This window comes from Pseudonocardia ailaonensis, from assembly GCF_039531635.1.
In the GTDB taxonomy this organism is placed as follows: Bacteria; Actinomycetota; Actinomycetes; order Mycobacteriales; family Pseudonocardiaceae; genus Pseudonocardia; species Pseudonocardia ailaonensis.
The window spans coordinates 65,027-120,881 of record NZ_BAAAQK010000029.1 but is presented as its reverse complement, the minus strand read 5'-3'; the positions used below and the strand labels follow the sequence as shown (position 1 = coordinate 120,881).

The 55,855-nt window shown below is 73.4% G+C and carries 54 protein-coding genes (2 of these 54 cut by a window edge); 26 read left to right on the top strand and 28 right to left on the bottom strand.

Going from position 1 to position 55,855, the window contains the following annotated elements:
* The 8 genes in view from ABD324_RS35770 to ABD324_RS35735 are tightly spaced (at most 41 nt apart) and all read left to right on the top strand, a layout consistent with a single transcriptional unit that may run on beyond the window.
* Positions 1-195 carry the final stretch of an ABC transporter ATP-binding protein gene (locus ABD324_RS35770; protein ID WP_344427891.1) on the top strand. Its footprint begins 609 nt before the window's first position, so the window shows 195 of its 804 coding nt (coding positions 610-804); the start codon falls outside the window, past its left edge; it ends in the stop codon at positions 193-195.
* A gap of 10 nt (positions 196-205) precedes the next feature.
* Positions 206-1,024, top strand: coding sequence for an ABC transporter permease (locus ABD324_RS35765; RefSeq protein ID WP_344427888.1), 819 nt, complete (start codon positions 206-208; stop codon positions 1,022-1,024).
* Between the two features lie 31 nt (positions 1,025-1,055).
* Positions 1,056-2,099, top strand: coding sequence for an ABC transporter substrate-binding protein (locus ABD324_RS35760; protein WP_344427885.1), 1,044 nt, complete (start codon positions 1,056-1,058; stop codon positions 2,097-2,099).
* Positions 2,096-3,484 (top strand): MmgE/PrpD family protein, encoded by a 1,389-nt coding sequence (locus ABD324_RS35755; protein ID WP_344427882.1) that lies wholly within the window; start codon positions 2,096-2,098, stop codon positions 3,482-3,484. The genes ABD324_RS35760 and ABD324_RS35755 overlap by 4 nt, the downstream gene beginning before the upstream one ends.
* Positions 3,481-4,272, top strand: a complete 792-nt coding sequence (locus ABD324_RS35750) for an SDR family NAD(P)-dependent oxidoreductase (protein ID WP_344427879.1) — start codon at positions 3,481-3,483, stop codon at positions 4,270-4,272. The genes ABD324_RS35755 and ABD324_RS35750 overlap by 4 nt, the downstream gene beginning before the upstream one ends.
* Positions 4,269-5,396 (top strand): CaiB/BaiF CoA transferase family protein, encoded by a 1,128-nt coding sequence (locus ABD324_RS35745; protein ID WP_344427876.1) that lies wholly within the window; start codon positions 4,269-4,271, stop codon positions 5,394-5,396. Before ABD324_RS35750 ends, ABD324_RS35745 begins: the two co-directional genes overlap by 4 nt.
* A complete protein-coding gene (locus tag ABD324_RS35740) occupies positions 5,393-6,478 on the top strand; it encodes a CoA transferase (RefSeq protein ID WP_344427873.1) in 1,086 nt (361 codons plus the stop codon). The genes ABD324_RS35745 and ABD324_RS35740 overlap by 4 nt, the downstream gene beginning before the upstream one ends.
* Before the next feature lie 41 nt (positions 6,479-6,519).
* On the top strand, positions 6,520-7,839 hold the full coding sequence (locus ABD324_RS35735; protein WP_344427870.1) for an MmgE/PrpD family protein: 1,320 nt from the start codon (positions 6,520-6,522) through the stop codon (positions 7,837-7,839).
* Here the strand turns inward: ABD324_RS35735 and ABD324_RS35730 are convergent.
* Positions 7,787-8,269, bottom strand: a complete 483-nt coding sequence (locus tag ABD324_RS35730) for a hypothetical protein (protein ID WP_344427867.1) — start codon at positions 8,267-8,269, stop codon at positions 7,787-7,789. The genes ABD324_RS35735 and ABD324_RS35730 overlap by 53 nt on opposite strands.
* A gap of 225 nt (positions 8,270-8,494) precedes the next feature.
* On the opposite strand from ABD324_RS35730, the gene ABD324_RS35725 reads away from it, so the two are divergent.
* On the top strand, positions 8,495-10,069 hold the full coding sequence (locus ABD324_RS35725; RefSeq protein ID WP_344427865.1) for an ABC-F family ATP-binding cassette domain-containing protein: 1,575 nt from the start codon (positions 8,495-8,497) through the stop codon (positions 10,067-10,069).
* Positions 10,070-10,194: 125 nt separating this feature from the next.
* On the opposite strand, the gene ABD324_RS35720 is transcribed toward ABD324_RS35725, so the two are convergent.
* Genes ABD324_RS35720 through fbaA form a run of 3 tightly spaced genes read right to left on the bottom strand, consistent with a single transcriptional unit; the run spans position 10,195 to position 12,753 of the window.
* Positions 10,195-11,280, bottom strand: a complete 1,086-nt coding sequence (locus ABD324_RS35720) for an FUSC family protein (protein WP_344427863.1) — start codon at positions 11,278-11,280, stop codon at positions 10,195-10,197.
* Positions 11,277-11,684, bottom strand: coding sequence for a DUF3151 domain-containing protein (locus ABD324_RS35715; RefSeq protein WP_344427860.1), 408 nt, complete (start codon positions 11,682-11,684; stop codon positions 11,277-11,279). The genes ABD324_RS35720 and ABD324_RS35715 overlap by 4 nt, the downstream gene beginning before the upstream one ends.
* Positions 11,685-11,718: 34 nt before the next feature.
* On the bottom strand, positions 11,719-12,753 hold the full coding sequence (fbaA, locus tag ABD324_RS35710) for a class II fructose-bisphosphate aldolase (protein WP_344427857.1): 1,035 nt from the start codon (positions 12,751-12,753) through the stop codon (positions 11,719-11,721).
* A gap of 106 nt (positions 12,754-12,859) precedes the next feature.
* On the opposite strand from fbaA, the gene ABD324_RS35705 reads away from it, so the two are divergent.
* From ABD324_RS35705 to ABD324_RS35685, 5 genes are all read left to right on the top strand, one after another.
* Positions 12,860-13,474 (top strand): SigE family RNA polymerase sigma factor, encoded by a 615-nt coding sequence (locus ABD324_RS35705; RefSeq protein WP_344427854.1) that lies wholly within the window; start codon positions 12,860-12,862, stop codon positions 13,472-13,474.
* A gap of 7 nt (positions 13,475-13,481) precedes the next feature.
* Entirely contained in the window at positions 13,482-13,739 is a 258-nt protein-coding gene (locus tag ABD324_RS35700; RefSeq protein ID WP_344427851.1) for a hypothetical protein, read from the top strand.
* 26 nt (positions 13,740-13,765) lie between these two features.
* A complete protein-coding gene (locus tag ABD324_RS35695; protein ID WP_344427848.1) occupies positions 13,766-14,509 on the top strand; it encodes a DedA family protein in 744 nt (247 codons plus the stop codon).
* A 12-nt stretch (positions 14,510-14,521) separates the two neighbouring features.
* The gene (locus ABD324_RS35690; RefSeq protein WP_344427846.1) at positions 14,522-15,190 is read left to right on the top strand and encodes a DedA family protein; all 669 of its coding nucleotides are present in this window, start codon (positions 14,522-14,524) and stop codon (positions 15,188-15,190) included.
* Positions 15,191-15,274: 84 nt separating this feature from the next.
* Complete coding sequence (locus ABD324_RS35685) at positions 15,275-17,494, top strand: S8/S53 family peptidase (protein WP_344427844.1); 2,220 nt, start codon at positions 15,275-15,277, stop codon at positions 17,492-17,494.
* On the opposite strand, the gene ABD324_RS35680 is transcribed toward ABD324_RS35685, so the two are convergent.
* Positions 17,491-18,531, bottom strand: coding sequence for a glycoside hydrolase family 76 protein (locus tag ABD324_RS35680; protein WP_344427842.1), 1,041 nt, complete (start codon positions 18,529-18,531; stop codon positions 17,491-17,493). The two genes, ABD324_RS35685 and ABD324_RS35680, sit on opposite strands and share 4 nt — an antisense overlap.
* A 54-nt stretch (positions 18,532-18,585) precedes the next feature.
* On the opposite strand from ABD324_RS35680, the gene ABD324_RS35675 reads away from it, so the two are divergent.
* The 3 genes from ABD324_RS35675 to ABD324_RS35665 all read left to right on the top strand — a co-directional run bounded on the left by ABD324_RS35675 (position 18,586) and on the right by ABD324_RS35665 (position 20,861).
* Complete coding sequence (locus ABD324_RS35675; protein ID WP_344427839.1) at positions 18,586-19,047, top strand: DUF4262 domain-containing protein; 462 nt, start codon at positions 18,586-18,588, stop codon at positions 19,045-19,047.
* Positions 19,048-19,108: 61 nt separating this feature from the next.
* The gene (locus tag ABD324_RS35670) at positions 19,109-20,101 is read left to right on the top strand and encodes a GlxA family transcriptional regulator (protein ID WP_344427836.1); all 993 of its coding nucleotides are present in this window, start codon (positions 19,109-19,111) and stop codon (positions 20,099-20,101) included.
* Positions 20,102-20,222: 121 nt separating this feature from the next.
* Entirely contained in the window at positions 20,223-20,861 is a 639-nt protein-coding gene (locus tag ABD324_RS35665; protein WP_344427833.1) for a DJ-1/PfpI family protein, read from the top strand.
* A 139-nt stretch (positions 20,862-21,000) separates the two neighbouring features.
* Here ABD324_RS35665 and ABD324_RS35660 read toward each other — a convergent pair whose 3' ends face one another.
* Positions 21,001-21,321: a DUF1330 domain-containing protein gene (locus tag ABD324_RS35660; RefSeq protein ID WP_344427830.1), complete on the bottom strand. Its 321-nt coding sequence runs from the start codon at positions 21,319-21,321 to the stop codon at positions 21,001-21,003.
* A 159-nt stretch (positions 21,322-21,480) separates the two neighbouring features.
* Between ABD324_RS35660 and ABD324_RS35655 the strand changes: the two genes are divergently transcribed.
* On the top strand, positions 21,481-22,689 hold the full coding sequence (locus tag ABD324_RS35655) for a thiolase family protein (RefSeq protein ID WP_344427827.1): 1,209 nt from the start codon (positions 21,481-21,483) through the stop codon (positions 22,687-22,689).
* Position 22,690: 1 nt separating this feature from the next.
* Positions 22,691-23,383 (top strand): SDR family oxidoreductase, encoded by a 693-nt coding sequence (locus tag ABD324_RS35650; RefSeq protein WP_344427824.1) that lies wholly within the window; start codon positions 22,691-22,693, stop codon positions 23,381-23,383.
* 126 nt (positions 23,384-23,509) lie between these two features.
* Here the strand turns inward: ABD324_RS35650 and ABD324_RS35645 are convergent, their stop codons facing one another.
* The 4 genes from ABD324_RS35645 to ABD324_RS35630 all read right to left on the bottom strand — a co-directional run bounded on the left by ABD324_RS35645 (position 23,510) and on the right by ABD324_RS35630 (position 28,384).
* On the bottom strand, positions 23,510-24,172 hold the full coding sequence (locus tag ABD324_RS35645; protein ID WP_344427821.1) for a TrmH family RNA methyltransferase: 663 nt from the start codon (positions 24,170-24,172) through the stop codon (positions 23,510-23,512).
* A 210-nt stretch (positions 24,173-24,382) separates the two neighbouring features.
* The gene (locus ABD324_RS35640; RefSeq protein ID WP_344427818.1) at positions 24,383-25,192 is read right to left on the bottom strand and encodes an SDR family oxidoreductase; all 810 of its coding nucleotides are present in this window, start codon (positions 25,190-25,192) and stop codon (positions 24,383-24,385) included.
* A 148-nt stretch (positions 25,193-25,340) separates the two neighbouring features.
* Positions 25,341-27,749, bottom strand: coding sequence for an AAA family ATPase (locus tag ABD324_RS35635; RefSeq protein WP_344427815.1), 2,409 nt, complete (start codon positions 27,747-27,749; stop codon positions 25,341-25,343).
* Positions 27,746-28,384 (bottom strand): hypothetical protein, encoded by a 639-nt coding sequence (locus tag ABD324_RS35630; protein WP_344427813.1) that lies wholly within the window; start codon positions 28,382-28,384, stop codon positions 27,746-27,748. The genes ABD324_RS35635 and ABD324_RS35630 overlap by 4 nt, the downstream gene beginning before the upstream one ends.
* 460 nt (positions 28,385-28,844) lie before the next feature.
* Here ABD324_RS35630 and ABD324_RS35625 point away from each other — a divergent pair, with 460 nt between their 5' ends.
* The 3 genes from ABD324_RS35625 to ABD324_RS35615 all read left to right on the top strand — a co-directional run bounded on the left by ABD324_RS35625 (position 28,845) and on the right by ABD324_RS35615 (position 32,654).
* Complete coding sequence (locus ABD324_RS35625) at positions 28,845-30,173, top strand: ferredoxin reductase family protein (protein WP_344427810.1); 1,329 nt, start codon at positions 28,845-28,847, stop codon at positions 30,171-30,173.
* 104 nt (positions 30,174-30,277) lie between these two features.
* Positions 30,278-31,642, top strand: coding sequence for a DUF4142 domain-containing protein (locus ABD324_RS35620; protein WP_344427807.1), 1,365 nt, complete (start codon positions 30,278-30,280; stop codon positions 31,640-31,642).
* A 49-nt stretch (positions 31,643-31,691) separates the two neighbouring features.
* Positions 31,692-32,654 carry a hypothetical protein gene (locus ABD324_RS35615; protein WP_344427804.1) on the top strand — a complete coding sequence of 321 codons (963 nt, stop codon included), beginning with the start codon at positions 31,692-31,694 and terminating at the stop codon, positions 32,652-32,654.
* Here ABD324_RS35615 and pyrE read toward each other — a convergent pair whose 3' ends face one another.
* From pyrE to clpB, 7 genes are all read right to left on the bottom strand, one after another.
* Positions 32,655-33,227: an orotate phosphoribosyltransferase gene (gene pyrE / locus ABD324_RS35610; RefSeq protein WP_344427801.1), complete on the bottom strand. Its 573-nt coding sequence runs from the start codon at positions 33,225-33,227 to the stop codon at positions 32,655-32,657.
* The gene (locus ABD324_RS35605; RefSeq protein ID WP_344427798.1) at positions 33,224-34,000 is read right to left on the bottom strand and encodes an SDR family NAD(P)-dependent oxidoreductase; all 777 of its coding nucleotides are present in this window, start codon (positions 33,998-34,000) and stop codon (positions 33,224-33,226) included. The genes pyrE and ABD324_RS35605 overlap by 4 nt, the downstream gene beginning before the upstream one ends.
* A 33-nt stretch (positions 34,001-34,033) precedes the next feature.
* Positions 34,034-34,711 carry a type III secretion system chaperone family protein gene (locus ABD324_RS35600; protein ID WP_344427795.1) on the bottom strand — a complete coding sequence of 226 codons (678 nt, stop codon included), beginning with the start codon at positions 34,709-34,711 and terminating at the stop codon, positions 34,034-34,036.
* A 115-nt stretch (positions 34,712-34,826) separates the two neighbouring features.
* Complete coding sequence (locus ABD324_RS35595) at positions 34,827-35,798, bottom strand: hypothetical protein (protein ID WP_344427792.1); 972 nt, start codon at positions 35,796-35,798, stop codon at positions 34,827-34,829.
* A gap of 5 nt (positions 35,799-35,803) precedes the next feature.
* Positions 35,804-36,115, bottom strand: coding sequence for a hypothetical protein (locus ABD324_RS35590; protein WP_344427789.1), 312 nt, complete (start codon positions 36,113-36,115; stop codon positions 35,804-35,806).
* Entirely contained in the window at positions 36,112-36,423 is a 312-nt protein-coding gene (locus tag ABD324_RS35585; RefSeq protein ID WP_344427787.1) for a YbaB/EbfC family nucleoid-associated protein, read from the bottom strand. Before ABD324_RS35585 ends, ABD324_RS35590 begins: the two co-directional genes overlap by 4 nt.
* A gap of 128 nt (positions 36,424-36,551) precedes the next feature.
* On the bottom strand, positions 36,552-39,164 hold the full coding sequence (gene clpB, locus ABD324_RS35580) for an ATP-dependent chaperone ClpB (RefSeq protein ID WP_344427784.1): 2,613 nt from the start codon (positions 39,162-39,164) through the stop codon (positions 36,552-36,554).
* Between the two features lie 192 nt (positions 39,165-39,356).
* Here clpB and ABD324_RS35575 point away from each other — a divergent pair, with 192 nt between their 5' ends.
* Genes ABD324_RS35575 through ABD324_RS35565 form a run of 3 tightly spaced genes read left to right on the top strand, consistent with a single transcriptional unit; the run spans position 39,357 to position 42,852 of the window.
* Positions 39,357-40,616 (top strand): AAA family ATPase, encoded by a 1,260-nt coding sequence (locus ABD324_RS35575; RefSeq protein ID WP_344427781.1) that lies wholly within the window; start codon positions 39,357-39,359, stop codon positions 40,614-40,616.
* Complete coding sequence (locus ABD324_RS35570; protein ID WP_344427778.1) at positions 40,613-41,629, top strand: tetratricopeptide repeat protein; 1,017 nt, start codon at positions 40,613-40,615, stop codon at positions 41,627-41,629. Before ABD324_RS35575 ends, ABD324_RS35570 begins: the two co-directional genes overlap by 4 nt.
* 47 nt (positions 41,630-41,676) lie before the next feature.
* On the top strand, positions 41,677-42,852 hold the full coding sequence (locus ABD324_RS35565; RefSeq protein WP_344427775.1) for an FAD-binding oxidoreductase: 1,176 nt from the start codon (positions 41,677-41,679) through the stop codon (positions 42,850-42,852).
* Positions 42,853-42,868: 16 nt separating this feature from the next.
* On the opposite strand, the gene ABD324_RS35560 is transcribed toward ABD324_RS35565, so the two are convergent.
* Together ABD324_RS35560 and ABD324_RS35555 are read right to left on the bottom strand one after the other, a co-directional pair.
* A complete protein-coding gene (locus ABD324_RS35560; RefSeq protein WP_344427772.1) occupies positions 42,869-44,101 on the bottom strand; it encodes a hypothetical protein in 1,233 nt (410 codons plus the stop codon).
* Between the two features lie 68 nt (positions 44,102-44,169).
* Complete coding sequence (locus ABD324_RS35555; RefSeq protein ID WP_344427769.1) at positions 44,170-45,852, bottom strand: cation:proton antiporter; 1,683 nt, start codon at positions 45,850-45,852, stop codon at positions 44,170-44,172.
* A gap of 55 nt (positions 45,853-45,907) precedes the next feature.
* Between ABD324_RS35555 and ABD324_RS35550 the strand changes: the two genes are divergently transcribed.
* On the top strand, positions 45,908-46,348 hold the full coding sequence (locus ABD324_RS35550) for a hypothetical protein (protein WP_344427766.1): 441 nt from the start codon (positions 45,908-45,910) through the stop codon (positions 46,346-46,348).
* Positions 46,349-46,414: 66 nt separating this feature from the next.
* On the opposite strand, the gene ABD324_RS35545 is transcribed toward ABD324_RS35550, so the two are convergent.
* The 9 genes from ABD324_RS35545 to ABD324_RS35505 all read right to left on the bottom strand — a co-directional run.
* Entirely contained in the window at positions 46,415-46,867 is a 453-nt protein-coding gene (locus ABD324_RS35545; RefSeq protein ID WP_344427763.1) for a heat shock protein transcriptional repressor HspR, read from the bottom strand.
* A 13-nt stretch (positions 46,868-46,880) separates the two neighbouring features.
* Positions 46,881-48,086 (bottom strand): molecular chaperone DnaJ, encoded by a 1,206-nt coding sequence (dnaJ, locus tag ABD324_RS35540; protein WP_344427760.1) that lies wholly within the window; start codon positions 48,084-48,086, stop codon positions 46,881-46,883.
* Between the two features lie 12 nt (positions 48,087-48,098).
* The gene (gene grpE, locus ABD324_RS35535; RefSeq protein ID WP_344427757.1) at positions 48,099-48,767 is read right to left on the bottom strand and encodes a nucleotide exchange factor GrpE; all 669 of its coding nucleotides are present in this window, start codon (positions 48,765-48,767) and stop codon (positions 48,099-48,101) included.
* Positions 48,764-50,626: a molecular chaperone DnaK gene (dnaK, locus tag ABD324_RS35530; protein WP_344427754.1), complete on the bottom strand. Its 1,863-nt coding sequence runs from the start codon at positions 50,624-50,626 to the stop codon at positions 48,764-48,766. The genes grpE and dnaK overlap by 4 nt, the downstream gene beginning before the upstream one ends.
* A gap of 220 nt (positions 50,627-50,846) precedes the next feature.
* Entirely contained in the window at positions 50,847-51,281 is a 435-nt protein-coding gene (locus tag ABD324_RS35525; protein ID WP_344427751.1) for a hypothetical protein, read from the bottom strand.
* Between the two features lie 30 nt (positions 51,282-51,311).
* Complete coding sequence (locus ABD324_RS35520; protein WP_344427748.1) at positions 51,312-52,316, bottom strand: C40 family peptidase; 1,005 nt, start codon at positions 52,314-52,316, stop codon at positions 51,312-51,314.
* Between the two features lies 1 nt (position 52,317).
* Positions 52,318-52,905 (bottom strand): hypothetical protein, encoded by a 588-nt coding sequence (locus ABD324_RS35515; protein WP_344427745.1) that lies wholly within the window; start codon positions 52,903-52,905, stop codon positions 52,318-52,320.
* Positions 52,895-54,958, bottom strand: coding sequence for a hypothetical protein (locus ABD324_RS35510; RefSeq protein ID WP_344427742.1), 2,064 nt, complete (start codon positions 54,956-54,958; stop codon positions 52,895-52,897). Before ABD324_RS35510 ends, ABD324_RS35515 begins: the two co-directional genes overlap by 11 nt.
* On the bottom strand, positions 54,955-55,855 hold the end of the coding sequence (locus tag ABD324_RS35505) for an ATP-binding protein (protein ID WP_344427739.1). The gene runs 2,228 nt beyond the window's last position; the window shows 901 of its 3,129 coding nt (coding positions 2,229-3,129); its start codon lies beyond the right edge, outside the window; its stop codon occupies positions 54,955-54,957. The genes ABD324_RS35510 and ABD324_RS35505 overlap by 4 nt, the downstream gene beginning before the upstream one ends.

The window sequence follows — 55,855 nt, the reverse complement described above, 5'->3', positions numbered from 1 at the left end:
ACCCACGACATCCAGGAGGCCCTGTTCATGGCCGACGAGGTGCTCACGTTCTCGCCCCGCCCGACCCGGCTGCTGCGCCGGTTCACCGTGGACTTCCCGCGCCCCCGCGAGATCGAGGACCTGCGCCGGACGCCGGCGTTCAACGAGATGTACGACGAGATCTGGCGCCTGCTCAAGAGCGACGTCGAGTACTGAGGGGGACCGGATGACCCAGCTGGACGTACCGGCCACGACGACCCCGCCCGACCTGCCCGACCGGCGCCGCCGCCCGCGCGCAGAGACGGTGCGGGTGTTCGTCCTGCGGGTGCTGCTGCTGGTCGTGATCCTCGGGGTGTGGCAGTGGGTCGGCGGCCTGTCGAGCCACAACCAGTTCTTCTACAGCCAGCCCACCGAGATCGTGGCGTCGCTCGGCACCCTGCTGACCTCGGGCACGTTCTGGGTGGACCTGCGCTACACCATGATCGAGACCCTGCTGGGGTTCCTGATCGGCGGGGTCGCCGGGGTGGTCATCGGCTTCGCGCTGGCGTTCTCCCGCACCGCGTACCGGGTGATCGACCCCATCATGAACGCGCTGAACTGCCTGCCGCGCATCGCGCTGTCGTCGCTGTTCATCCTGTGGTTCGGGCTGGGCATGGAGTCGAAGATCGCGCTGGCGATCAGCCTGGTGTTCTTCCCGCTCTTCCTCAACGCCTACCGCGGCGCCACCACCGTCGACGCCGACCACGTCCTGCTCATGCACACCTTCCGGGCCTCCCGCCTGGAGCTGGTCCGCAAGATCACCCTGCCGGCCACCGCACCCTGGGTGATCACCGGCGCGAAGCTCGGGATGGCGCAGGCACTCGGCGGCGCCATCATCGGCGAGATCATCGCGTCCCAGCACGGCCTCGGGGCCGCGCTGAACACGGACGCGCAGGCCTTCGCCACCGGTGAGGAGTTCGCGATCCTGCTGGTGCTCATCGTGATCGCCCTGATCTTCAACGGCGTCTTCACCGTGCTCGAGAACCGCACGTCCGCCTGGCGCTGAGCGCCTTCTCACGACACGAGGGAGTGTCACCATGCGCCGAACACGCCTGTTCGTCGGGGCGGCCGCCGCGCTGCTCGCCCTGGTCGCCGCCTGCGGGGGCGGCGGTTCGCCCGCCCCGGCGGCGTCGGGAGCCGGGGGCAGCCCGGTCCCGGTGACCATGACCTCGTTCAACGGCAGCTTCGCGAGCCTGTCCGTGTACGTGGCGAACCGGAAGGGCTTCTTCGCCCAGCACGGGATCGCCCCGAACTTCGTGACGGTCACCAGCGGCAGCGCCGCGATGCAGGCCATGCTCTCCGGCTCCGCCGACATGGCCAACGTCGCGATCTTCGAGGCGCTCACGGCCGCGGCGAAGGGCGAGGACGTCAAGTACATCGTCGGGGCGGCCACCGGCTCCTTCGGCGAGCTCGTCGTGGGCAAGAACGTGCCGCTCGCCCACGAGCAGGCCGGCTATCCCGCCGTCATCCAGGACCTGAAGGGCAAGAAGATCGGCGTCTCGTCCAAGGGGTCGGCGACCTACTACGGCCTCGCCTACGTGCTGCAGCAGGCCGGGCTGAACCCCGACACCGACGTGACGATCGTGCCGGCCGGCGCGCTGTCCGCCCAGGTCGCGGCGCTCGACAGCGGCCAGCTCGACGCCTTCATGTCCCAGGAGCCGGTGACCACCCAGGTGACGACGTCCGGTGACGGGCGCGTGGTGTTCTACCAGTACCAGGGCAACCGGCCGCCGCTGCTGGACAACCTGATCACCAACGGCATCTCGACCACCGACAAGTACCTCGCCGCCAACCCGGCCGCGGTGAAGGGTGTGCACGACGCCGTGGCCCAGGCCGACGAGTTCATCGCCGGGCTGGACCAGGCGGGCGCCACGGACCTGGCCGACGTGGTCAGCCCGGACTTCCCGGGGATCGACAAACCCGTTCTGGCGCAGGCGATCGAGCACTACCAGAAGCTGTACTCGGCGACCATGACCAAGGCCGGCGTCGACGCCGCGAACCAGCTGCTGATCGAGAACGGCGTACTCAAGACCCCGGTGGCCTACGGGGACGTCGTGTCGGCGGAAGCGCAGTCGCAGTGACGTCCGAGCCGATTCCCGAGCTCACCATCCTCGCCGAGTACTGCGTCGCTCCCGACGACGCGATCCTGGGCGCGCCGGACGAGGAGCGCTGGGCCTGCGCCCGGCTGCTCGACGGGCTGGCGGTGCTCTCGCACGGCAGCCGCACACCCGTCGCAGCCGTCGCGCGGTCCACGCTCCCGACCGGGGGGGACGTGCTGGCCTGGCCCGATCCGGGACCGCTGCGGGCGGACGACGCGGCCTTCCAGCTCGGCGTGTCCGCGTTCGCGGAGAACTACGCGGACACCGGGCTGGGCTCGGTCGCCCACGTCAACTCGATCGTCGTCCCCGCGCTTCTCCTTGCCGCACAACGGCGTCCGCTGTCCGGGCGGGCGGCACTGGCGGCGCTGGTCGTCGGCTACAACGTGATGGAGTGGGTGGGCGGCACGCTCAACGGCGGCCGCCCGCGGATGGCCCACCAGCTGCGCGGGTTCCGGCCCACGCCGTCGGCCGGCCCGCTCGCGGCGGTCGCGGTGCTGGCCCGGGTGACGGGCTGTTCGGTCGCCGAGACCGCGAACGCGCTCGCCCTGGCGTGCTCACAGGGCGGCGGGCTCCGGCCCTCGACGGCCTCACCGACATCGGCCATCCGGATCCAGTCCGGGGAGGCGTTGCGCCGCGCGGTGCACACCCTGGATCTCGCTCGCGCCGGGATCGTCGCGCACCCGGACATGCTGCGCTGCCCCGGGGGCTTCTTCCCGGCCTATGCGTTCTCGGAGCCGGGGCCGTACCCGATCCCGGTCGCCGGCGAGCCCGGCGACCTGATGACCCGGGTCTCGATGAAGCTGGAGTGCACGCCGCACACGCTCGTCACCATGCTCGACGCGGCCCGCGCGATGCCGGACCACCCGGGCGAGGTCGAGTCGGTGACGGTCCGGGTTCCCGCGCAGCACAACGTGATCTCCGGTGGGGACAAGGCCTACCCGACGACGTTCGCCGAGGCGGTCGGGCACGTGCCCTACTGCATCGCGCTGGCCATGTGCACCGGCTCGCACCTGTTCCCCCAGGTCATCTCGGACGGGCTGGCGGACGCGGCGGTCCGGGAGCTGACGGGCCGGGTGCGGCTGGTCGTGGAGGACCGGCTCACCGCGCTGTTCGACGACGACCCGGCGTCCTGGCCGGCCGTCGTCGAGGTGCGGTGGGCGGACGGGACGGCGGACGTGGTGGAGATGAAGGCGCCGGAGACGACGCAGTGGACGGCCGACGAGGCGCTGGAGCACGCGGCGCTCAAGGCCGTGGCGCTGCTGGGGGTGGGGACGGTCGGGGGTCTGGTCGCGGAGTTCGCCGGGGTACCGGGGTGGCCGGACCTGTGGACGGCGGTCCGGGGCCACGCGCTGGGCGGTGCGGCGTGATCGACCTGGGATACGTGGGCACGGGCGCGATCGTCACCGGAGGGACCCGCGGGATCGGGCGGGCCGTCGTCGAGCTGCTGCTGGCGCAGGGGGCGCGGGTGCTCGCGGTCGGCAGCCGGGAGGCGACGGCGACGCAGCTCGCGGCCGAGATCGACCATCCGGGGCTGGTCACGGCGGCCCAGGACATGCGGGAGCCGGACTGCGGGGAACGCCTGGTCGCGGAGGCCGTCGGCGCGTTCGGCGGGCTCGATCTCGTCGTCAACAACGCGGCGGCCTTCGGCTACAAGCCCCCGGCGGAGCTGGGCCGCGAGGACTGGGTGGAGCTGTTCACTCTCAAGGCGCTGGGGTACTGGTCCCTGGCACGGGCCGCGACCCCGGCGCTGGTGGAGCGGCGCGGCGCGATCGTCAACGTCTCCGGGGTCGCGGGGATCGTCGCCAGCCCCGACTCGGCGAACGTCGGCGGGGTCAACGCGGCGGTGATCAGCATGACCGAGTCGCTGGCGCGGTCCCTTGCGCCGCAGGGGGTCCGGGTCAACGTCGTGTCGCCGGGTGCCACGGACACGGACCGCTTCGCCACCCGGACCGCCCTGTTGGCCGAGCGTGAGTCGCTCGACGCCGGGGCAGCGCGGGCGAGGCTCGCGGAGTCCGTGCCGGTCGGGTTCCCGGCCGATCCCGCCGAGCTCGCGCTGGTGATCGCGATGCTCGGCGCGCCGGCGCTGCGGTCGGTCACCGGCGCGCACGTCGTCGTCGACGGCGGCGGCACTCTCGGAGCACGGAGGCGGACATGAGGGCAGGACCACTCGACGGGATCCGGGTCCTCGACCTGACACTGTGGATGGTCGGGCCGTGGGCGGGCTCGCAGCTCGGCGCGCTCGGGGCGGACGTCCTGCACGTCGAGAAGCCCGGCACGCCGCCGGAGGCGCTCGGCCGGGTCCCCCCGACGATCGGCGGCACCTCGATCGGCTACATCGCCTGGAACATGAACAAGCGCGGGCTGGGGCTCGACCTCAAGGATCCCGACCACGTGCGGACGGCGCTCGACGTCGTCGAGAAGTGCGACGTGTTCCTCTCCAACATGCGCCCGGGCGTCGTCGACCGGCTCGGGCTCGGGTACGAGGCGGTGGCCGCGCGGAACCCGGCGATCGTCTACTGCGACGTCAACGGCTGGGGGCACGTCGGGCCGATGTCCGGCTCACCCGGCTCGGACGGCGTGCTGCAGGGCTACTCAGGCTTCTGGAGCCTCAACGGCACCGACGGGGAGTTCTACCGGCACTACACCCAGCTCGACTCGAGCACCGGCAACCTCGCCGTCGTCGGGATCCTGGCCGCGCTCGCGCACCGCCGCCGGACCGGGGTGGGGCAACGGGTCCGGATCTCGATGCTGCGGGCGGCGATGGCGCTGCAGGCCGTACCACTGGGGCTCACGCTCGCCGGGGAGCGGCTCGGGGCGAAGGGCGCGGCGAGCCAGCTGACCGCTCCCGACGACGTGTTCACCTGTGCGGACCGGCTGCACCTCGGGGTGTCCGTGACGTCGGAGGAGCAGTGGCGGGCGCTGTGCGGGGAGGTCGACGGGCTGGACCGTCCGGAGTGGGGCACCAACGAGGGCCGGCTGGCCGATCCCGCTCTGGCGCCGGCGCTCCGTGCTGCGTTCGCCGCACGCAGCAGGCCGTACTGGTTGTGGCGGCTGCGGAAGGTGGGCGTGCCGGTCGCCTATCCGCTGACCTTCGACGAGCTGCGCAGCCACCGTCAGGTGGAGCGGTTGGGGCAGTTGTCCACAGTGGACACCCACACCTGGGGACAGGTCACGACCGGTGGGTCGCCGTGGCGGTTCTCGGGTCACGACACGCACTGGTCGTCGCCGCCGCTCGCCGGTGAACACACCGAGGAGATCCTGAAGGAGCTGGGGACGTGAGCGAGTTCGCGAGCGAACCATCGGCCCGGCGCGAGCTCGCGGGCGAACCGTCGGCCGGGCGCGGTCCGCTGGCCGGGGTCACGGTGCTGCAGGCCGCCGACGGGGTGGCCGCGCCCTACTGCGGGATGCTGCTGGCGGACCTGGGCGCCGAGGTGACCGTGCTCGATCCCGAGGGCGACCGGACGCGGGGCTGGCGGGCCGACGGACTCGTCTACTCCCTGCTCAACCGGGGCAAGGGGGTCGCGGAGGGCGCGACGGGCCACGACGTCGTCCTCGTCGACACGGACTCCCTCGCGCGCCGTCCGGAGCTCCGCTCCCACGTCGAGGCGCCGACGGGGATCAGCTGCCGGTTCTCGCTCTTCGGGCCCGACGGCGGGTGGGGCGACGCTCCGCTGTCGGAGCTGGCGGCGCAGCTGCTGTCCGAGGCGACCTCGTCGGTCGGCGACCCGGGGCATCCGGGGCGGGCCGGCGTCGACATCGGCTCGACGTACGCCGGGATCTTCGCCGCGCAGGCGATCTGCGCGACGCTGGCGTGCGGCACCGAGCCCGAGGTCATCGACGTCTCGACCGTCGGCGCGCTGCTGACCATGCGGTCGACCCTGTGGGTGGCACTGTCCAATCCGGACGAGTGGTGGGGCTTCCACCTCGACAGCTACACCCGGCCGCCCTTCCGCGGCTACCGCTGCGCGGACGGGGCGATCTACTTCGACCTCCGCTTCGCCGCGTCCGTGGACTGGGACGCGCTCGTCACCGAGCTGGGGATCGCCGACGTCCGTGACGATCCGCGCTATCCCGCGCTGCTGGTGCAGGGCGCCGGCCCCACCGGCCGGTACGCCGACGAGGCGCGGGAGGTCTGGGAGCGCGGCTTCGCCGGGCGCACGGTCGCCGAGGTCACGGCGCTGCTGAGACGGTACGAGGGCAACGTCTTCCCGGTGCTGGAGTACCCGGCGCTGCTGGCGTCGGAGCAGGTGGCGGCGGTGGGCGCGGTGGTGCCGGCGACCGCCGGGGTGCCGGCGCACATCGCGCCGCCCTGGGAGTTCTCCGCGACGCCGCTGGAGCACGACCCGAGCCCGGCCCCGTGAGGGTCGATCCGGAGGAGTGGACCGAGCACCGAGGGGACCCCGTGTCGATTTCCGCACAGCTGGCCGAGTACCTCGCCGGGGCGGCCGACGCCGCCCTGCCGCCGGACGTCGAGGAGAAGACCGCGCTGCACGTCCTGGACACCCTCGCGGCCGGGATCTCCGGCTCGCGGCTGACCGCCGGGATTCGCGGGCAGGCGTACGCCGCGCGGCACCCGACGGCGGGCGGGGTGCCGATCTGGGGCACGGCGCTGAAGGTCGACGCCGGGGTCGCGGCGCTGGCCAACGGCATGGCCGCCCACGCCGACGAGACGGACGACTCGCACGCGCCCTCGATCAGCCATCCGGGCTGCGGGGTCGTGCCCGCGGCTCTGGCGCTCGGGCCGGAGCTCACCCGCGAGCACCTGTTCCGGGCCGTCGCGGCGGGGTACGACGTGGGCACCCGGCTCAACCTCGCCACCGGCACCGCCGCGTTCCGGGACCAGGGCGCCCGCAGCAGCCACGCCTTCGCGAGCCTGTTCGGCGCGGTCGCCGCCGGGGCGGTGGCGCTGCGGCTGCCGGCGGAGCGGGCGATGGCCGCGCTGTCGTACGGGACCCAGCTCGCCTCCGGCGTCACGACCTGGCTGCGGGACCGCGCGCACGTCGAGAAGGCCTTCGTGTTCGCGGGGATGCCGGCGCACAACGGGGTCCTGGCCTGCCGGATCGCCGACGCCGGCTGGGAGAGCGTCCCCGATCCCTTCGACTCCGCGCCCAGCTTCTTCGGTGCCCACGCCGAGAACCCGCACCCCGGACTGCTGGTCGACGGCCTGGGCACCCGGTTCGAGGTGATGGCCACCACCATCAAGAAGTACGCCGTGGGCTCACCCGCGCAGGCCGCCGTGCAGGCCGCGGAGGATCTCGTGCAGCAGGGGATCGTGGCCGCCGACGTCACGGCGATCGAGATCCTGTTGCCCGCCAACGCCGCCCACGTGGTCGACGGCCGGGACATGCCGGACGTGTGCGTGCAGTACCTGGTGGCGGGCACCCTGGTCGACCGCGGCTTCGGCTTCGCCATGGCGCACGACCACGCGCGTATGGAGGATCCCGAGATCCGGGCGCTGTGGCGCCACACCCGCCTCGTCCCGGACGAGGCGACCAGCGGTACGCGGGCCGGGACCGTTCGCGTGCGGATGCGGGACGACCGGGTGGTGACCGCCGTGGTCACCGACGTACGGGGGACCGCGGAGAACCCCATGACCCGCACCGAGATCGTCGCCAAGTCGGAGGATCTCCTGGAGCCGGTCCTGGGCAGGAACCGCACCCGGGAGCTGATCACGCAGGTCCTGGACGGCGATCCGTCGGCCCGGCTGGCCGCTCTCGGGTGAACCACCGGCTCGCGGCGGGCCGGAAGAGGGCGACCAGGGCGGCGGCCACGGCGAGGACGTGGACCGCCCGGAGCGTCACGATCACGAGCTGGGAACCCGTTGCGGCAGCGAGGAAGTCGGGGATCGAGCCGCCCGCCGCGAGCCAGCGGACCGGCTCGACCAGGAGCGACGCCGTGCCGATCACGCCGAGCAGCCCGGCCACCGCCCAGCGGACGGCGTTGCGACCGCTGTGCAGCGCCATCACCAGCAACGCGAGCGCGGCATAGATCAGGTAACGCGCGGCCAGGGCCGCCGGTGCGGGCGGGTCCGGGGTGAGGAGGTGCACGAGTGACTCGGCGATGCCGCAGCCAATCGCGGTGAACCACAGCGCGATCGACATCGTCACGGCGGGCGGGGCGTCGGCGTGGGCGTCGCGGACCAGAGTCTCCATGGGGGACAACGGTCCGCCGCCGAGCGCACCCGATCGATCCGGCAGGCCCCCGTTCCCGGTGGTGGTGCAGGCCCCAGGGTCGGGGAGCACTCACAGGGTTATTCGGTTGCGGGGCGCGCCGTACATCGGGATGCTGGTCGGGACATGAGGCACTGACACCCCCTGCGCCCGCGACCGCGGCTTCGTGCCCGGCGGGCGGGAGATCCGTTCTCTCGGTGGTGTCGTATGTCTGCACTCGTCTGCCATGACCTCGTCCGCACGCTGGGTACCCGGCGGGTGCTCGACGGCGTGTCGCTCGTGGCCTCGCCCGGCCACCGGATCGGGCTGATCGGCGAGAACGGCTCCGGGAAGACGACGCTGCTGCGGCTGCTCGCGGGGGCGGACGAGCCGGACGGCGGCTCCGTCGAGCGGCCGCCCGACCTCGGGTTCCTGCACCAGGAGATGCCGTACGACCCCGCCGCGACGATCGCGGACGTCGTCGACGACGCGCTGCGGGAGGCCCGCGAGGACCTGCGCGAGCTCGACCGGCTCGGCGCGGCGATGGCCGACGACCCGTCGCTCCTGGAGGCGTACGGGGAGCGGCTCGAGCGGGCCGAGCTGCACGCGGCGTGGGACGCGGACCGCCGGGCGTCACTCGTCCTCGGCGGGCTGGGGCTCGACCTACCCCGGGAACGGCCGCTCGGCACGCTCTCGGGTGGTCAGCGCGGTCGGCTCGCGCTGGCGGCGCTGCTGCTGCGCCGGCCCGCCGCGCTGCTGCTCGACGAGCCCACCAACCATCTCGACGACGCCGCGGCGGCGTTCCTGGAGGAGGAGCTGCGCGGGATGGGCGGGGCGATCCTGGTGGCCAGCCACGACCGGGCGTTCCTCGACGCGGTGTGCACGGACGTCGTCGACCTCGATCCCGCGGTGGACGGGCCGATCCGCTACGGCGGCAACTACACCGCCTACCAGGCCGAGAAGCGCGCCGAGCGGGAGCGGTGGGAGCGCCGGTTCGCCGAGGAGCAGGAGGAGCTGGCCGGGCTGCGGGTGCACGCCGGCACCACCGCCCGTCGCGTCGGGTTCGACCGGCCGATGCCCGACCGCGACAAGATGGGGTACGGACGGCGGGGCGGGCGCGTGGAGAAGCAGGTGTCCAGCCGGGTGCGCAACGCGCTGCGCCGGATCGACGAGCTGGAGCGCGACCAGGTGCGCAAGCCGCCGGAACCGTTGCGGTTCAGGGCCTCCGCCCTGGCGACGGCCGCACCCGAGGGGCTGGTGGTGTCGCTGCGCTCGGTGCACGTCCCGGGGCGGCTCTCGCTGGAGCGGCTCGACCTCACCGCCACGGACCGGCTGCTGGTCACCGGGCCGAACGGGGCCGGGAAGTCCACCCTGCTCGCGGTGCTGGCCGGAACGCTCCCGGCGGAGGGGGACGTGCGGCGACGCGGGCGGCTCCGGGTCGGGATGCTCGCGCAGGACACCGTGTTCGACCGTCCTGATCGGACGGTCGCGGAGACCTGGGAGGCGCGCCTGGGCGCGGACGCCGTACCGCTCGCGTCCCTGGGTCTGGTGGCACCGCGGGACCTGGGGACGCGGGTCGGGGAGCTGTCGGTGGGCCAGCGTCGCCGGCTCGCCCTGGCCCTGCTGATCGCGGACCCGCCCGAGGTCCTGCTGCTCGACGAGCCGACGAACCACCTGTCGCCCAGACTCTGCGACGAGCTGGAGGAGGCGCTGGGCACGGGCCCCGGAGCAGTCGTGGTGGCCAGCCACGACCGCTGGCTCCGCGACCGCTGGCAGGGCCGCACGCTGCACCTCCCCGGATGAGCGAACGGCACTCTCGCTCACTAGGTATGAGCGACGGCGCCGTTCGCTCATCGGGAGGTGGCAGTGAGCGAGCGGGCCGTTCGCTCACTAGGTATGAGCGACGGCGCCGTTCGCTCACTCGCTGATCAGAGTTCGGCGTGGAGGGCGTCTCTCGCTTCGGCTCTCGTCAGGCCCGTCGCCTGGAGGAGGTCGATGGCGAGGGAGCGGAGCTGGGCGACCATGACCTGCTCGGACATCGCGAGGGCGGTGGGTTCGCCGAGGACCGGGGCGTCGCGGACCAGGTCCAGGATCTGCGGGCGGGCGTCGGCCCGGTCCCCGCTGCCGACCTGGGCGGTCAGGGTCCGCACGGCGCGGCCGAGGTGGTCCACCGCGTCGGCGAGCCGCTCGCCGGTGGGCTCCTCGTCCTGCAGGGCCGTGAGGGCGCGGCGGGCGAGGACGCGGGTGTTGCGGAAGGCGTAGTCCGTGCGGGCGGCCAGCTCCGCGAAGCGGGCCAGCTCGGCGCGGTGCGGGCGGCGCAGCGGCGCCAGGCTGATCACCTCGCGGCCGGACTGCACGGCCGCGCGCAGCTCGTCGACCAGCGGCTGGCTGGCCCGGGCCCGTTCCAGCGCCGCGACCGCGGCCTGCTCGTCCCGGTCCCGCAGCGCGCCGGCCACGCCGAACAGCACGGCGGACAGCTCGTCGAGCGCCTTGCGGGACTGGCGCACCACCGGGCCGAGCGGGTGCGAGGGCAGCACCACCACGATCAGGATGCCGACGGCGCCGCCGATCAGGGCGTCGACCCAGCGGTCGATGCCGCCGGACTGGCCGGGCGGGAGCAGGGTGGCGACCAGCACGGCGTTCGAGGCAGCCTGCGCGACGATCAGGGTGCCGCTGTCGGTGAACACGGCGACCGCCATCGCCAGGGCCACGACCAGCCCGATCTGCCAGACGCCCGTCCCGATGGCGGACACCAGCGCGTCCCCCACCGCGACACCGACGCTGACCCCGACGACCAGCTCCGCCGCCCGCCGGACCCGCTGCCCGAGGGACGCCCCGAGGCTGAGCACGGCCGCGACCGGCGCGAAGAACGGCTGCGGGTGCCCGACCAGGTCGTGGGCGACCCACCAGGCCAGGCCGGCGGCGAGCGCGCACTGCACGATGGGCAGCGCGGCGGCCCGCAGCCGCCGCGCCCCCAGGTCCAGCCGGGTGCGGACCCGGCCGGCGAAGCTCACACGCCCAGTTCGGCGGCGGCCCGCGGGTCCGACTCGGTGAGGAAGTCGCGGATCCGCTCCACCTCGTCCGTCTCGCCGATCGCGTCCGCCGCCCGCAGCAGCGCCGCGAGGGCCCGCAGCACGCCGCGGTTCGGCTCGTGCGACCACGGGATCGGGCCGAAGCCCTTCCACCCGTTGCGGCGCAACAGGTCCAGCCCGCGGTGGTAGCCGGTGCGGGCATAGGCGTAGGCCGCGACCGCCTGCTTCTCGGCCAGCGCGTTCTCGGCGAGGATCGCCCAGGCCAGCGACGACGCCGGGTTGGCGGCGGCGACGTCGGCCGGGTCCTCGCCCGCCTCGAGCGCGGCCGCGGCGGGATCGATGGGAAGGCGGGTCGGCTCGGGGCCGAGCAGGTTGCCGTGGGTCATGGCGCCCAGCGTGCCACCCGGCCCCGCCGGGCGATCAGCCTGCCAGGGCCTTCCCGGCCGACCGCAGCGACTCGCACGCCTCGACGACGCGCTCGGACATCCCGACCTCGGCCAGCTTGCCGTAGGAGCGCGGGTCGTAGGTCTTCTTGTTGCCGACCTCGCCGTCGATCTTCAGCACGCCGTCGTAGTTCGAGAACATGTGCGCCGCGATCGGGCGCGTGTAGGCGTACTGGGTGTCGGTGTCCACGTTCATCTTGACGACGCCGTAGCCGAGCGCCTCGTGGATCTCCTCCAGCAGCGAGCCGGAACCGCCGTGGAACACGAGGTCGAACGGCTTCGAGCCCTCGGGCAGGCCGAGCTTGCGCGAGGCGACCTCCTGGCCCTCCTTGAGGATCTCGGGGCGGAGCTTGACGTTGCCCGGCTTGTACACGCCGTGCACGTTGCCGAAGGTCGCCGCGAGCAGGTAGCGACCCTTCTCGCCGCCGCCCAGGGCCTCGACGGTGCGCTCGTAGTCGCCGGGCGCGGTGTAGAGCTTGTCGTTGATGTCGTGGGAGACGCCGTCCTCCTCGCCGCCGACAACGCCGATCTCGATCTCCAGGACGATCTTCGCCTTGGCCGCCTCGTCGAGCAGCTCGGCCGCGATCTTCAGGTTCTCCTCGAGCTCGACCGCGGAGCCGTCCCACATGTGGGACTGGAACAGCGGGTTCCGGCCCTTGTCCACCCGCGCCTGGCTGATCGCGATCAGCGGCCGGACGTAGGTGTCCAGCTTGTCCTTGGGGCAGTGGTCGGTGTGCAGCGCCACGTTCACCGGGTAGGAGTCCGCGACGACGTGGGCGAACTCGGCGAGCGCGGTGGCGCCGGTGACCATGTTCTTGACCCGGGTCCCGGAGAGGAACTCCGCACCACCCGTGGAGACCTGCACGATGCCGTCGCTGCCCGCCTCGGAGAAGCCGCGCAGGGCCGCGTGCAACGTCTCGGAGCTGGTCACGTTGATGGCCGGGTACGCGTAGGCACCGCTCTTGGCCTTGTCCAGCATCTCGTTGTAGATCTCGGGGGTGGCGATCGGCATCTCTCGAGCCTCCTCGGGTCGTCTCGTCCGTTTTCGTCGGCGCCAGTATCGCCCACCCGGGGCGACGCACGGAGAGGCCGATGTCACGCTCGATAAGGTGGCGGCCGTGACGGTCGGGGACGGGGAGAACTTCGAGAGCGCGGTCGAGCGCACTCTGACGAAACTGCGGCGGATCGACTCCCGGCCCGATCCGACCGTCGAGGCACCGGCACCCGCGGCGCCCGACTCCCCGCTCACCCTCGCGGACCTCTACCGGGACCACCGGATGCGGCTCGTGCGCCTGGCCGTGCTGCTGGTCGACGAGCCGGCCACCGCGGAGGACGTCGTGCAGGAGGCGTTCACCGGGCTGCACCGGCACTGGGGTGGGCTCCGGGACGAGGCGGCCGCCGTCGCCTACCTGCGCACCGCCGTCGTCAACGGGTCCCGGTCGGTGCTGCGCCGGCGCCGCACCGCGCGCGAGTACGTGGCGCCGCACCAGGTCACGGCCCGCTCCGCCGAGTCGCTCGCGATGCTCTCGGCCGAGCACCAGGCCGTCGTCGACGCGCTGGGCACGCTCCCGCCGCGACAGCGCGAGGTCCTGGTGCTGCGCTACTACGGCGGGCTGTCCGAGGCGGAGATCGCCGAGGCGGCCGGGATCACCCGCGGGACCGTGAAGTCGACGGCCAGCCGGGCGCTCGACACGGTGGCCCGTGTGATGGCCGAGCGGTCGGGTGGAAGATAGACCCGTCATGACGAGTCCCGGAGTGCCGCGTCCCGGTCACGGCGAGCCCGCCCAGCGGCTCGCCGAGGCCCTCCACGCCCAGGCCAGCACGCACTCGTCCGCCGGGGTGCCCCGGCCGCGGCCGCCGGCGCCCGGGCAGGATCCGGCGCTGCGCCGGCAGATCGCCTGGGCGCTCGCGATCGCCCTGCTGGCCGGTCTGGTGCTCGGTTGCGCGATCGCGCTGGTGTCGCTGCTGTTCCCGGGGGTCCTCCCCACCGTCGGCTGACATCGGAGCCCGGTACCGTGGGATTCGTGACGAGCTACGCCACGACCACCCTCGCCCTCGGTCCCTCGTGGCTGAAACCCGATGTGATCATCGACTGGCTGGGGCCGTGGGCACTGCTGGGCCTCGCTCTGATCATCTTCGCGGAGTGCGGCCTGCTCCTGGGTTTCTTCCTGCCGGGCGACTCCCTCCTGTTCACCGCCGGGCTGTTCGTGGCCGCGGCCGCGAGCGGCCAGCCGGGGATCCAGACACCGCTGTGGCTGGTCTGCCTGATCCTCGTGGTGGCGGCCTTCGCCGGCAACGTCGCGGGGTACTACATCGGCCGGGCCGCTGGGCCCGCGATCTTCGACAAGCCGAAGAGCAAGCTGTTCAAACCCGAGCACGTCACCAAGACGCAGGGGTTCTTCGACAAGTACGGCAACCGCGCGATCGTCCTCGGACGGTTCGTGCCCATCGTCCGCACGTTCATCACGGTGATGGCCGGCGTGGGCAGGATGGAGCCGAAGCGGTACTTCACGTACTCCCTGATCGGGGGCGTGGCCTGGGCCGCGGGTGTGACCGTGCTCGGCTACTTCCTGGGCCAGTTCGACTTCGTGAAGAACAACATCGAGCTGATCCTGGTCCTGGTCGTGCTGCTGTCGGTCGTGCCCATCGCGATCGAGTTCTGGCGGGCGCGCCGGGAGAAGCGGCACGCCGCACCGGCCGGTGCGGCGGACCTGGATCCGGACGCCACCGTCCAGCTGCCCGTGGTGCGCCCGCCGCACCGTCCCTGACCTGGAGGAGCCGTGCGCGAGACGGTCCTGGCCTTCGACCCGTTGGGGTCCGCGGGTCCGCTCACCGTCTGGATCGTCGTCCTCTCGTTCGTGTTCCTGGAGTGCGCGTTCGTCGTCGGGCTGTTCCTGCCGGGCGACTCGCTGCTGATCGCGGCCGGGGTCGTCCTCGCCGCCCACCACCAGGAGCTCTCGGCCTGGCTGCTCTCCGCCGCCGCGGTCCTCGTCGCCGTGGCCGGCAACCAGGTCGGCTACCTCGTCGGGCGCTACACCGGCACCCGGATCAAGACCCGCCAGGGCGGCCGGATCCTCACCCGCGCGAACCTCGACCGGGCCGGCCGGTTCCTGGACCGCTGGGGCTTCTGGTCGATCGTCGTGGCCCGCTGGGTGCCGTGGATCCGCACCCTCGCCCCGACGATCGCCGGCGCCGCCCGCATGGACAACCGGAAGTTCGTACTGGCCAACCTGGTCGGCGGGATCGTCTGGGTGCCCACGCTGCTGATGATCGGGTACTACGGCGCCGGGCTGCTCGACGAGATCCCGTGGGTGCGCCACGTGGCCGTGATCGGGGCGATCGCCTTCTTCGTGATCGGCACGGCCTACGGGCTGTTCCGGTACGTCCAGGAGATCCGCAAGCCGGTGGACGAGGACGAGCCGGCCCCGGCCGCCGATCCGGGCCACTGACCTGTATCTGCGGAACGCGACCCGTGCGCACATCGCGCATTTCGAGGATTTTCGTCCCGCAACGGTGGCCCTAGTGTCCGAGGCATGCCAGCGCGCGTCGAGATCGTGCCCGATGCCCCCTTCACCCTGCTCGCCGAGGAGCAGGCCGGCCTGAGCGGCCTGCCGATCGCCGCGGCCGGCACCACGCTCTTCGTGGCGGACACCGCGTTGGTGAACGCCGACGATCCCGCCCTGGCCGGGATCCTCGCGAGCCGGCCCGACCTCGTCCTCGAGACCTTCGACCTGCCCGAGCCGCCGCCGGGCGTCGACCGGTCGCGGCTGCGCAGCACCGAGGGGATGCCGCGGCTCGGCCGGCTGCGCTTCCCCGGGGCCGCGCAGTCCGTGGCCCCCCTCGCCGACCTGCTCGACGAGGACCTCGCGGTGAGCTCGGCACGGGCGGCGGGCACCCTCGCCGTGCTCGCCGACCTCGCCGCACAGGGCCTCCGGGTGTCGCCGGACGTCGTCGGCACCCTGCCGGCCCTCCCGCCGTCGAGCAGCTCCGAGCAGAACGGCTCCGACGCCTACCGGCGCCCGGAGTTCACCGGGCCCACCCAGATCGCCCGCGCCTGGCAGCTGGTGGACGCCTACCGCTCCCTCAACGGGCCGATGGCCGCGGTCCAGATCGGGGTGATCGACAGCGGCTTCTGGCTCGACGCCACCGGCATCCCGCTGGGCAGCCCGCCGTGGCTGCGCGCGCCCGTGCAGCAGTGGGACCTGGCCGCCGACCGCCCGCCCGCCTCCGGCGCCGCCGGACCCACGCCGTGGCACGGCACCGGGACGGCGGCACTGGCGGTGGCGCCGCACGACGACATGGCGGGCATCGCCGGGGTGGGCGGCACGGTCGCCACCCCGTTCCTCTTCCGGTGCGACCGCTCGGTCTCGCAGATCATCCGCGGGGTGCAGCTCTGCACGGCCTGGGGCGTCGACGTGATCAACATCAGCATCTCGATGCAGGTCGGACACTTCGGCCCGTTCGACAGCTTCCCCGACGACGACTTCAACGACATGTTCAGCTGGGCCCGCCGCAACGGCGTGGTCATCGTGGCCAGCGCCGGGAACGACGGTGCCGAGCTGCCCGACCTCGACCTCCGCCCGCAGACCCGTACCCCCGGGGTGATCACCGTGGGAGGCCTGAACGGGCCGGCCGCCACCACGGCGATGCCGGAGTCGAACTACGGCGTCTCGGTCGACATCTGGGCGCCGGGCCGAGACGTCCGGATCGGACCGGACCCGACGTCGGCCAAGAGCCAGAAGGTGGCCGGGACCTCGTACTCGTCGCCGATCGTGGCGGGCGTCGCGGCGATGCTCAAGGCGATCGACTTCCGCCTGGACGTCGACGCGGTCCAGCAGATCCTGCAGGAGACCGGCTGGGTGGGCACCGACGGCCGGGTCACCCGGGGCGTCGACGCGGCCGCCGCGGTGTGGAAGGTGATGGGCGGGCGGCTCCCGGACGACGGCCGCGAGCCCAACAACAGCCCCGGCGCCGCGGTGCCGTTGCTCACCGACGGCGCGGGCGGGCTCGTGCCCAACACGATCGGCTCCATCGCGCTCTCCGCCCGCGGGGACCAGGACTGGTACCGGTTCGACGTCGCCGAGTTCAGCACGCTCGACGTGACGCTGGACGTCGCGACCGGGATCGGGCCGGCGTTCTGGCGGCTGGAGCCGGAGGACCCGAACGCGGCGGTCTCGACGCTGCGGCTCGGCGGCGACGACGCCCACCAGACCGGGCACGCCAACCGCGTCCCGCCGGGGCGCTACCGGATCGTGGTGTCCGGCGGGCCCACCGTCTACGACCTGCGGGTGGCCCTCACCCCGCGCCCGATCTCCGCCGACGACTTCGAGGACAACGACACTCCGGGGACCGGCACGCTGATCCAGCTGCAGCCCACCGGGCCGATCGACCCGCACGTCATCGCCCAGGGGCCCGGCACGTACGACCTGACCCTCGACACGTCGTCCGACGTGGACTACTTCCGGGTGGAGGACGTGCCGCGGCCGTCGGGGCACCGGAAGTCGCTGGTGATGGTCGGGAACGCCGACTCGCCGGTCGAGGTCACGGTGATGACCTACGACGGCAGCCGTCCCCTGCGCACCGGCACCGGGGGACACGACGCCGTGGTGCTGAACCTGGAGCCACCGAAGTGCCTGGTGCGGGTGCGGAGCACCACGGGTGTCCGCACCCGGTACTCGATCACCTTCGACTTCATGGTCGACGTGACGGTGCTCCCGCCGATCGACGTGAAGACGCTGCCCGGAGGGCCCTAGCGTCCTCGCTCGACCCGGGCCGCCGCTTCGAGGAGCATCCAGCCGCTGAGCTGCACGGACAGGTCGCTCTCCGGGGTGCCGGCCGTCGCGACGCGGGCCGGGCGGCGCCAGTCGTGGGCGAACGTGGGGCCCTCCGCGCGGTGCGCCCAGACCGACTCCGCGCTGGCCAGCACGAGCTCGCGGGCGTGGGGAAGGTCGGGTCGGCGGACCGCGGCGTCGGCGAGGTAGCGGGCGAGGATGCCGTTGAACAGGCCGCCGTCGCCCCCGTCGTCGTAGCCGCCGATCACACCGCCGGGGCCGGCCAGGTGTTCGGCGGTGGCCTCGAGGACCCGGCCGGCGCGCTCGGCCCAGCGCGGGTCGCCGTCGCGCTCGGCGAGCTCCACGCAGGCGCCGAGGTAGACGCCCTGGCAGTAGGTGTACGTGGTCGCGGCGACCTCCCGGACGGCGCCGGTGGCGTCGAGCCGGATGCCGTCCCTGACCAGCCCGGACGCCGGGTCGACGAGGACATCGGTCATCCAGTCCGTGAGCGCGGTGGCGCTGCGGACGTCTCCCGTGCGGGCCAGCAGGATCGCGGCGGGACCGTTGGCGGGGGCGTTCTTGAAGTCGTCGCCGCGGCGCCACCAGATGCCGCCGCCCCCGTCCGCCGAGTGCCCCTCACCCAGCCGGGTGGTGATCGCCGCGACGGCCCGGGGGCCGGGGCGGGTACGGAGGCCGGCGCGCTGCACCGCCAGGCCGAACCAGGCGATGTCGTCGAAGTAGTCGTTGGTCCAGCGGCCGAGGTTGCGGATCCGCACGCCGCGGACCATCCCGGCGATCGCCGCCGCGCGCCGGACGTCGGGGGCCCTGAGCTGGGCGTCGACCAGGCAGTCGAGCAGGTGGGCCTGCCACCAGTAGTGCCAGGGGCCGAGCACCCGCGCGCCGGTGCTGCGGATCCGGCCGATCCGGGTGCCCGGCAGCGCGCCGCCGATCCGGTGCAGGAACCGCCGGGTGACGGCCCGCTCGGCCGCGGCGGCGCGTTCTGTCCACAGGGTGCCCATCACGACGATCCTCGCAGAGATTTTCTGTCGGGGGTCGGGCCTACCGTGCGGCGCATGAACCCCGAGATGCCTCCCGAGACCTCCGCCGCCCTGCTGCACCGCATCGAGCAGTACGAGACCTGGCAGCGCGAGACCATCCGCCGGTTCGGCTGGGCGCTGCAGGCCGTGGAGGGGGACGCGGAGGGGCCACCGTTCGTCTACACGGTCGGGTTGTCCGGCTTCGAGCATCCGGAGCTGATCGTCTTCGCGGTCTCGCAGACCGCGGCCGGGCGGCTGCTCAACCGGCTCGGCGAGTACGTGCGCTCGGGAGGGCGGCTCGGGCCCGGGGACACCGTGGGCCTCCCGGAGGGCCGGGTCAGCCTGCTGTCCTTTCCCGACGCGGCGGGCTGGCTGCTCGGCGCGCAACGGCTCTACCGGGTCGACGGCGGGCCGCCGGTCGCGGCGTTGCTGGTCGTGCCGGACGAGGGCTACCTGCCGGAGGAGGGGGAGGACGGGCAGTGCGCGTGGTGCGAGTGACGGCGGAATCCGTGGGATGCCCGTCGTTGACGCCATCACGACCGGGGGTCACCGTGGAGGCATGACACATCGCGTGGTCCTCCCGGTGTTCGACGGCGTGCAGCCGCTCGACGTCGTGGGACCGCACGAGGTGCTGCGCATCGCCACCCACTTCTGCCGCGCCGCGGGCCGGCCAGGCGGGTACACCGTCGAGCTGGTCGGCGAGCGGCCCGGGCCGGTGCGCTCCGAGACCGGGCTCGCCCTGGTCGCGGAGGGGCCGTTGCCGGCGGGGCCGATCGGCACGCTGCTCGTGCCCGGCGGCGGGGGTGCGCGCGAGCAGCCGGTGGGTGGCGGGATCGTGCCGTGGGTCCGGGAGATCGCACCACATGCCGAACGGATCGTGTCCGTGTGCACGGGCGCGTTCGTGCTGGCCGCGGCGGGCCTGCTCGACGGCTGCCCGGCCACCACGCACTGGCGCTGGACCGGGCGGCTCGCCGCCGAGCACCCGGCGGTCGACGTGCAGCCGGACGCGATCTGGGTGCGGCACGGGCGGATCTGGAGCTCGGCCGGGGTCACCGCCGGCATGGACCTCGCGCTGGCGCTGGTCGAGGAGGACCTCGGCGCGGACATCGCGCAGGCCGTGGCCCGTGAGCTGGTGCTGCCGGTCCGCCGTGCGGGCGGGCAGAGCCAGTACGCGAGCCCCGTGTGGGCGCCGCCCGCACCGCGGCCGTCGGTGCGCGAGGCACAGGACCTCATCCACGCCGATCCGGCCGCCGACCTGCGGGTGCCGCTGCTCGCCGGGCGGGTGGGGATGAGCGAACGGCACTTCGGCCGCGAGTTCACCCGGCTCGTCGGCACCCCGCCCGGGGTGTACGTCGAGCGGGTCCGGGTCGAGGCCGCCCGTGGGATGCTCGAGGCGGGCGATCTCACGGTCACGGCCGTCGCCGCCCGCTGCGGGTTCGGCTCGGCCGAGACGATGCGCCGGGCCTTCCTCCGCCGCCTCGGGGTCGCCCCCGACCACTACCGCCGACGGTTCACCACGACGTCCCGCGCTGGAGGGCTCACCGGCCGCTGAGCAGGCCGAGCGCCGTCCGGGTGCTCCGTCGACCTCTCTGCCGGACCGTCCGGCCCGCCCGCCCCATTCCACCGACCTGCGCACCGCAGGCCGGCGATCCCGTCCGTCCGAAGGAGCTCCGATGCAGGTCGCGATCCCGCTCTACCCCCGCCTCACCGCCCTCGACGCGATCGGCCCCTACGAGGTGCTGCAGCGCGTGCCCGACTTCGAGATCGTCTTCGTCGGGGCCGAGCGCGGGGAGGTCCGCACCGAGAACGGGATGCTCGGCCTGACCGTCGACGCCGTGTTCGCCGAGGTCCCGCGGCCGGACGTGATCGTGGTGCCGGGCGGGATCGGCAGTCGGGAGCAGGTCCGCGGCGGCGCGCTCGTCGACTGGGTCCGCGCGGTGCACCCGACCACCCGCGCCACCACGTCCGTCTGCACCGGGTCGCTGATCCTCGCCGCCGCCGGCCTGCTCACCGATCTCGATGCCACCACCCACTGGGGTGCGACGGAGCTGCTCTCCCGGTACGGCGCGCGGCCGGTCCGGCAGCGGGTGGTGGCGCACCCGGCGCAGCGGATCGTCACCGCGGCAGGGGTTTCGGCCGGGATCGACATGGCGCTCGCCCTCGTCGCGCAGCTGGTCGACGAGACCGCCGCCCGGGCCGCCCAGGTCGGCATCGAGTACGACCCCGAGCCGCCCTTCGACGCGGGCCACCCGGAGAAGGTCGGGCCGGACGTCCTGGGGCGGATCCGGGAGTACGCGGGGATGCGGTCGTGATGCCCGCTGCCTCCGGGGACCGGGCGCGACGACCCCGCGATGCTGCTCTCGCCGGGCCGCCCACATGAATCATGCTGCCGGCGGTGCTCCACCGCCCGGCCGAGCACCTCGGGCACTGCCCTGCCCCGCAGGAGGGCAGCTAGACGAGCACGTCGATCCCGCGGTGGTCCGGCTCGACGCCCTGCACGAGGAAGGTGTCGCTGTCGGAGTTGCGCAGGCGCAGCGGCAGGATCTCCTGATAGGCGGGCGAGCCGTACCAGGCGCGGGCCTCGTCCAGGGTCGGGAAACCGATCACGATCAGCACCCCCGGGAACTCGCCCTCGAGGATCTGCGGCAGGTCCCCGTGGACCACGAAATGCCCGCCGAAGGGCGCCAGGGTGGCGTCGATGCGCTCCAGGTACTCCCGGATCTCGGGGGTGCGCTCGACCCGGCGCATGTGGGCGACGGCGTAGGCGGTCATCGTGTCCTCCGGTGTTCTCGCTGGTGGGACCAGCATCGGCCGGATCGAGGCGCCGGTCGATGACCTCGGAGGTAGTGATCCCGGTCATCGCCCCTTGCTGAGTCTCTCCTGACAACGCAGAGTGAGTTGCAGGGAAGAACTCAGATCGAGGAGGATCCGATGCGGGACGCGGTGATCGTCGAAGCGGTACGCACGCCGGTCGGGAAGGGCAAGCCCGGCGGCGCCTATGCCGAGGTCCATCCGGTCGAGCTGCACGCGCACGCCCTGCGCAGCGTCGTCGAGCGGGTGCCGGGCCTGCGGCCCTACGAGATCGACGACGTCATCGGCGGCGTCGTGGGCCAGGTCGGCGAGCAGAGCGGCAACACCACCCGGTTCGCCGCCCTCACCGCGGGCTTCCCCGAGTCGGTGCCGGCGACGACCGTCGACCGGCAGTGCGGGAGCAGCCAGCAGGCGCTGTCGTTCGCGGCGCAGGGCGTGATCGCCGGGGCGTACGACATCGCGGTGGCCTCGGGCGTCGAGTCGATGAGCCACATCCCGATCGGCAGCTCCGCGGACGTCGACGGCGCCCGTCAGGACGTCGCCGGGCCGGCGATCTCGCGGATCTACCCCGGCGGGCTCATCCCGCAGGGCGTGAGCGCCGAGCTGATCGCGCGGAAGTGGGGGCTCTCGCGCACCCAGCTCGACGAGTTCGCGGCGCAGAGCCACCAGCGGGCCACCACGGCCTGGGAGCAGGGTTTCTTCACCGGCCAGGTCGCGCCGCTGAAGGTCACGCACGCCGACGGCAGCGTGACCCAGCTCGACCGGGACGAGACGATCCGCCCCGGCACCACCGTCGAGACCCTCGCCGGCCTGCGCCCCGCCTTCGCCGACGCGCGCTGGACGGAGCGGTTCGGCGACCTCGACTGGAAGGTCACGGCCGGCAACTCCAGCCCGATCAACGACGGGGCCGCCGCACTCGTCGTCACCACGTCGGAGATCGCGGCGCAGCGCGGCTGGCGCCCCCGCGCCCGGATCCACACCGCGACCGCGGTCGGCGACGACCCGATCCTCATGCTCACCGGGATCATCCCGGCCACGGCCAAGGTGCTGGCGCGCGCCGGGCTGACCATCGACGACATCGACGCCTTCGAGGTCAACGAGGCCTTCGCCTCCGTCGTCCTCTCCTGGCTCGCCGAGACCGGAGCCGACCCGGCCAAGGTCAACGTCGACGGCGGCGCGATCGCGATCGGCCACCCGCTCGGTGCGAGCGGCGCCCGCCTCGCGACCACGCTGCTCGGCGTCCTCGAGCGCACCGGCGGCCGCTACGGCCTGCAGACCATGTGCGAGGCGGGCGGCACCGCCAACGCCACCATCATCGAGAGGCTCTGACATGGACATCGCCGGCAGCAGCGCCCTGGTCACCGGGGCGAACCGCGGCTTCGGCCGCGCGCTCGCGACGCAGCTCGTGGAGCGCGGCGCGAAGACCGTCTACGCGGCGGTGCGCGATCCCGCCACCGTGACCGACGACCGGCTGGTCCCGATCCGGTTCGACGTCACGGACGCCGAGTCGGTGCGGCGGGCGGCCGCTCAGCTCGGAGACGTGGATCTCGTGATCAACAACGCCGGGATCGGGGGCGCGGGATCGCTGCTCAGCGGGGACATCGAGGGCGGCCGCGCCGTGCTGGAGACGAACTTCTTCGGCCCGGCCACGGTGATCCGCGAGTTCGCGCCGGTCCTGGGCCGCAACGGCGGCGGCGCGGTGGTCAACGTGCTGTCCGTGCTGTCGTGGCTGACCTCGCCCTCCTTCGGGGCCTACGCGGCCTCGAAGGCGGCCGCCTGGTCGCTCACGAACTCGGCGCGCGCCGAGCTGCGCGGACAGGGGACGCAGGTGCTCGGGGTGCACGTGGGCTTCATGGACACGGACCTGATCGCGAGCATCGACGCCCCGAAGCTGGACCCCGCCGCCGTCGCCACCCAGGTCCTCGACGCCCTCGAGTCCGGCGCGGAAGAGCTCTTGGCGGACGACCTGAGCCGAGAGATCAAGTCCCGCCTCACCGGCCCGCCCTCAGCCCTCACCACCTGACACCCCGCGAGTCGGCACTTTCCGTAGGCCGAAACACACGCTGACGACGCCACCCCCGCCGCCGAGATGAACCTCAGGGCGATTCGATCATGGTCGAAATCGCCCTGAGGTTCATCTCGGCTCGGGTCACCAGGCCTGGTCGAGGTCGGCGTGCTGCCGGATCCACGTGTGCAGGGTGATCCCGGCGGCCACGCCCGCATTGATCGAGCGGGTGGAGCCGAACTGGGCGATGGAGACGAGCACGTCGGCCGCGGCCCGGGCCTCGGGCGTGAGGCCCGGGCCCTCCTGCCCGAAGAGCAGCACGCAGTCGCGCGGGAGGGCGGCGGTCTCGAGCCGCACCGACCCCTCCGTGTTGTCGACGGCGACGACCGCGAGCCCGTGCTCCCGGGCGAAGGTCGCGAGGCCGGCGACGGAGTCGTGGTGGTGGAGCGTCTGGTACCGGTCGGTGACCATGGCGCCCCGCCGGTTCCAGCGCCGCCGTCCGACGATGTGGACGGCCGAGGCGGCGAAGGCGTTCGCGGTACGGACGACCGTGCCGATGTTGTGGTCGTGGCCGAAGTTCTCGATCGCCACGTGGAAGGGGTGCGCCCGGGTGGCCAGCTCGGCGACGACGGCCTCGCGGCGCCAGTACCGGTAGGCGTCGACGACGTTGCGGCGGTCGCCGTGCTCGAGGAGCTCGGGATCGTAGCGGGGGTCGTCGGGGAGGGGGCCCGGCCACGGGCCCACCCCGACCTGCCCCGGGACCGCCCACTCGGTCGCGCCGGGCTCCTCGTCGCTCACCCCGGACATGATCCCGGGCGACGTCGCCGGTGTGTGTCTCGGCCCCGGGCACGCTGCTCATGGCGTCCCCGGCGGGTGTCTCGGCCTCGATCCTGCTCGATGCCGACCGCGCCCGACATGCCGACTCGCTGTTCTCCAGGGACGTCGCAGATGTGTGTTTCGGGCTACCGAAAGTGCCGACTCGCGGGGTGTGTGGGCTCGGGCTGGGATCGCGGGGGCTCAGGGGCGGAAGGACGCGGTGTGGGTGGAGGCCCAGGTCGCGAAGGTGGTGGCGGGGGTGCCGGTGATCTCCTCGACGAGGGTGTTCGGCCGCGCCTCCCACTCCATAGCGCCCTTCAGGATCGTGTCGACGTACCACTGCGCCTGGTCGCCCATCGTCCGGCCGAGGACCTCGACCGCGCGGTCCCGGCTCACGGTCTCGAAGCGGAGCGGGGTGCCGAGGGCGGCGGCGATCCGGTCGAGCAGGTCGGTCCGCGTGAGGACCTCGGGGCCGGTCAGGGGGTAGGAGTGGCCCCCGTGGCCCGGGGTCGTCAGGGCCGCGGCGGCGACGCGGGCGATGTCGTCCATCGCGATCGGGGTGCTGCGCCCCTCGGGCCACGGCTCGTGCACCGCGCCGTCCGCGATGATCTGCGGGGCCCAGCTCACGGTGTTCTCCATGAAGTCGCCGGGCGAGAGGTGTGTCCAGTCGAGGCCACTCGCCTCGACCGCCTTCGCGACCCCGCCCCACCAGCTCTCGTGCTCTCCGGACAGGTCCACCACGTACCCGACGCCGGCCTCCCGGGCGATCCGCAGCACGTCCTCGACGGTCTCGGGCGTCGGCGCGAGGTAGGCGGCCGTCACGCCCTCGAATGCGGCGGGCAGGGTCTCGACGCGGCGCAGGTATCCCTTCGCGACCTGCACCTGGGCCGGGAGTGCGGCGCGGGCGGGGTTCGTCGTCAGGGCCCGGACGTCGGTCGCCCCGCGCGCCAGCAGATGGTCGACGACCTTGCGGCCGATGTTGCCGGTTGCCCCTGTCACCAGGATCGTCATGGAAGACACGGTACACCGTACGGAGATCGTGGGCTCACCGAACAGCCGGGCCGGCGGGCGTCGCAGATGTGTGTTTCGGGCTCCCGAAAGTGCCGACTCGCGGGGTTGGCGAGCCGGCACTGCCGGGCTGGTGAGGCGCTGGTGAGGGTTACGGGGCGGGTTTCGCCGCGGCCGTGGAGCCTTCCTCGCGCTCCCGGATCGGGGGCAGCGCCAGGCGGACGGGGGCGTGGGCGCGGTGGGCGCCGGCCGCCGCCGAGTGGTACTCCTCCAGCTGGGCCAGGAACTCCGGGTCCGCGTAGATGCGGCCGTCGAGGGTCACGCCTTCGCGACCGCTCAGCACCGCCTCGACGTCCTCGCCGGTCAGGGTCTTGTGCGTCTCCAGCGCGTGGGCGATGGCGAGCACCGACGACCGGTTCTCGGTGAGGATCTCCTCGGCCTTGTCGAGCAGGGTGGCGAGGTGGTCCTCGATGCGGTCCGCGAGGGCGCGGCGGAGCATCTTCTCCGTCTCGCCGTCCTTGCCCGGGGCCCCCTTGCCGCCGCCGGGCGAGCCGACCTCGAGCCGCCGGGCCGAGGAGTACGACGAGACCGTCGCCCCCATGCCCCAGAAGCCCTCCATGAACGAGGCCACGGTCGTCGCCGACTCGAGGTCGCCCGAGACCCCCGAGGAGGAGTCGCCGTCGAAGAACATCCGCTCGCCGGCGAGCGACGCCAGGGACACAAGGATGTCCGCCTCGTACTCCGAGCGCCAGCGGGTGAACTGGTCCTCCGGCGGGATACTCGCGACCATGCCGAGGTAGTCGCTGCCCTTCTCGATCGTCGCCAGGTCGATCTCCATGTGCTCGCGCACCCGGTAGGCGACGACGGCGTGGCAGCCCTCGTGGACGGCGACGGCGTGCCGTTCGCGTTCGATGTACTCGACGTCCTCCGGAGGGCCGAGCTCCTTGAGCTGTTTGGCCTTCATGAGGTCCCGGTAGGTGATCACCTCGCGGCCGTCCCGGATGGCGGTGATCAGGCCCTCGTTGACCAGGTCCTTGATCGTCGCGCCGGTGGCGTACGGGGTGATCGTGGCGAGCTTGTCCAGGTGCTCGTCCGTGATCTCGTGGGGAACCTTGTCGAGGTAGCCCTCGTACGTGCGGATCCGGCCCGCCTTGGACGGGTAGCCGACGCGGTAGATCCGGTCGATGCGGCCCGGCCGCAGGAGCGCCTCGTCGAGCGACTCCGGCATGTTCGTGGCCATCATGACCAGGATCCGGTACTTCGGCGGCGCCTTCGGCCGCATGCCCAGGGCCCGGCGCCCCCAGCGGTTGAGCAGGCCGCGCGGCTTCTTGAGCCCGGAGAGCTCGGTGAGCAGGGCCTGCAGCGTGCCGCCGCCCCCACCCCCGCCACCCTGCATCCCGCCCATCATGAAGCGGCTGCGCGTCTCCTCGACGGGCGGCGCCTGGGACATCGAGTCCCGGAACAGCAACGACTGGGTGTCCCGGGAGAGGTACGAGAAGCCGTGGCAGCCCGAGCCGTGGAACGGGGGCGGGGTGAAGCCGCGCGGCGCCCCGCCGGGACCGGTGCCCGCGAGCGAGCCGCGGTTGCCCAGCGCGTCCGCCTCGTCGAAGAAGACGATCACGCCGCCGTAGCGCAGCGAGAGCTTGCGGAGCTTCCGGAACAGCGACTTGACCTTGAGGATCCCGACGCCCATGAACATGTTGATGAAGGCGCCCGGGTCCACGAAGACGTACGGCTTGCCGGTCTCGCCCGCGACGGCCTCGGCCATCAGCGTCTTGCCGGTGCCGGGCGGGCCCCAGAGCAGGATGCCGCCGGGGACGTAGCCGCCCTTGGCCTCGATCTCGTCCGGCTTCTCGAGGAACATGATGTTCTCGCGGATCCGGTTGACCACGTGGTCCTGGCCCCAGACGTCCGTGAAGCGGGTCTTGATGTCGTCCGGGTAGTAGGTGTCCACGCCGCCGCGCGAGAGCAGCCAGAACAGCCCGATGAACTGGAACGCGACGAAGAAGAACGCGAACGCCAGCTGGGCGATGAAGGGCAGCGCCTGCCAGATCAGCGCGGGCGCCTGGAAGACCGCGAGGAACGGCGAGGTGGCCAGGGCCGCGCCGGCGACGAGGGCCACCAGGACGATGAGGGCCGCCCACTTGACCACCCGGGCGATCCGGAACCGGGTCCAGTCCGACCAGCGGCGCTTCATCATCCGGTCCGTGCCGCCGAAGACCTTCTGCGTCCAGAACACGTGGTACGCCGACCAGCGTTCGGACACGAAGAAGTGGATCTGGCGCAGCAGCTCGAGGCCGGCCAGCCAGATCAGCCACTGCGTCTCGTACACCTGGATCTTGAAGGCGTCCGAGAACGTGATCAGCGGGTTGTCCGCCACCTGCGACCAGACGACGATCAGGAAGGCGACGACGAACAGCAGGAGCAGCTTGCTGCGGTCCCACCAGGACGCCTTCTTGCGCCGAGCCTCGACCTTCTCGGCCGGCGGCTCGTGGTGCGCCTCGGGCGCGTCCGGCGGCGGAGGGCTCCCGGGCATCCCCGGGTCGTCGATGATGGTCATGGGCCCTCCCGAACCGTGAAGGAGTTGACGACGTTCTCGATCTCGGACTGCCGTTTCTGGAAGCAGTCCGAGGAGCAACGCGCCATCGCGAAGTACAGCTTGCTCGCGTCGTCGTTGAGGTAGCCGACCTGGTCGAAGACCTGCGGGTCGCCGTTGTTGATGCGGTAGGTGTACACGGAGTGCACGCCGCGCACCCCGTCACCCGGGGTGAGCACCTCGTCCGCGACGAGCTGGAAGCCCGTCATCCCGCTGCTCTGGCCGCCGAGCTGCTGGGTCTGGCGCGCCGAGTCCGACACCGGGTTCATGAAGTCCCGCACGGTGTCGAGCGAGGCCTGGCCGCGCGACTGCGCGGGGATCGCGAGCACCGCGACCAGGATCGCGGGCGCCGCCGCGGACTCCCCGATGAGGTGCGAGAGCGAGGGCTGGGCGTCGGAGTCGTACGCCTGCACCCACGCGCCCTGCGACGAGTCCTTCGCCGCCTCGACGCCCAGCTGCGCCTTCAGCTCACCGGGATCGACCTGCCGCCAGGTGGTCGGGACCTTGAGATAGGTCCGGTCCCCGGAGTTGGTGACGTAGTTCCACGACGGCGCGCCACAGCCCGCCACGAGGGCCACCACGAGCCCGGTGACGGCCATGAGCAGCGTTCTCGTGTGCCCACGACCGGATCCGGGTGGCCGCGTGCGTCCCACCATCGAGTCTCCCCCCGCCGTGACTGTTCCGTGACCTTTGAGTATGCGGCACGAAACGGCTCGGACACTGCACCGTTCAGGTTGCGAAGAGATTTCGTCCCCGGATCTCCTCGCGTGGCGCCACCGTAAGGGCACCGCGCGCCGGCCGCCTCGCGCGGGCGCCGGACGCGTCCGTGCATCGTGCGCCGTGCGGCTACGGACCGTCTGCCAACGGTGGCGTTGCGCGACCAAATGGCGCCACGGGCACCCCAACCTGAAGGGGTTGCTCGGCGATCAGACCAATTGGGCGCGCGTTCGGAGTCATTCGGGCCGCAGAACTGCCGTCGAACCCGCCCCCGGCACCGTCGCCCGGTGCCACTCTCAGCTTGCGCACCCCGACCCCGGGCCGCTGCCTACCTTCGCCGCCGTGGAACGGACGACGGTCTCGGACTCGCCCTCGAGGGGCGCCCGCCGGGCATGGGTGACGGCGCTGCTGGTGGTGCTCGCCGGCCCTGCCCTGGTGCACCTCGCGCAGTCCGAGCCGCTCCCGTTCTGGCGCCAGATGTCCGTGGTGACGGGGCTCGTCGCGCTGTCCGCGCTGGTCTGCGCGGCTGCATTGCCCTCCCGGCTGCGGGGTCTGACCAGGGCCTTCGGCATCGAGACGGTCGTGGGGCTGCACCGCCAGCTCGGCATCCTCTCGGCGGTGCTGATCGCCGCGCACCTGGCCGCCGTCGTCGCCGCCAACCCGGCACAGGTGGGGCTGCTGGCCGTGCCGAGCGCCCCGGGCCGGGCCAAGGCGGCCGTCGGCGCGAGCATCGCGCTCGCCGCGCTCGTCGTCCTCGCCCTGCGCCGCCGGCAGCGCTACGAGGTCTGGCGCTGGCTGCACCTGCTGCTGGCCGTGCTGGTGCTCGGGCTGTCGGCGCTGCACGTGCTCTGGCTCCGGCACCTGGTGACGGACGCCGTGATGGGGCCCGTGCTCGCCGGACTCGGCGTCCTGGTGATCGTCGTGTTCGCGATGCGCTGGTGGGGACGCGGGATGCTCGACGCGGGCGGCGAGTTCGCCGTGCAGGCGGTGCGGGCGGAGAACCCCACCGTCACCACGCTCGTGCTGGCGCCGACCGGGCGGCACGGCGGGCTGCGCTTCTCGCCCGGCCAGTTCGCCTGGGTGCGGCTGCAGCGCTCGGCGGTCGAGGAACACCCGTTCACGATCGCCAGCAGCGCCCACGATCCCGGGCACACCGAGTTCACGATCCGCGGCACCGGGGACTTCGCGTCGTCCGTACGGGAGCTGCGGCGCGGGCAGTCGGTGTGGGTCGACGGGCCGTACGGCTCGTTCACCTGCGACTCCGTGCCCGCGGCGGGGCTGGTGCTGATCGCCGCGGGCGTCGGGATCACGCCGATGATGAGCATGCTGCGCACCGCCGCCGACCGGGGCGACCAACGCCCGCACCGGCTCGTCTCCGTGGCCCGGGACACCGGCGACCTGCTGTTCCGCGACGAGCTCGCGATGCTGCGCCGGTACCTGGACCTCGAGGTCACCGAGGTCCTGCGGCGGCCCTCCGGGCCGTGGGCGGGGCACACCGGCGAGGTCGACGCCGCCCTGCTCACGGGCGTGCTGAGCACGCTCGATCCCGATGTCCGCCACGACTACTTCCTCTGCGGGCCGCCGGCGATGGTCGCCGACGTGCTCGCCGCCCTGACCGCCCTCGGCATCCCCGACGACCGGATCCACACGGAGCAGTTCGACATGGCCTGACCCCCGCACCACCGGTCCCGCTCCCCCTCGCGACCGGTCCCCACCCGGCCACCGGCCGGCTGCCCACGCTCCCCCGCAGGGCCGCTCCCCGAAAGGTCCCCCCGATGCTGCACCGCATCCCGCGCTCCGTGCGCTGGGCGCTCCTCGTCGCCGTGCTCGGCGCCGTGACCGTGTCCGTCGTCCAGTCCTGGACCAGTGCCGCCCCGGGCACGGGCGGCTGGACCCAGACCCAGTGGGGCCCGATCGGGCCCGCCGACCGCGACTTCCTCGTGAAGGTCCGCCAGGCCGGGCTCTGGGAGATCCCGACCGGCCAGCAGATGGCCCAGCAGGCCACCAACCAGCAGGTCCGCGAGACCGGACAGCACCTCGCCGAGCAGCACACCGTGCTCGACCAGCTCGACCGCGACGTCTCCGACAAGCTCGGCGTCCAGCTGCCCAGCCGGGCCAGCGACCAGCAGATCGCGTGGATGAACCAGATCTCGTCCACCACCGGCACCGACTACGACAAGGTCGCCGTCCAGCTGCTGCGCCAGGCCCACGGGATCGTGCTGCCGGTCGTCGCCACCACCCGGGTGGGCACGCGCAACGAACTGGTCCGCCAGTTCGCCGACACCACGTTCCAGTACGTGACCGGGCACATCGCGATGCTCGAGGCCACCGGGCTGGTCGACTACTCGGCCCTGCCGGAAGCGCCCTCGCCCGGGATCTTCGGCGGCGGCACCTCCCCGGCGGACATGATCGTGCCGGTGATCGTCTTCCTGGCCGCGGCCGGCGCGGCGGTCGGCCTGCTGGTCACGCTGCGGCGGGGACGGCGCAAGCCCCCGGCGGTCGCCGCCGCGGCCACGGGCAGCCAGCTCGCGGCGCTGCACTCGCCGGCGGTCGTCACGGTCCCCGCCCCGCGCGACACACCGGACCCACCGGCGTTGCCCGGCGGCTCCCCGGCCGGTCACCGCAGGCGGCGGGGTGACACGGGTGGGATCCCGGTGGTCGACGTGCTCGACGAGCGCGCGGGCCGGGTGTCCGACACGGGACGGACCCGCGCGACGACGGACTCCGGGCGCTACCGGGCCGTCTCCGCCACCGACCGGTCCCGCGCGGTCACCGACACCGGTCGCACGCGGGCGGTCACCGACACCGGCCGCACCCGGTCGGTCGAGGACTCCGGGCGCTACCGGGCGTCCGCCGTCGACGAGCACCCGCCGGTGTCGGGCCGCTCCCGGGCCACCACGGACTCCGGGCGCTACCGGGTCCCGGCCGAGCCCGGCCGGCGCCGGCGCGGCGACACCCGCGCCGGGGGCGTCGAGGACACCGGCAGCCACCGGGCCCGCACCGCCGACTCCGGCGGGTACGCGGCCGTTCCCCGCCGCCGGCGCGCCTCCGACTCCGGAAACTTCCGCTTCGACGACCTGCTCGACCCCCAGGACACCGGGGCGCACTCCTCCGGGCGCGGCTCCCGCCGCCGCTCCTGAGCACGACCCCCACGGCTCCCCAAGCCCCGACACCGAGGATCGACCGACGATGGACCCCTCACGTTCCACCCGGCTGCGCCGGGTCCTGCTGACCACCGCCGCGGCGGCCGTCGTGGTGCTCGTCCCCACGGCCTGCGACCAGGCGATCGCCGCGGACCGCATCCCGACCGGCCCGAACGCGGGCCAGCAGAGCGGCCAGTACACCGGCCACTCGGGACACACGGCGGCCGCGTCGACCACTGCCGCGACGCCGCAGGGCGGTGCCCCGTCCCCGGGTGCGCCCGCCTCGCAGGCCGCCCAGCCCGGGGCCGCCCAGCCCGGGTCGGCGCAGCCCGGGTCGGCGCAGTCCTCCGGGGCCGCACCGTCCTCGCAGGCCGCGCCCTCCTCCTCGGCCGCCGCGCCGCCGTCGTCGCAGAGTGCGGCGCCGTCCTCCTCGGCCGCGCCCGCGCCGAACCAGCCCAACAACGGCCTCGAGGTGCTCGCCCGGGACTGCAGCAAGAGCGATCTCCCGCCGCACACCGGCTTCCAGGTCGCACCGGCCTGTGTGGACACCGAGTTCGGTGAGGTCGGGGCGGCGAACAAGAACCCGTCGCTGCTGATCACGGACGCGCCGACGAGCGTCACGGCCGGGCAGGCGTTCCAGATCAAGGTCAGCACCCGCAACCTGGTGCGCGACCGGTTCCTGGGCGCGGCGGCAGGCGGCTACTACCTGGAGTCCTCGCTGCTCGACGGCAACGGCATCCAGCGCGGCCACTTCCACACGGCCTGCCGGATGCTCGCCGACGAGAACCTGGCACCGGTCTCGGGGGACAAGCCGGCGTTCTTCGTCGCCACCCAGGACGGCTCGGGCGGCGCCACCCCGGACACGGTGACGATCGACGTGACCGGCCTGCCGTCCAAGGGGATCGCGCAGTGCGCCTCCTGGGCGGGCGACGGCTCGCACCGCATCCCGATGATGCAGCGCGCCGACCAGACCCCGGCCTTCGACGCCGTGCGGATCACCGTGAACTGATCAGAGGCCGAGGTCCGCGAGGCCGAGGAGCGCCCGGTACTGGGCGCCCTCGGTCTCGATCGCTTCCCTGGCGCCGGTGTCCCGGTCGACGACCGTGACCACGCCGGCGACCGTGGCGCCCGCCTCGCGCACCGCGCGGACCGCGGTGAGCACCGAGCCGCCGGTGGTGGAGGTGTCCTCCACCACCAGCACGGTGCGGCCGGCGATGTCCGGGCCCTCGACGAGCCGCTGCATGCCGTGTTCCTTGGTGGACTTGCGCACCACGAAGGCGTCGACGGGCGCGACCGACGGATCGGCGGCGCGCTCGGCCTCAGTGGCGTGCAGGACGGCGGTGGCCACCGGGTCGGCGCCCAGGGTCAGCCCGCCCACGGCCGTGTACTCCCAGTCCGCCGTCAGCGCCCGCAGCAGCCGGCCGACCAGCGGCGCGGCCTCGTGCTGCAGGGTGACCCGGCGCAGGTCGACGTAGTAGTCGGCCTCCTTGCCCGAGGCCAGCGTGACCTTGCCGTGCACCACGCCGAGCTCGCGCACGAGCTCCGCGAGCCGCAGCCGGTCGGTGTCGAGATGTGTGCTCATTCCCCGCGTTCCCGTTCGAAGGTCGCGACCAGCCGGCGCATGACCCGCCGCGGCAGGATCCCCGCGACGCCGCTGATCGCCTTGTACTGCAGGCTCGGCACGGACAGCACCCGGCCGTCCGCGAGATCGGACAGGCAGTCGTCGACCACCCGGGAGGCCTCCAGCCAGAGTGGACCGGTGCGGGAGCCGACGTCCATGCCCGCCCGTTCGTGGAACTCGGTGCGCACGAACCCGGGGCACAGCGCGAGCGCGCGCACGCCGGTGCCGGTGAGGGTGGCCGCCACGCCCTCGGTGAACGCCGTGACCCACGCCTTGTCCGCGGTGTAGGTGGAGCCGCTGCCGGGCAGGAACCCGGCCACGCTCGACACGTTGACCACGGCGCCGCGGCCGCGGTCCACCATCCCCGGCAGCACCGCGCGGGTGAGCTGCAGGACGCTGGTGACGTTGAGCTCGAGCTGGGCCTGCAGGTCCTCGGGCGAGGTGTGCAGGAACGACGAGCGCTGCCCCATCCCGGCGTTGTTCACGAGCAGGTCGACGGGCGCGACGTCCGGATCCGCGAGCCGGCGGATCACCCGGGCCCGCTGGGCGGTGTCGCTCAGGTCGGCCGGCAGCACCTCGACGGACACCCCCGCCTCCCGGTACCGGGTGGCGGCCTCCTCGAGCCGCTCGACGGTGCGGGCGACGAGCACGAGATCGCGCCCCTCGGCCGACAGCCGGTCGGCGAACGCGGCCCCGATGCCCGAGGTGGCACCGGTGATCAGGACGGTGGGCACGCCGCGAACACTAGTCGTCCGCGGCCCGGCGGATCACTGCGAGCGGGGGTGAGCTCCGTCCACCGCGTGCTCGAAGGCGGTCGCGACCTCGGCGAGATCCGCCAGCAGGTCCTGGGTGCGCTCGGGGTCCGCGTCGACGGGCGCGGCGGCGAGCACCCAGGAGTCCTCGGCCCAGAGCAGCTCGATGTCCTGGCCCACCGCGTCCGCCGCGTCGGCGAGCCGGGGGGTGAGCAGGGGGCGGATGGTGTCCGCGTCGGAGACGAACGAGTAGCGCTGGCCGACCGGCTCCAGCAGGTCGAGGCCCGCGCCGTCCCGCTCGGGGAGCGGCGCGGTGGGCAGCCGGAGCTCGACGGCGGCGGGCAGCGACTCCCGCAGCTCGACGCCGACGACGACGGCGTGGACCGTGCCCTGCTGCTCGTGGTCGAACACCACTCCGTTGCGACCGCCCTCGGGCGTGGGCACGGTGCCGCTGGCCAGGTTCCGGGCGATCCCCGGTCCGCCCTTCTGGACGGTGCCGTAGTGCCAGCGGCTGGTCAGCACGGGGTCGCTCTCGTGGAAGTCCCAGTCGTGCAGGGCGGCCCAGCGCTTGCGGTCCTTGGCGCCCCCGGTGGGCGACGCGGCGGGGCGCCCGCGGTCGGCGACGAGCAGTGCCACGCCGACCAGCAGCGCCACCACGGCGATCACGAACCAGACCCACGACGGGATACCCACGCGGGCGACCCTATCGCCGCTGGCCGGGAGAGTGCGGGAACGCCACGATCACCCGACCGGTGATGTCGCCGAACGGCGCGAAAGGGACCGGCGGGCTCTCGGTGACGTTCCCGGGTCAGTTCCGCCCGTCCGTCCACCCGTCGAGCGTGGCGGCGGCCTTGCCGGTCTCCTTCCCGACCTCGACCGTGGCGTCGACGGCGAGACCGTGGAGGTCGTTCGCGTGGTCGCCGCCGAACGGCTCGGTGATCCGCCGGGCTCCGGCGACGCCGACGCGCTCGAAGGCCTCACCGACCTCGTCGGCCGAACGCAGGGACGTCCCCAGGCTGATCCGGCGCTTGCCCGCGTCGTCGAGGTGGGACCACACCGCCCTGGTGTTCTCGATGTCCGCGCGCATCCTCCCGATCCAGGACACCGACCTCGCCAGGTGCTCCATGAGCTCGTCGATGCGCTGGACGATGCGGCGGCCGAGCGAGACGGCCTCGATGACCGTCGGGGCCACGGCGACCGCGAGGAGCAGGCCGGCGCTGAGGATCGCGCCGATCGCCCACTCCACGATCCGGGCGACGAACTCGGCGACGGCGTCCCGGATGAGCGAGCGTTCGACGCCGATCAGCCCGGCCGTGCGGACCACTTGCTGGGCCAGCGCGTCGCAGGACGCGGCGAGCTGCGCCAGCGCCTCGGCCTCGCGGTGGGCGGCCCCGGCCGCGGCGTCCACCGCCGTACCGGTCCAGCTGCCCACCTGCGGGTTCGCCCTCGCCCTGGCCTCCGCCGCGAGCGCCTGCGCGCCCCGGTGCCAGTCCTCGGCGCCGGCGACGATCCGGGCCGGGTCGCCGGCGAGCCAGTCGAGGGGCTCCCGCAGGAAGGAGATGTGTTCGATCAGCCAGCCGGCTGCCGACCGGAGTCCCTCGCCGACCGGATCTCCCACGAACTTCAGCGCGTCCAGCCCGGCCCCCGCCGCGGCGGCGGCGATGCCGAACGCGTCCTGGTCGAGGATCGCCGAGCCGAGGTCGTAGCCGCTCGACGCGGGGCCGGCACCGTCGAGCGGACCGGCGGCCTCCTCGGCGGTGGGGACGAACGTGCTGGTCATCACGGTCATCGCCCGGGCCTCCGGGCCGCCCGTTCCAGGGCCAGGGCCTGCGAGAGGTCCTCCTCGCGGTAGGCCGCGGCGGAGGCCCGGACCCGGGACGCGGAGGCGAGCAGGCCTCGTCGGGCGGCCTGGATCCCGGACACCGCCCGGGCCGACGCGTCGATCGCCGCGCCGGCGAACAGGCGCCCGACCACGCCGTAGGCGTCGGCGGACAGCGGGACGTCGACGGGGGTGTCCGAGGCGAGGTTCTGCTCGGACCGTTCGAGAGCGGCGGCCCGGGTGTCGAGGGCGTCGGGGTCGACGCGGAACCCGGTCATCGGTTCAGCAGGGGGCCGAGGGCCTCGGTTGCGCGGCGGGTGACCTCGGCGGAGGCGCTCGCGGTGGTCGAGACCACCAGGGCCGCCAGGCGTTCCCGGCCCAGCGCCTCCGCGGTGGGGCCGAGCACGAGGCCGGAGAGGGCGCCGGTCCTGTCCACGGTCGCGCTCACCGCACCGTCCGGGCTGGTCACGGTCGCGGTGAGGCCGTCGATCTCGGCCTGCGCCCGCTCCGCGCGCTCGCGCAGGTCGTCGAGGCGGCGGCGGTAGTCCTCGAGCCACACGGCCCCGTCCGGCTGGTTCCCGTTCATGGGCGCGGACCGTACGGAGCCGGCGCCGGTCCCGAGGGCGATTCCGGGAGACCTGTTCACCATCGGGAACCGGCCCGAACGGTCGTGAGTGGCGATGGTCGCCAGGGCGACCATCGCCACTCACAGGGTCACAGGGCTGCGGGGATGCCCTTGCCGACGACCAGCCCGCCGGTGCCGCCACCGGCGGTCGGGTCGAGGTCGACGCGGACGGTGTCGCCCTCGCGGACCTGCCCGGCAAGCAGCTCCTTGGCCAGCTGGTCGCCGATGCTCGACTGCACCAGGCGGCGCAGGGGCCGCGCACCGAAGACCGGGTCGAAGCCGTTCATCGCCAGCCACTCGCGGGCCCCGTCGGACACCTCCAGGGTCAGGCGGCGCTTGGCCAGGCGGGTCCGCAGGACGTCGAGCTGGATGTCCACGATGTGGGTGAGCTCCTCGGTGGACAGCGCGTGGAAGACCACGACGTCGTCCAGCCGGTTGAGGAACTCGGGCTTGAAGTGCCCGCGCACCACCGACATCACGGCGTCCCGGCGGCCCCGGTCGTCGAGCGACGGGTCCGCGATCGCCTGGCTGCCCAGGTTGGAGGTCAGCACCAGGATCGTGTTGCGGAAGTCCACGGTGCGGCCCTGGCCGTCCGTGAGCCGGCCGTCGTCGAGCACCTGCAGGAGCGTGTCGAAGACGTCCGGGTGGGCCTTCTCGACCTCGTCGAACAGCACCACCGTGTACGGGCGGCGCCGCACGGCCTCGGTGAGCTGGCCGCCCTGGTCGTAGCCGACGTAGCCGGGAGGGGCACCGACGAGACGAGCGACGGAGTGCTTCTCCGAGTACTCGCTCATGTCGATGCGGACCATGGCCCGCTCGTCGTCGAACAGGAACTCGGCGAGCGCCTTGGCCAGCTCCGTCTTGCCGACGCCGGTGGGGCCGAGGAAGAGGAACGACCCGGTGGGCCGGTTCTCGTCCGCGATCCCCGCGCGGGCGCGCCGGACCGCGTCGGACACGGCGCGCACGGCCTCGGCCTGCCCGACGACGCGGCGGCCCAGCTCGTCCTCCATGCGCAGCAGCTTGGCGGTCTCGCCCTCCAGCATCCGGCCTGCGGGGATGCCGGTCCAGGCGCTCACGACGTCGGCCACGTCGTCCGGGCCGACCTCCTCCTTGAGCATGACCTCCTCGTGCTTCTCGGCGACCGCGACCTTCTCCGCGAGCTCCTTCTCCAGCGCGGGGATCCGGCCGTAGACCAGCTCGGACGCGCGCGCGTAGTCGCCGTCCCGCTCGGCCCGCTCGGCCTCGCCCTTGAGCCCCTCGAGCTGCTCCTTGAGCTCGCGGGTGGCCTCGATGGCGCCCTTCTCGTTCTGCCAGCGGGCGGTCAGCGCGGAGAGCTCCTCGCGCTTCTCGGCCAGCTCGGCGCGCAGGGCCGCCAGCCGCTCCACGGAGGCGGCGTCGGACTCCTTCTCCAGCGCCATCTCCTCGATCTCCAGCCGGCGCACGGAGCGCTCGACCGTGTCGATCTCGACGGGCCGGGAGTCGATCTCCATGCGGAGCCGGGACGCGGCCTCGTCGACCAGGTCGATCGCCTTGTCCGGCAGGAACCGCGCGGTGATGTAGCGGTCCGACAGGGTGGCGGCGGCGACGAGCGCGGTGTCCGTGATCCGGACGCCGTGGTGCACCTCGTAGCGCTCCTTGAGGCCGCGCAGGATCCCGACCGTGTCCTCGACGGACGGCTCGCCGACCAGCACCTGCTGGAACCGCCGCTCCAGGGCGGGGTCCTTCTCGATGTGCTGGCGGTACTCGTCGAGCGTGGTGGCGCCGACCATCCGCAGCTCGCCGCGGGCGAGCATCGGCTTGATCATGTTGCCGGCGTCCATCGCGCCCTCGCCGGTCGCGCCGGCACCGACGATGGTGTGCAGCTCGTCGATGAACGTGACGACCTCGCCCGCCGAGTCCGTGATCTCCTTGAGCACGGCCTTGAGCCGCTCCTCGAACTCGCCGCGGTACTTCGCGCCGGCCACCATGGACCCGAGGTCGAGGGACACGACGCGCTTGCCGCGCAGGGACTCCGGGACGTCGCCGGCCACGATCCGCTGGGCCAGGCCCTCGACGATCGCGGTCTTGCCGACGCCCGGCTCGCCGATCAGCACGGGATTGTTCTTGGTGCGCCGCGACAGCACCTGGACCACGCGGCGGATCTCGGTGTCCCGCCCGATGACGGGATCGAGCTTGCCCTCGCGGGCCCGCGCGGTGAGGTCCTGGCCGTACTTCTCCAGCGCCTGGTAGGTGCCCTCGGGATCGGGGCTGGTCACCCGGGACGAGCCGCGGACCTTGGTGAAGGCCTCGCGCAGCGCCTCGGGGGTCGCGCCGTGCCGCTTGAGCAGCTGGGCCACCGAACCGCCCGCCTCGGCCAGGCCGACGAGCAGGTGCTCGGTGGAGACGTACTCGTCCCCCATCTCGGTGGCGAGCTGCTGGGCGGCGGTGATCGCCCCGAGCCCCTCGCGGTTGAGCTGGGGGGCGCTGACCGTCGAGCCGGCGGCCGACGGCAGCCGGTTGCCGAGCTGGGTGAGCTCGGCCCGGACCGCACCGGCGTCCGCCCCGACGGCGGCGAGCAGCGGAGCGGCGATCCCGTCACCCTGGGCCAGCAAGGCACCGAGCAGGTGGGTGGGACCGACGTCCGGGTTCCCGGCGAGCGCGGCGGCCTGGGCGGCCGCGGAGATCGCCTGCTGGGTCTTGGTGGTGGGATTGAAGGAATCCACCTCGTCGTCTCCTCGGATCGTGAGTCTCCGGGGCCATGGTAGCCCCGTCGCTAGGGACAACGGCAGGAAACTTGAGTCTGTTCCACTCAAGGAGAAGTTCTCTGGATAATCGACGGCGATGAGCGAGCGTGCGAGCGAACCATCGGCGCAGTGCCCGCGCGAGGCGCCGACCGAGCGGAGCGAGGGAGAGCGTTGAGCGATCCGCTTCTCACGAGCCTGCTCGCCGCGGTCGAGGCCGCGCCCGACGACGTGCCGCTCCGGCTGCACGTCGCCGAACTGTTGCTGGCCCGCGACCGGGGGCCGGAGGCGCTGCAGCACTGCAGCGCCGTGCTCGCCCGCACCCCCGGGGACGCCACCGCGCTGGCACTGCTCCAGCGGATCACCGCCAAGCTGTCCGGGATCTCGGACACCCGGCCGCTGCCCACGGTGCATCCGCCCACCGAGCCCTTCCCGATGCGCGCGCTGCCGGCCCCCACCGGGAACGACCCGGGCGCGTTCGACTGGGCGGGCGCCGAGGAGCAGCTCAAGGACGTCTCCCCGGCGCCGGCCTTCGTCACCGGGGATCCGGTGACCGAGGAGGTCGAGCGGGCCGAGCGCCCGTCCGTCCGGCTCGCGGACGTGGCCGGCATGGAGCAGGTGAAGGAACGCCTCGAGCTGGCCTTCCTCGGCCCGATGCGCAATCCCGGGATGGCCCGCGCCTTCGGCAAGGCCCCCGGCGGCGGGCTGCTGCTCTACGGGCCGCCCGGCTGCGGCAAGACGTTCCTGGCCCGCGCGGTGGCCGGCGAGCTGGGCGCCGGGTTCACCGAGATCGGGATCGCGGACGTGCTCGACATGTGGGTCGGCACCTCCGAGCGCAACCTCGCGGCGATCTTCGCCGCGGCCCGGCGCAAGGCACCCCACGTGCTGTTCTTCGACGAGGTCGACGCGCTGGGTCAGAAGCGCAGCCACCTCACCCACAGCTCCACGCTGCGCAACACGGTGAACACGCTGCTCGCGGAGATGTCCGGCGAGAACGAGGGCGTGTACGTCCTGGGCGCCACGAACCACCCGTGGGACATCGACTCCGCGCTGCGCCGCCCCGGCCGCTTCGACCGGATGCTGCTGGTCCTGCCGCCGGACGAGCCCGCGCGCGCCGCGATCCTGCGCGGCCGCCTGGAGCAGCGGCCGGTCGAGGGGATCGACCTGGCCCGGCTGGTGAAGGCCACCGAGCACTTCTCCGGTGCCGATCTCGTCCACGTCTGCGACACGGCCGCCGAACGCGCGCTGGCCGACTCGATGCGGACGGGCCGGGTGCGGCCGCTGTCGATGAAGGACCTGCTCACGGCGGTCAAGGAGATCCGGCCGAGCACCGGGCCGTGGTTCGCGACGGCGCGCAACGTGGCCCAGTTCGCCAACCAGGACGGCGGGTACGACGAGCTGGCGGCGTACCTCAAGAAGAACCGCCGGCTGTGAGCTCCGCCGCGGCCCGCGCCGAGCGGCTCGGCCTGCTGGGCCGGGTCGAGGAGGCGGAACGGGTCGCACGCGAGGGGCTGGCGGAGGCGCCGGACGATCCGGAGCTGCTCGGCGCGCTGTCCGCGACGCTGCTGCGCGCGAAGCGGCACGACGAGGGCCTGGCCGCGGCCGAGGCCGCCTGCGCGGCGGCTCCCCGGGCCGAACGGCCGCACCGGCTGCGGGCCCTGCACCTGTCGATGCTCGGCCGCCATCCCGAGGCGGTCGAGGCCGGGCACCTGGCGGTCTCGCTGGAGCCGCACGAGCCCGCCGCGGCGCGCGCCCACACCACGGTGCTGCAGCGCGCGGGGCGGCTGGCCGAGGCGCTGGCGGAGGCGCGGCGGGTGGTCGCGCTGATCCCCGACGAGGCCGCCGCGCACCTCGTGCTGGCCGACGTCGCGAGCGACGCGGGGGACCGGAAGCTGGCGCGCGCCGAGTACGAGGCCACGCTGCGGATCGACCCGGAGAACGCCGCGGCGCGGCACGATCTCGCCCTGCTCGACGCCCGCACCCGCCGGCCGGCCCGGGCACTGGCAGGCCTGATGGCGGCCGGGCGGCTCGATCCGGCGATGCCGGAGGTCATGCGGACCGTCGTGGTCGTGCTGTGGCAGCTGTCCTGGCGGTTGCGGATCTGGTTCGCCCTGGTCACGGTGGTGGCGCTCGCGCTCTCGGCCGATCCCGCGGCGGCGCGGATCACCGCCGCCGCCGTGCTGGCGACGACCGGGGGCCTCGGCTGGTGGACCGTCCGGGACCTGCCACGGGGGACCGCCGCCGTGGTGCGGCGGGCGGTGCGCGGCGACCGGCCGCTGACCGTGACGTTCGTGACGCTCGCGCTGTGCGTGCTGGTGTACGTCGCGGTGCTGGTCACCGGGGTCGGGGCCGCCGCCGCGGGGGTGTGGCTGATCCTGGTCGCCCTGGGCTGGATGACGCTCGGCGTGCGCCTCGTCCGGAGGACCCCGCGTCACCCGCACCGGTGACTCTGAGCTAATCTCCCGCCACACACCGTGCATGTTGTGGAGGACGCATGGCCGCCGTCACCCTGGTCCCGCCGCTCGATCAGGGGACGGAGGAGCTGCCCGCCGCGCGCAGCACCCGCCGCACCGCGCAGCTCGTCCGGCGGATCCGCACGGCCACCGCACCGTACTCGGACCCGCTGGCCCGCCGCTTCCACGCCGAGCTCTTCGCCCGCGTACCGCGCAGCCGCCACCTCTTCCCGGTGTCCCTGGCGGGCGCGGAGGGCCTGCACGCGATCCTGTACGCGCTGGAGTGCGTCGACCGGCGGGACGACCTGTACTCGGCCCTGCACGCCCTCGCGGACGATCCGCGGCTCGCCGGACTGGTCGTCACACGGGAACGGGACGTCGACGCCTCGCTCGTCGCCGCGCTCGGCGCGCACGCGGGCGAGGAGTGGACGGCCGAGGGCGAGTGGGCGGTGCGCGAGGCGTTCCGGCTGGTCGCGGGCGCGCTGCGGACGATCGCGCCGGCCCGGGTGCCGGAGGTGCGGCACGCCGAGGTGATCGCGCACCGGCGGATCGGCTGGGACCTCGCCGTCCTCACCGTCCGGCCGGAGCGGCCGCTGGCCTACCGGGCCGGGCAGTACCTCGATGCCGAGACCCCCCGCCGTCCGCAGCTGTGGCGGCGGCTGTCGCCGGCCAACGCCCCCCGCGCCGACGGCACGATCGACTTCCACGTGCGCGCGGTCGAGGGCGGCTGGGTGAGCCGCTCGATCGTGGCGCACACCCGGCCCGGGGACGTGTGGCGGATCGGCTGCCCGCGCGGGCGCCTCGTCGCCGACGCGGCCGGCCCGGACCTGCTGATGGTCGCCGGGGGCACCGGGGCCGCGCCGGTGCTCGCGATGGTGGAGGAGCTGGCCCGGGCACCGCGCGCACCCCGCGTGGACGTGGTGGTCGGCGGGCGGACCTGGGCGGACCTCGTCGCGTTCCCCGCGCTGCGCCGCCTCGCCGACACCCATCCCTGGCTGCGCGCCGTCCCCGTCGTGGAGGACCCGGCGGACACCTCCGGGGCCGAGCACGGGACCGTCGCGGACGTCGTGACCCGGCAGGGGGCCTGGGCGGACCGGAGGGTGCTGCTCAGCGGCTCACCGGCGATGATCCGTGCCACCGCGGGCCGGATGCTCGTCGCCGGCACCCCGCTCGACCGGCTCGTCTACGACCCCTTCACCACCCGCGAGTGGCAGTAGGCCCCGTCAGTCCTCGTCAGTCCTGCTGGACCTGGTCGATCGACGCGTTCGTCCCCGACTGGTCCCAGCTGGGCCAGATCGGGAACAGCGCCATGGCCGCGGACACCAGCAGCGCCACGACGAGGAGCCGGCGCCCGGGCGGGCCGTCGGCGTGCCGCGGCGCGGGGATGATCACGGCGTCCCGCCGCAGCAGCACCAGGCTCGCCACCATCGCGACGAACGCGAAGCCCCACCAGCGCCGGTAGTCGTCCCCCACCGCGCTGAGCGCCAGGGCCCCGAACCCGTAGAGGCTCAGCAGCGCCAGGGCCCAGCGCGGGTGGACGTGGCCGAGGTACGTCCAGAGCAGGCCTGCGGTCAGGGCGTAGCAGCCGCCCAGGACGACCGCGCAGAACAGGATCGTCAGCGGCGCGATGCCGGCGGTGTGCACCAGCGCGTCCCGGGTGGTCTGGCCGAGCGCGGAGATCGAGTTCTCCTCCGACCGGGACAGCGGGATGCCGGCCGCGGACGCGCGCTCCATGATGGTGAGCAGGGTGCCGACGCCCGGGCGCACGACCAGCGAGGCCGCGGCCAGCGCCAGACCCGGCAGCACGGCGAGCGCACCCCAGCCGACCCGCTCGGCCGTGGTGCGGCCGAGCCGGACGGCGGCGAGCAGCGCGAGCGGGCCGAGGAAGGTCAGGGAGATCTCGAGCGACCCCACCCCGACGACGACGGCGAGGGAGATCCCGAGCACGCGCAGCAGCGGCACGGTCCGCCGCCTCGCCAGCAGCACGACGGCGACGACACACGCGACGACGATCGCGTCGTACCGGCCGCGGTTGATCACCGCGAGGGTGAGGGTGAACGGCGAGGCCAGGACCAGCGCCGCCACGACCACCCGGTCCTGCGGCGAGGGGGTCGCGCGGACGGCCGCGACCGTGAGCGCGGCGAGGGCCGCGAGCACCAGCAGGACGAGCAGGACCGCGACCACCGAGGCGGCGAACACGCCCGGCGGGCGGCCGAGCACCGCCTCCAGGACCGCGCCGGGGAGCCCGCGTCGCACGAAACCGTCGCGGTAGGAGACCCAGTAGGCGCTGGCGTTGTAGAAGCCGGCCATCGTGTCCGGGGCGAGCGCCCCGAGGCCGAGCCACTTGAGGCAGTACAGCGCCGTCCAGCCGAGCACCGGCGTGACGACCCACAGCTCGAGGGCGGTGCGTGGCCGGAGGTCGCGCAGCCTGCGAGAGGGCCGGCGTACCCCGGTCTCCGTGATCACGTCTGCTGAAGCGGCGCGACCCCGACGCGCGTTACGTGGCGAGAGCCCGGGATGTGCAGGATCACACCTCAGTCTCCGCGGAGCTCGATGCTGATCTGTTCGGCGTCGAGGTTCTCCAGGGCGACCGTGAGGGCCGAGGCGGCGAACACGCCCTCGCCGCGCGCGATGATCAGGGTCTCCCGCTGCGCCTCGATCATCTCCAGCCGCAGCCGGCGGAAGTCGGCGGGATCGGGGCGCTGCGCCTCGTCGGCCGTGCGCTCCAGGAACTCCGCGATGAGCGGGTGCGTGCGGTACCGCTCCATCACCTCGATGCCGGCCACCCGCATCCGGGCCTCCAGCTCGTGCCGCTCCGCCGCGAGCTCCTCGGGATCGGGCGCCGACGGTCGCACCAGCCGGACGAACCACGCCAGCGTGCCGCCCTGGATCAGCAGCGACGCCGAAGCCACCAGGAACGCCACGAACACCAGCAGCGACCGCAGCGGCATGTCCTCGGGCAGGGTCTGCGCGGCGGCCAGCGTGACCGCGCCGCGCATCCCCGCCCAGACGATCACCGCACCCTCCCGCACCTTGATCGGCTCGGCGAGGAGGTAGTCGATGTCGGCGATCTTGAGCTGCAGCCGGTTGCGGAAGCGCTCCGCGCGCTCGGGATCGTCGAACTTGCCGGTCCGGCCGCGGAACTCGAAGGACTCCCCGACGACGACCTTCTCGCCCATCCCCTCCAGCTGGGGCCGCAGGTTCTCGCTGCGGCGGGCGTAGCGGGACTGGATCCCGATCAGCGGCGTGACGAAGGCGGCGCGGACCAGGATCGTCAGCGCGAGCGCCAGGGCGGCGAGCCCGACGCCGCGCAGCACCGAGCCGCCGTCGTCGCGGAGATCGGCGACGACGGTCGTCAGCTCCAGGCCCATGATCAGGAAGATCGCGCCCTCGAGGACCAGCTCGACGGTCCGCCAGTTCTGCCGGTCGGCCAGCCGGTTCTGCGGCGACAGGTACTTGATCGCGCCCTGCCCGGTCACGAGCCCGGCCACCACCGCCGCCACCAGGCCGGACCCTCCCAGCTGTTCGGCCGGGACGGAGGCCGCGAACGGCAGCACGAACGACAGCACCGTGCTGACGGGCGCCTGCCGCACCCGGGCCCGGACGATCAGCCCGATCTTGCCGACGACCAGCCCCACCACGACCGCGACCACCACCGCGATCGCGAAGTCCGCGAACACCCCGCCGACCGAGACCGAGACGGCCGTGGCGGCGATCGCCGCGCGCAGTACGACCAGCGCCGTGGCGTCGTTGAGCAGACTCTCGCCGTCGAGCACCGTGGTGATCCGCGGGGCGACGCCGAGGCGCCGCACGATGGAGGTGGCCACCGCGTCCGTCGGGCTGAGGATCGCGCCCAGCGCGAAGCCGCCGGCCAGGCCGAGACCGGGCACCAGCAGGTGCAGCACCACGCCGATCACGGCCGTCGACGCCACCACGAGCAGCACCGACAGCCCGCTGATCACCCCGAAGTCCCGGCGGAAGTCCATGGCGGGCATGGAGACCGCGGACGAGAACAGCAGCGGCGGCAGGATTCCGGCGAGGATCCACTCGGGGTCGACCTCGACCCGCGGGACGGCCGGGACCAGGCTGACGAGCAACCCGACGACGACGAGGACGAGCGGCGCCGCGACCCGGATCCGGTCCGACAGCATGGAGGCCACCGCGATGGCGACGAGCGCCACCACGCCCACGACGAGGAACTCCAGTCCGGAATGCACGCACGGAACGGTACCCAGGTCGCGACCGGCTCCCGTGACGGATACCGTGCGCCGCGTGAGCGAGAACGTCGTGGTCGTGACCGGTGTGGACCCGAAGCAGGCCCTCGAGGCGCTGCAGGGCCTGGAGCTGGTCGAGGTCCGGGCCGCGGCGGTCGTGCACCGCGCGGCGGACGGCACGCTGACCCTGGATCACGAGACCGGGGACGCGGTGAGCTTCGCGGACCGGCACCCGCGCCTCGGCGCCTTGATCACGCTGCTGCTGAGCCCGGTCGACACGCTGCTCTTCGGCAACCAGCTGGTGTCGCTGTTCGGCGCGACGGAGCAGACCGCCGAGGAGCTGGCGGTGGGCCACCTCGCCCAGGCCGTCCCCGCCGGCAGCAGCGCCCTGATCGCCGACGTGGTGGAGCCGGACGAGGAGCTTCTGAACCAGGCGGTGGGCGGCCGGATCACCCGCCGCCCGTACGCCGACGTCGAGCGAGAACTCTCCGCCCCCTGACCTCGCGTCATGGAACCATAACGCGGAAAAAGGGGCCTCGAAATCGCGCTATGGTTCCATGGTGCGTCAGGGTTCGGGGCGCCTGCGGGGTGCTCTCGGCTGCCAGACCACGACCTGGGCGCTGCGGTCCACCGGGACCAGGTCCCGGCGGTAGGTCTGGTGGATCATGCTCGCCGCCTGCTCGGCGGCGGCGTGGGCGGCCGCCAGCTGCTCGTGCAGCTCCGCGACCTGTTCCCGCAGCTCGTCGACCAGCTGCTCGAGCTCGATGATCCGCTTGACCCCGGCGAGGTTCACGCCCTCCTCCTGGGAGAGCCGCTGCACCTCACGGAGCAGCGCGATGTCCCGCGCCGAGTAGCGCCGGCCGCCGCCGGGGGACCGGCCGGGGCTGACCAGCCCCAGCCGGTCGTAGCTGCGGAGGGTCTGCGCGTGCAGGCCCGACAGCTCGGCGGCGATGGAGATCACGAAGACCGGGGCGTCCTGGCTCGCCCCCGGCGGGAGCGGGCCCGTCTCATCGGCCATCGCGCGTCACCTCCTAGCCGTTCTTGACCTGGGCTCCCGCGAGCAGGTCCGCCCGCGGGTCGAACGACTTCGTCGCGTCGACGTAGCCGGCGAGCGCTGTCGCCGCCGCGTCGTCGAGCCGTTGCGGGATGGCCACCTCGACGGTGACGAGCAGGTCGCCCGTCCCCTTCTTGGCCGGCACCCCGCGGCCGCGCACCCGGAAGGTCCGGCCGCTCTGGGTCCCCGCGGGGATCTTGAGCGAGACCGTGCCGTCGAGCGTGGGCACCGTCAGGGTCGCACCCTGGACCAGCTCGGGGAAGGTCACCGGGACCTTCAGCGTGAGGTCCTTCGCGTCCTTCGCCGAACGGCCGAAGAGCGGGTGCGGGGAGACGTTCATCTTCACGTAGAGGTCGCCCGCGGGGCCGCCGTAGCGGCCCGGCTCGCCCTTGCCGGCCAGCCGGATGCGCTGCCCGTCGTCGACACCCGCCGGCACCCGCACGGTCAGTGACCGCACCTTGGTGCTCACGCCGTCGCCGTGGCACTCGGGGCACGGTTCGTCGATCACCCGGCCCGTGCCGCGGCAGTCCCGGCACGGCTCGGAGAACGCGAACGCGCCCTGGCTGCGGCTGACCACACCGGCGCCCGAACAGGTCGGGCAGGTGTGCGCGCCGGTGCCCGGCTTGGCGCCGGAGCCCCCGCACGTGTCGCAGGTGCCCGGCGAGGACAGCTGCAACGTCATCGTGGAGCCGCGCACGGCGTCGTCGAACGAGATGGTCAGCGAGCTCTCGACGTCCGCACCGCGCTGGGCGCGCTGCGTGCCCGCGGCCGGGCCGCGGTTGCCGAAGAGGTTGCCGAACAGGTCGCCGAGGCCGCCGGCCCCGCCCGCGCCCGACCGGGAGCCCTGACCGAACAGGTCCCCCAGGTCGTTGACGGAGAAGCCGCCCTGGCCCCCCGCGGGGAAGCCCCCGGGGAAACCACCGCCGCCGGTGAAGCCGCCGCCACCCGCGAAGAGCTTGCGGGTCTCGTCGTACTCCTTGCGCTTCTCGGGGTCGCCGAGCACGCCGTACGCCTCGGACACGGACTTGAACCGGGCCTCCGCCTTGGCGTCGTCCGGGTTGGCGTCCGGGTGCAGCTCGCGGGCGAGCTTGCGGTACGCCTTCTTGATCTCCGAGTCCGACGCCGTGGACGAGACGCCCAGCTCACGGTAGAAGTCCTTCTCGATCCAGTCGCGCTGGGTCATCCCGCCTCCTTCCTACTGCTCTTCCGCGGTCGGGTCCGGCCGGTCCGCCACGGTGACCATGGCGGGCCGCAGCACCCGGTCGGCGATCTTGTAGCCCTGCCGGAGCACGGCCGTGAGGATCGTGACCGTGGGCCCGGGGGCCTCGGCGGGCTCGTGCTGGACGGCCTCGTGCAGCGCCGGGTCGAACGGCTCGCCGTCCCGGCCGAAGGACTCCAGTCCCAGCCCGGTCACCACGTTCGCGATCTTGTCCCCGACGGCCTTGAACGGGCCGGTCAGGTCGCCGTGCTGCTCGGCGCGGGCCAGGTCGTCGAGCACCGTGAGCAGGTCGTTCACGAAGGAGACCTTCGCGCTGACCAGCGTGGCCTCGCGGTCGCGGTCCACCCGGCGCCGGTAGTTGGCGTACTCGGCCTGCACGCGCTGCAGGTCGTTGGTCCGCTCCTCGAGCTGCTTCTCGAGGTCGGCGATGCGCGGGTCGTCCAGCTCGATCTCGGGCTCGTCGGGTGTGGGCGGAGTCCCGGGGGGAGCGGCGGCACCCTGCTGAGTGCCGCCCACTCCGTCGTCCCCAGGAGTCCGGACCTCCCCGGTCAGGGGGTCGATCCGGCGCCGATCGGTGAAGCGGATCGGCTCCTCCTGCTCCCCCTCCGGGCCCGGCCTGCGGTCGGATCCGTAGGGAGTGCTCACTTGTCCTTCTTCTCCTCGTCGTCGACGATCTCGGCGTCCACGACGTCGTCGTCCGCGGCCTTGGAGCTGCCCGCGTCCGCACCCGGGGCGTCGCCCGCGGGGGCACCCTCGGCGCCCGGCTGCTGGTAGAGCGCCTGGCCGAGCTTCTGCGACTCGGTGGCCAGCTTCTCCATCGCCGTCTTGACCGCCTCGGCGTCGGTGCCCTTCAGGGCCTCCTTCACCTCGTTCAGCCCGGACTCGACGGACTCCTTGACGTCCGCCGGGACCTTCTCGGCGTTGTCCACCAGGAACTTCTCGGTCTGGTAGACGAGCGTCTCGGCCTGGTTGCGGACCTCGGCCTCCTCGCGACGCTTGGCGTCGTCCGCCGCGTGCGCCTCGGCGTCCTTCATCATCCGGTCGATCTCGTCCTTGCCCAGGGCGGACCCGCCGGTGATCGTCATGTCCTGGCTCTTGCCGGTGCCCTTGTCGATCGCGGTGACCTTCACGATGCCGTTGGCGTCGATGTCGAAGGAGACCTCGATCTGCGGGACGCCCCGGGGGGCGGGCGGCAGGCCGGTCAGCTCGAACATGCCGAGCTTCTTGTTGTAGGACGCGATCTCACGCTCGCCCTGGAAGACCTGGATCTGCACGGACGGCTGGTTGTCGTCCGCCGTCGTGAAGATCTCGCTCTTCTTGGTGGGGATGGTCGTGTTGCGCTCGATGAGCTTGGTCATCACGCCGCCCTTGGTCTCGATGCCCAGGGACAGCGGGGTGACGTCGAGCAGCAGGACGTCCTTGACCTCACCGCGGAGAACACCGGCCTGCAGGGCGGCGCCGACGGCGACGACCTCGTCCGGGTTGACGCCCTTGTTGGGCTCCTTGCCGCCGGTCAGCTCCTTCACCAGGTCGGTGACGGCGGGCATGCGGGTGGAGCCGCCCACGAGCACCACGTGGTCGATGTCGCCGACGGAGATGCCGGCGTCCTTCACCACCTGGTTGAACGGGGCGCGGGTGCGGTCGAGCAGGTCCTGCGTGATGCGCTGGAACTCGGCGCGCGAGAGCGTCTCGTCGAGGAACAGCGGGTTCTTGTCGCCGTCCACGGTGATGTACGGGAGGTTGATGGTGGCGTTGTTCGAGCTGGAGAGCTCGATCTTCGCCTTCTCGGCGGCCTCGCGGAGCCGCTGCATGGCCATCTTGTCCTTGGTCAGGTCGATGCCCTGCGCGCTCTTGAACTTGTCGACGAGCCAGGTGACGATCCGCTCGTCCCAGTCGTCGCCACCGAGGTGGTTGTCGCCGTTGGTGGCCTTGACCTCGACGACGCCGTCGCCGATCTCGAGCAGGGACACGTCGAACGTGCCGCCGCCGAGGTCGAACACCAGGATCGTCTGCTCGGTCTCGCCCTTGTCCAGGCCGTACGCCAGCGCGGCCGCGGTGGGCTCGTTGACGATGCGCAGGACGTTGAGGCCCGCGATCTGGCCGGCCTCCTTGGTGGCCTGGCGCTGCGCGTCCTCGAAGTAGGCGGGGACGGTGATCACCGCGTCGGTGATCGGCTCGCCGAGGTAGGACTCGGCGTCCCGCTTGAGCTTCTGCAGCACGCGCGCGGAGATCTCCTGCGTGCTGTAGGTCTTGCCGTCGATGTCCGGGGTCTTCCAGTCGCCGCCGATGTGGCGCTTCACCGACCGGAACGTGCGGTCCGAGTTGGTGACGGCCTGGTTCTTGGCGGACTGACCCACGAGGACCTCGCCGTTGCGGGCGAAGGCGACCACCGACGGCGTGGTACGCGCGCCCTCGGAGTTCGCGATGACCGTCGGCTCGCCGCCCTCGAGGACAGCGACGACGGAGTTGGTGGTCCCGAGGTCGATGCCGACCGCACGAGCCATGGTTGTTGCCTCCGTGTAGTTCACGTGTTACTGCGTTCTGGGGTGACCGCTGTTGAGCGGATCTGGCTCAAGTCTTGCGATTCGAGCTCGCGCCGTCAACCCGGCCTTGAGCCTGTCTCACTCAACTTGCTGACCGGTCCAACGAGCACCCCCGCGGAGTTGTTCCCGCTCGGCTCAACTTGCCCCGTATCCCGCTCTCTAGCGTCTTGCCTAGAGACGGCTAGGCGGGGCGATCGGGCACCTCGTCGCCCGGGCGGGGCAGCGGGTCCTCCACGGGCGCGAGCACCCGGTGGGTCCGCGGGTCCGCGACCGGGGAGCCCTCGGCGTCCCGGTACTCCAGGCCGCCCTCGGGATCCAGCTCGGCGACGTAGCCGGCGGCGGCGAGCTGCTCCTCGTCGAGGTCGACGAGGACCTCCCAGCGGCTGGGGACGACGCGGTAGTCCGGCCAGCGCAGGTGCCCGTAGGCCTCGTGCAGGTCGGTGAGCAGGCCGGCGAAGACCTGCTGCCAGCGCAGCGGCATGGCCTCGGCGAGCGAGCGGGGCACCACCAGGTAGTCCGGCCCGGCGCCGGGCGCGGGGCGGTCCAGGTAGTCGGCCAGCGGCGTGGTCGAGCGTGGGGTGGATCGATTCGGACGGGGGTCGTCCGGGCGGGCCATGTCGTGCTGCTCCGGTCGGGTCTGGGCTGGTCAGGCGGTGTTCGAGGGGGTGCCCGGACGGGTCGCGAGCGGCACCAGCTCCTTGTAGTCCCAATTTACCGGCTGCACCCGCACGTTCTGTCCGCTGTAGGGCGCTTCGACCATCTGGTCGTTCCCCATGTAGAGGAACACGTGGTGGATGGTCGTCGGGTCGCTACGGTCGTAGGCGTAGAACATCAGGTCGCCCGGCTGCGCGTCGCGGACGGGGACGTGCCCGCCGGCGTTGAACTGGTCCCGGGAGACACGGGGGAGCTTGATCCCGGCGGACTCGAAGGCGCGCAGCATGAGCCCGGAGCAGTCGTAGGTGTTCGGGCCGGTCGCGCCCCACACGTAGGGCTTGCCGACCTCGCCGAGCGCGAAGTCGATCGCGGCCTTGGCGACCCCGGGCGGCAGGTTCGCCGACGGGCTGCCGCAGCCGGTGGGATTGGCGACGTCGCCCACCTGCCCGACGAGCGAGGCGGCGAGCCCCTCCCACTTGGCATAGGCGTCGGGGAACGCGGAGCGCTGGACGATCTGGGCGGCGACGGTGACCGGCTGCTGGTCCCAGTTCGGCACCTGCAGGAGGCGGTCGTAGAAGGTCCTCGCGCTGTACTGCGGATCCGTGACCTGCGCCGGCGTGCCCCAGCCCTGCGACGGGCGCTGCTGGAACAGCCCGAGGGAGTCCCGGTCCCCGTAGTTGATGTTCCGCAGCGTCGACTCCTGCATGGCGGTGGCGAGCGCCACCAGCCATGCGCGCGGGGGTGCGTTCAGCTGCTTGCCCACCGCGATGATCGTGGCCGCGTTCTGCCGCTGCTCGTCGCTCAGGGTGTCGATCGTGGCCCCGGCGACCTGGGAGCCGTCCGAGGTGTTGATGCCGGCGTCGCACGCGCCCATCGAGTACTGCTGCTGGCCGGAGTTCGACGAGAACGCGAAGAACCCGACGGCCAGGAACACCACCAGCGCCACGCCGATGGCGATGAAGGGCAGGAACAGCCGCAGCGGGCGCAGCAGCCGCATGTCAGACCCGGTCGTAGCCGGAGACGCGCCAGCCGGCGGCCGTGTCGACCAGGGTGACCTTCAGGGTCACGACGTCCGTGGGGACGTCCGCGGTGACCGACGCGGGGGACACCTTCGTGGCCGTGGCCGGGCCGGTGATCCGGGTGGCCGGGATGTTCGCGGGGTCCACGTTGGACAGGGTGGGGAGGTACTCGTCGGTCGTGTAGGGGCGCAGGCCGGCCAGCCACTGCGCGTTCGTCATGCCCGCGGGGTGGTTGGCCCAGGCCGCGGTCCAGTTCTGCGCCATCTGCAGGGCCGAGGCCGGGGCCTGGTTCACCGGGAGCGTGGTGGGCGTGAGCGGGGCGACCGGGGGCAACGCGGTCGGTGCCGGGGTGGACGGGGCGCGGGTGGGGGCGGCGCCCGTGGTGGGCTGCGCGCCGAGGATACCCGGTCCGGGATCCGGGCGGGTGGCCCCGATGACCAGGCTCACCCCGATGACCAGGGCGAGGACCACGACGGCCGTGACCGCGAGCCGGGCCGGCGAGCGCAGGGGCCAGCCCCACACCGCCCGGTACGCGGCCGCCCTCCCGCGCGGGGACCTAATCGGCACGGCGGGCCGTCCCGGTGGGCCGGTAGATCCGGTAGATCGGCTCGCCGTCGACCAGCTCGGCGTTCACCCGGCGGACGGGCCGGGAGGGGGCGGAGTCGGCGCGGCGGTAGATCACGCGCTCGTCGATCTCGCCGGGGTCGCTGCGGGACGGGATGCCGCCGCTCGCGGCCGCGGCCGTGGATCCGCCCGCGGGCAGGGCCGGGCGGCGCGCGGCGGGGATGGAGGCGCTCCCGCCGGCGACCTCCGCACGACGGCGCGGGGTGCGGGCTCCGGGGCCGGCCGCGGTCGCCGTGGCCTGGTACGTGGCGTACTCGGCCTCGGGCCGCACGGCGTCGGGATCCGAGCCGGGCCCGGAGCCGTGGCGCTCGCTCCACCAGCGGCCCTGACGGTCCTCCGGCTCGGCCCCGCGCACCCGGTGCCAGACCCGGGACATCGGCCCGCCGCCGACGGACGGCACGATCCCGCCGAACTGCTCGCGGGTGAGCGACACCATGGACACGAGCCGGCGGAACGGGCGCGCGACGGCCCACAGCACGACCGTCACCACGCCGGTGACCAGCAGCGCGAGCCAGAGGTCGATGCCGGCGCCGGGCCGGAACAGCGACACGACGAGCAGCGCGTGCAGCCCGGCGAGCGCCCCCACGATGATCGTGTTGACGATCGCGGCGCCGGCCACGCGCAGCAGCGCGGGCAGGATCTCCGGCTTCAGGATCGCGACGACGGCGATGGCCGGGGCCGTCATCACCATGAGTCTGAGCAGCAGCATCGCGACCAGCACCAGCACCTTGGAGAGCAGCTGGAACAGCGCGATGCACAGCGCCTGGACCACCGCCAGCACGCCGACGCCGACCCGGCTGCCGGAGGTGCCCTGGAAGTAGGTGTACCGGTCGCCCATCTGGCCGGCGATGGTGGCGAAGTCCGTCTTCTTCTGCTGCGCGAGCTCGGGGGTGTCCTTGCCCTCGGCGACCTCGTCGATCGTGAAGGTCTGCGCGCGGAGCAGGTTCCGTCCCAGGTCCTGGGCCTGCGGGACGTCCGGGGAGCCGAAGTCGCCGCGCAGCCAGTTGCGGTACACGACCTGGTCCACGAGCACGGTGGGCAGCGTGTCCTTGTCGCCGAGGCCCACCTGCGAGAGGAAGCCCTGCTGCATCTGCGTGACGCCGTCGAGCAGCAGGGAGTCCGCGGCCTTCGCCCAGTTCACGGGGGCCAGGTAGGCCGCGCCGGCGAGCACCAGCGCGCCGAGGGCGAACGCGGCCCGTTTCGTCTGGGTGGCGAGATCGCCGCGCATGGCCAGGACCAGCAGGATCACCGCCAGGATCACCAGCGCGACGCCGATCCACACGGTGAACACGGAGTCGTACATGGCGCGGGTGGCGTTGGTGATGATCTGGTCGAGCGGGTCGAGGAGCGCCCCACCGTCGGCGATCAGGTAGTGCGCCCAGTTGACCCCGCCCACCGCGAACTTCGCGACGTTGAAGGTCTGGTTGCCGAGCCAGGTGTCGGTCGTGGTCGAGGGGTTGAGCACCCCGCCGCCGCAGCCGAGGTCGTAGTTGTGCCAGGTCATGCCCGAGTAGCCGACCTCGCGGTACACGCTGCCGGGCTCGCCGCCGTCGGGCCGGGGCGGGTCGAGGGACCCGACGAGCCCGGTGCCGGGACGGTCGGGCTCGGGACTCTGCTTGCAGTCGAACCCCTGCGCCACGGCGGGCGAGCCGACGAGAGCGGAGCCGAGGACCACGGCGAACACGAGCAGCAGCGCCGCCCCCCGCCCCCGCTTCCGAGGCGCCCGGCTCGGGACGCGCTCGCCGCTCCGCCCCCACTCACCGCCCCGCCCGCGTTCGTCGCCCTGCCCGCGTTCGTCGCCCCGCCCGCGCTCGTCACCCCGCCCGCGCCGGAGTCGTCCGAGCGTCGAGATGAACGTCAGGGCTTTTCGATCATGGTCCGGAGCGCCCTGACGTTCATCTCGGCGGGGGCGGAGGCCGCGCCAGAGGGCGCAGAGCAGCACCAGGACCACGGCCGCGAGCCCGGCCGCCCCTCCCGGTAGCGCGGCGGCGTTCACCGCCCGCCCTCGTGGGGGGCGCCGCTGCGGGCGCCGGGGTTCGCGTAGGCGCCGTGGTCGGAAGCGCCGTGGTCGGATGCGCCGGCGTCCCTGCCGTCCCCGTGCGGCCCGCCGCCGGGGGCGCCGTTGCCGGGGGCACTGTGCGCGCCGGACCCGGGACGGGGGCCCGGGGCGGGTGTGGCGACCTCGCCGTCGGCGTCGAGCTCCGCCCAGCCTTCCTCGAGGTCGTCGAGGAGCTCGAGCTGGGCGGCGTCGACACCGTCCACATCGGACCCGGCGTCCAGGCCGACGACCTGCACCCCGCCGTCCCAGCCCGCCACGCCGGGGCCGACGCGCGTGGCGGCGCCGGTGCGGATCTCGGGGGCGGAGAGGTCGATCTCCGTGTCCTCGTCCAGATCGATTCCGCCGGGGGGCACGGTCGCCCGTGGGGCGGCGGGGCGCGGCTCGTCGGGGGCCCGGCCGGCCTCGCCCGGCAGCATCGGCACGCCGCTCACCGCGACCCGGTTCGCGTCCGGGTTGGTGTCGAGGGCGTCCCGGACATGGTCCAGGTGGGGGGCTTCGAGATCGATTCGGATCTTTTCCACACCACCGTGCCCGTCGGCGAACACGAACTGGCGCGGGGTGTCGTCCGGGCGGTCGTCGTGGCGGGGGCGCGGGGACAGCGTGCCGAGCATCTGCTCGTAGCCGACGCCGGTGGGCACCCGGAGCAGGCGCAGGGCCTCGGTCTGGGCCTCCTCGTCGTCCGTCCGGCCGACGAACACGGCGTTGACCAGGGACGCGAAGCCGCTCACCCGTAGCAGGTCGCCGGCCAGCTGGGAGGCGAACAGGGCCCGGACGTTGAACTTGCGGGAGTCGCGGGCGAGCCGGTCGATCAGCACCTTGCCGGTGGGGACCTGG

What these genes read in the sequence shown, in the direction of transcription:
- ABD324_RS35760 (WP_344427885.1), top strand. Translation starts at nt 1,056, where the DNA reads ATGCGCCGAACACGCCTGTTCGTCGGGGCGGCCGCCGCGCTGCTCGCC.
- ABD324_RS35665 (WP_344427833.1), top strand. Translation starts at nt 20,223, where the DNA reads ATGCAGGTCGCGATCCCGCTCTACCCCCGCCTCACCGCCCTCGACGCG.
- ABD324_RS35595 (WP_344427792.1), bottom strand. Translation starts at nt 35,798, where the DNA reads ATGACCAGCACGTTCGTCCCCACCGCCGAGGAGGCCGCCGGTCCGCTC.
- ABD324_RS35585 (WP_344427787.1), bottom strand. Translation starts at nt 36,423, where the DNA reads ATGAACGGGAACCAGCCGGACGGGGCCGTGTGGCTCGAGGACTACCGC.
- ABD324_RS35630 (WP_344427813.1), bottom strand. Translation starts at nt 28,384, where the DNA reads ATGGCCGTCACCGGGCTCGTGGTGGCCCTCGTGGCGGGCTGTGGCGCG.
- ABD324_RS35520 (WP_344427748.1), bottom strand. Translation starts at nt 52,316, where the DNA reads ATGCGGCTGCTGCGCCCGCTGCGGCTGTTCCTGCCCTTCATCGCCATC.
- dnaK (WP_344427754.1), bottom strand. Translation starts at nt 50,626, where the DNA reads ATGGCTCGTGCGGTCGGCATCGACCTCGGGACCACCAACTCCGTCGTC.
- dnaJ (WP_344427760.1), bottom strand. Translation starts at nt 48,086, where the DNA reads ATGACCCAGCGCGACTGGATCGAGAAGGACTTCTACCGTGAGCTGGGC.
- ABD324_RS35745 (WP_344427876.1), top strand. Translation starts at nt 4,269, where the DNA reads ATGAGGGCAGGACCACTCGACGGGATCCGGGTCCTCGACCTGACACTG.
- ABD324_RS35680 (WP_344427842.1), bottom strand. Translation starts at nt 18,531, where the DNA reads ATGGGCACCCTGTGGACAGAACGCGCCGCCGCGGCCGAGCGGGCCGTC.
- ABD324_RS35640 (WP_344427818.1), bottom strand. Translation starts at nt 25,192, where the DNA reads ATGACGATCCTGGTGACAGGGGCAACCGGCAACATCGGCCGCAAGGTC.
- ABD324_RS35645 (WP_344427821.1), bottom strand. Translation starts at nt 24,172, where the DNA reads ATGTCCGGGGTGAGCGACGAGGAGCCCGGCGCGACCGAGTGGGCGGTC.
- ABD324_RS35685 (WP_344427844.1), top strand. Translation starts at nt 15,275, where the DNA reads ATGCCAGCGCGCGTCGAGATCGTGCCCGATGCCCCCTTCACCCTGCTC.
- ABD324_RS35730 (WP_344427867.1), bottom strand. Translation starts at nt 8,269, where the DNA reads ATGGAGACTCTGGTCCGCGACGCCCACGCCGACGCCCCGCCCGCCGTG.
- pyrE (WP_344427801.1), bottom strand. Translation starts at nt 33,227, where the DNA reads ATGAGCACACATCTCGACACCGACCGGCTGCGGCTCGCGGAGCTCGTG.
- ABD324_RS35670 (WP_344427836.1), top strand. Translation starts at nt 19,109, where the DNA reads ATGACACATCGCGTGGTCCTCCCGGTGTTCGACGGCGTGCAGCCGCTC.
- ABD324_RS35655 (WP_344427827.1), top strand. Translation starts at nt 21,481, where the DNA reads ATGCGGGACGCGGTGATCGTCGAAGCGGTACGCACGCCGGTCGGGAAG.
- ABD324_RS35700 (WP_344427851.1), top strand. Translation starts at nt 13,482, where the DNA reads ATGACGAGTCCCGGAGTGCCGCGTCCCGGTCACGGCGAGCCCGCCCAG.
- ABD324_RS35615 (WP_344427804.1), top strand. Translation starts at nt 31,692, where the DNA reads ATGGACCCCTCACGTTCCACCCGGCTGCGCCGGGTCCTGCTGACCACC.
- ABD324_RS35620 (WP_344427807.1), top strand. Translation starts at nt 30,278, where the DNA reads ATGCTGCACCGCATCCCGCGCTCCGTGCGCTGGGCGCTCCTCGTCGCC.
- ABD324_RS35590 (WP_344427789.1), bottom strand. Translation starts at nt 36,115, where the DNA reads ATGACCGGGTTCCGCGTCGACCCCGACGCCCTCGACACCCGGGCCGCC.
- ABD324_RS35635 (WP_344427815.1), bottom strand. Translation starts at nt 27,749, where the DNA reads ATGACCATCATCGACGACCCGGGGATGCCCGGGAGCCCTCCGCCGCCG.
- ABD324_RS35715 (WP_344427860.1), bottom strand. Translation starts at nt 11,684, where the DNA reads ATGACCCACGGCAACCTGCTCGGCCCCGAGCCGACCCGCCTTCCCATC.
- fbaA (WP_344427857.1), bottom strand. Translation starts at nt 12,753, where the DNA reads ATGCCGATCGCCACCCCCGAGATCTACAACGAGATGCTGGACAAGGCC.
- ABD324_RS35525 (WP_344427751.1), bottom strand. Translation starts at nt 51,281, where the DNA reads ATGGCCCGCCCGGACGACCCCCGTCCGAATCGATCCACCCCACGCTCG.
- ABD324_RS35675 (WP_344427839.1), top strand. Translation starts at nt 18,586, where the DNA reads ATGAACCCCGAGATGCCTCCCGAGACCTCCGCCGCCCTGCTGCACCGC.
- ABD324_RS35725 (WP_344427865.1), top strand. Translation starts at nt 8,495, where the DNA reads ATGTCTGCACTCGTCTGCCATGACCTCGTCCGCACGCTGGGTACCCGG.
- ABD324_RS35650 (WP_344427824.1), top strand. Translation starts at nt 22,691, where the DNA reads ATGGACATCGCCGGCAGCAGCGCCCTGGTCACCGGGGCGAACCGCGGC.
- ABD324_RS35545 (WP_344427763.1), bottom strand. Translation starts at nt 46,867, where the DNA reads ATGGCCGATGAGACGGGCCCGCTCCCGCCGGGGGCGAGCCAGGACGCC.
- ABD324_RS35765 (WP_344427888.1), top strand. Translation starts at nt 206, where the DNA reads ATGACCCAGCTGGACGTACCGGCCACGACGACCCCGCCCGACCTGCCC.
- ABD324_RS35565 (WP_344427775.1), top strand. Translation starts at nt 41,677, where the DNA reads ATGGCCGCCGTCACCCTGGTCCCGCCGCTCGATCAGGGGACGGAGGAG.
- ABD324_RS35660 (WP_344427830.1), bottom strand. Translation starts at nt 21,321, where the DNA reads ATGACCGCCTACGCCGTCGCCCACATGCGCCGGGTCGAGCGCACCCCC.